A 45,872-nucleotide genomic window follows, 5' to 3' on the forward strand; every position below is an offset into this window, starting at 1 on the left:
AGCAGATGGCCGAGGTAGAGCAGGAACGCGATGTCAGCGAACATGTGGGCTCCTGGTGACGGACGGCGTCCTGGGTGGTGTGGTGGAGGCCGGGTCAGCTGGCGATGGCGGTGGGGAAGGCGGCCAGCTGGGGTTCGCGGGAGCGGACTCGGGCGCGTGCGGTTCGGGCTGTGGACTCGGACGAGCCGAGGCCGGCGGCGGCCATCACCTCGGTCATGCGGGCGGTGTTGGGCTGAGTGAAGTCCGTGCCGTACAGCGCGCGGATCAGTTGGTCGACACGGTTGGGGTAGATCACCGGCATGCACAGGTCGACAGGCGTCGAGGGCTCCTCGACGGGGTCGGCCAGCACGTCGACGGCCGTCGACTGCACCTCGGCCTCTTTCACCCTTGGAAGGGGTTCGGGCAGCGGGACGGCCACAGCGGGAGCGGAGCCGGTGACCGGCTCGGGGGCCGGGCCGGTGTCTTCTTCGACGGGCGTCGACGGGTGGTCGACGGTGTCGGCCGTCGCGTCGACGGCCGGCGAGATGCGGGCGGCGAGGTAGGCGTGGACCTGCCGCATCAACGCGCCAAAGGCCAGGAGCGCGGCGACGGGCGGGACTGCGGCGACGACGTAATCGAGGCCCTCGGCTTGGTCGCCGACGCCTGCCACGTTCAGGGCGATGGAGCCGCCGGACCCTGCTGCGGCCAGGAGGATTGCCCATCCGTCGACCCTGTGGGCCAGTGAGGCCCGCAGGATGAGGAGTTCGCCAATGACGATGAACAGGTCGACGGTGGCGGGCCAGGCCCACGAGCGGGCCAGCGCGTCCGCCATGCCGTGACGGGCGGCGACCTCCTGCAAGTGCTCATAGGACAGCCAGAACGCCGCGGCCGTCAGCAGCACCGTCAGGACGCCTGCCAGCACGGCGATGATGTAGCCGATGTCGACGGGCGTCGAGCCGACATTGACGCCCGTCGACGAGGCTTCGACGCGGGCTCCCGCAGGCTGGACGCTCACGACGCCTCACCACTGTCGTGCTTCGGGGGCTCGCTGAAGGCGACCAGGCGAAGGTTCACGCCGGCGTAGGCGGTGGAGGCGGTCAGCACGCGGGTGCATCCCGGGCCCTGCTCCTTGTAGATCACCGACTCGGGCAGGATGCCGACCGCCTCCCGCCACGCCTCGAACACGCGGAAGTCGTCGTGGGTGACCAGCTCCAGCTGAGCGGGGAAGTACGTGGACACCTCCACGTGCACCGCGGGGAGCCCGGGAAAGTCACGGGCCAGCAGCCGCAGAGCCTGCAGCGGAGCGGCGAGATCGCTCATGGTCAGAGTGTTCATGCCGCCTCCCCCGTCCCGAAGAAGCGGCCGGCGGCACGGTGCGCGTGCAGCGAGTGGACCGCGGCCATGATGCCGTCGTGGCCCCGTCGGAAGGGGCCACGGCCGGTGCGGTGCAGGGCCGCCAGGCGGCTGGTCCGGTCGTCGCGGAGCGCGGTGGCGGCGGTGTGCAGGCCGAGGTCGTAGAGGGTGGGGTCATCGGCGAGGATGTCGCGGGCCGCGTCGAGGCGGGCCTCGCGCTCCTGTTCGCTCTCGTTGTCCTCGCCGAGCCACAGCTCCAGCGGTGTGCCCAGGGCGAGTTCGAGGTAGTCGGTGTCGGTCAGGGCCTGGTGGCGGCCGATGTACGTCTTCATCAGGGGAACTCCGAAATCTTCGGTGAGACAGCGGTGGCCGCCCGCCGCTCGGTAGGGCCGAGGGCGGGGCCGGTGTGTGCTGTGGATGTCGCCGACCCGGTGGCCTGCGGCGTAGGCGCCGACGGCAGCACCGGCGGCCGCGGCGAGGAGTGCGCGGGCGAGGGGGTTGCGTATGCCGTGACGTGACAAGGCCCGCATCGCCGCCAGCTGCGTGATGCGGGCCCGTATCACTGGAGGTTCTGGACTCATCGGCCCTTCGCGCGGGCGTCCCGCTCCGACTGCTCGTTGCGGCGACGCAGATCCTCGGCGAGCTGGCGCTTCTGCTCCTCGGTCATCACCGCCCACCTCCCGCCAGGACGCGGCGCAGGGCCTCGTCCATGTCCGGGTCGGAGTCGGCGGGGTGCACGCCCGGGGCGTGGAATGTCATGCTGTTGGCGATCACAGGTAGTTCCTCTCTACAGGTGCCTGTGGCGCGCGCCGTCCGGGTGGCACCCCGGGCGGCGCTTTCCTCGTTCGGAGCGTTCCGGCTCCCCTCAACCCCGCCCGTACGAGCCGCTCCCGAAGGAAGGCCCGGACGGGCGGAGGAGGCAACCGGCCGCAGCGCCACAGCGCTGCGGGTCCAGGTAGAGGCGGACCGGATGTCGTACAGGCGCCGCCGGCCGGTCCATCACGGCGGCACCGAGGTATGTCGTTGGTTCACACCGACCTCCCGCAGAGAGCAGGGATGGGATACGGCTTCACCGGTGCGCCGTGGCAACGGAGCACCGGTCCCGAGCCGGGAAATCGGGCGCGTCATCGTCACTGCTCTGACGCCAGCAGGGCGGCTGCACCGGGTGGCACCCAGAGGGTGTTCTCCAGAGCCGGTGCAGGTGGCATGTGGTGCCGCCGACGACTTCACCCGGTCGTCTCGGGGGCGATCTGTCTCATCTCGCCACGTGCGTTGGGGCCTACCGCGGCTCCCGAAGGAAGCCACGGTTTCCGCTGTACTGCTCCACACCCGAAGCCGGGTGGCGCCTGCCAAGCGCGTAGGAGGAGAACGTCGTCCATCACGGCGGCTCGCCCCCGGACCCTCGCCCTAGGCACCTACCGTGACCGCCGCTCTCGCGTCAGCCCCGCACGATCACTCTTCAGTTCACAAGCAACGACCGCTTCCTTTCGACCCCTGTCACAGGGCCGTCCGGGCGACGCTGATCACGCATTTCTGCAGGTCAAGCAGTGCGACTTCCGAGCCCAGTGGTGGCGCCCTCTCGCGAATTCAGATTGACCTAGGTCAATCTGAATGTCAAGCCGCTCTCCCCTCCACCCCGGAGATTGACCTAGGTCCGGTTACGCTCGGAGCTATGAATCCCAGCTCCGACGCACCAAAACCCACGGCCAAGGACATCGCCGCGAGGTACCGCAAGGAGATTGCGAACGGCGAGCGCGAGGCGGGCTCCCGCATGCCGGCCGCGCGCCAGCTCGCGAAGGAACTCGGCGTTCAGCTCATGACGGTGCAGAGCGCGTACAACCAGCTCCGCGACGAAGGCCTCGTTCTCAGCCAGCAGGGGCGCGGAACCTTCGTCCGCGACCCCGCGGTGCCGCTCGGAACCGAGCCAGGAAGCAGTCCCGCCTACGTCGTACTCGCGGAGGAGCTCAACTCGATCCATGACGCCCTCCGCCAACTCGGCGAGCGCCTGGATCGCCTTGAGAGAGTCGTGGGAGATGCGACTCCGCCTGCACAATGAGCGTGTCGGCTCGCTCAAGCAGGCGACCGGCCGTGGCACGTGCCGCGTTCATGCTTGCCGTAAGCAGCGCCAGTTCGGCGGGAGTCATGCCGCCCAGATCGCCAATTCGCTCCTTGTTCCCCGTCATGCTTACGAGCATGTGGCCGGGAACAGCAGAGGACCCGGACAGTCTGTCCGGGTCCTCTGTCTTTGCAGGTCAAGCTAGTTGACAAGCCGTCATTCAGTAGCGGCGTCCACCGCGTCCAGCACAGCCGTCCATGGGAGTTCTCGCCCAGAGGGCGCTTCCCTCGGCTCGTACAACGGCCACACTTCCGGTCCGTAGACGAGACGCACACCGGCCTCTCTCAGGTCTCCAATGTGACGCTCCCACGCCGGGTGACGAGCATGCGCCGCGTTCACGCGAGGGAGGAGAACGACGGGCAGGCCAATGGTCCCGATCGCCTCACCGACCTGTGTCAGCGCCTGGTTGTCCATGAGGCCGGTCGCAAGTTTCGCGACCATGTTGGCTGACGCTGGAGCAACCACGTAGCAGTCGACCTCTGGGTGCGGACGCGCTTCCCCAGGCAACCGCGGCTGATCGCGTACGGGCAGCCCGGTCAGCCTCTCCAGTCGCTCGGCTTCGCCGCTCATCCGCAGCCAGTTCCCCGCGGTCGGCGTCAGCGTCACCGCTACCTGCCACCCACGCTTCATCGCGGGTTCGACGAGACCGGTACGCAACTTCTCCACTCCGCCGGCCGCCGAAGCCACAACCCCGAGCACACCGCGTTTGCCTGAATTCACCGCACCGCCCTGCAACGTTGAGCCATCACGAACACCTCGGACGAACGAGAGCCGCCGGTCACCGGAGACTGCTTGACCAGGTCTCGTAGCGTCTCGCGCACCCTGGGATTGTTGCGCACCAGCTGCGGGGAGGTCCGCTCGGCGGTTCGAAGCTCCTCGAAGGCCTCGTCCCCTTGTCCCGCCAATGAGAGCGCACGCGCGTAGTCGATCCGGTGCGAGACGCTGCGCTCTTGCGGCATATGGTCCACGTTGATCCGACCGTGCTCGACCACGTACGAGATGTTGTCGAGATCCAGCTCGACAGACAGCCGATGAAGCAGCACATTCGTCGGACCGAATCCGGTCTGCCAGTAGTTCGCGTCGGTACCAAGGTCCTCAGCAAGCGCCTCGGCCCGGCTCAGCAGGCTCATCGCGGTCGGGCGATCCTGATGCCTTGCTGCCGCGACCGCGGCGCGCAGGTGGATCATTCCAAGCAGGCTGAGCGCGGCCGGGTCATTGTCCGAGACGCGAGACGACAGCCAAGCTGCTGCGGTGTTCCCGAGTTCCAGGGCATCGTCGTAGCGGCCGTTGGCAAGCAGAGCGTGCGTGCCGGAACGCGCGGCCGAGGTGAGGACGAGCGGGTCATCAGACTCGTCTGCGGCTCGCATAGCACGCTCAGCCGCCAGCCATGAGATGTCCGATTCGCCGATCTTCGCGAGTGTCGTAGCGGCGAGATGGTGAGTACGGGCCGACACAGCCCAGCAGTCTCGGCGGTCTACCCCGCGTCGAGCGGCGCGGTCTTCCAGTTCCTGCGCAGTCTGGAGGAGGGCGGGAAGAGCGGCGATGACGCTGCCAAGTCGGCCGCCCTGGTAGTCGTCCCAGGCATGTTCCACACGCGCCGCCACGGGCCCAGGCGCGGGAAGCTGCACTTCTACTTCCGGACCGAAAAGCAGGCGCGAAAGCCGACGTGGGCTCATGAGCGCATCGCGCACGGCCGGCACATCGTCCTGTTGCCGCTCGCCTTCCATGAGCACAGTCTGGCCGAGGAGATCTCCCAGCGGCACACGCAGGATGCGCCCGAGTTCCGTGAGCATGTCGATCCGCGGCGGCTTCCTTCGGCCGGTCTCGATCTTTGCGAGCCAGTCAGTGCTACGGCCGAGCAGTCCGGCCAGCACTGGTTGCGTGTAGCCGCGGCGTTTCCGGTAGAAGGCGATCCGTTCGCCGATGCTGAGGTGATCTCCGAGACCACGCATTGCGTGCTGCCTCCTGCTGTTGAAGGGGCCTGCCTCACGGTACAGAGCCGGTCGCGGGGCAGGTAGGCGGTCTTTGATGTCGCACTCCGTGCGACGTAGGAGGGCGCGGTAGACAGCATCCTTGACGGATCGCCCTGGGTGCTGCGCCTGCGCCACATCGACTTCCTGCAATCCGTAGATCTGCAAGCGCGTGGCCTTGCAGACTTCGTCCCATGGATGCAGGACTTGCTGGCGTTATCGGCGCCGCCATTGGAGGGGTTGTCGGAGCGAGTGGAGCTGTGGTCGCCGCCTATCTGACAGGCAGCCTCCAAGGACGCGCTCAATTCACAAACTGGAAGCGGCAGGTGCGCAGAGACGCCTCAGCTGCGTTCTTGGCCCACGCAATGGAGGGGGCTCGCTCGCTGAGCTTGGCTACAGATGCCCTGAAGCAGAACGACATTGACAAGGCGGCAGTGCAGCTGACCCGCTACGAAGCAGCAGAAAACAAGATGATCGTGGGGGGCGTGGTCGTGGCTATCGAAGGCCCCGACCTGCTGGATGCGACGGCTCAAGAGGTGAAGGAATCCCTGCTCCTCTGGGGATGGACTGTCGGGGTCGCCGTCGATGCCTTGAGGGCCCGAGGCATCGGAGGGGGACTGACTCTCGACGAGCAAACGACCTTGGAGCAGGTGGAAAACACCTTCAACAGCGCAGGCGAGAGCTTCATCAAGAGGGCACGTACGGAGATCGAACGAGAAGACGCACGCCTGGCAGCTTGAGCCCCGCGGCCGCGCGCAGCGCTCCTCAAATCTCAACACGTCGAACCATCAAACTCGGGCCGCCTGTGGGCCGGCCAATGAGCCCCACAGGCGCCCGACAACGACCAAGGACACACCTCCCCGGCTGGTCAACTTCATCGACGAGATGAGTGATCAAGGTCAACGCCGTGGCGCACCAGTCCGTGAACATGCGAGAAGCCGTCCCGCGTCACGGGGAGCCACGGGACGCCCCCAGGGGAGCCACAGGGGGAGCCACCGAAGGCGAATTCAGGGGGATCGACATGGACGGTCACGGACTGGCAGCGGCACAACACCAGCTCCGCATGCCCGTTTCCTCCCCGCCTGTATGAGCCCCCGCTTAGCCGTCCCTTAAAGCGACCATAAGGATCTCCAGGATCGCCCTTCAGCCCTCAAAACCGCTGTTCAGCGCGGCTAGCGTGCTTCTCGTAGGCGGGTCACGGACCGCCGGCGCCGGTCACCCGGGGGCGGCGTCGCGTGCCGTGTCCCGACCCCCCACCACTCCCCCGCCACCCCGCTCGACGCACTTGATGAAGGAGACCCCCACCATGACCGCTCGTCGCAAGGCCACCGGCATCGCCCTGGTCGGTATCGCCCCGCTCGCGCTCACCGCACTCGCCGCGAGCCCGGCCGCCGCACACGGTTCGATGACGGACCCGGTCAGCCGGGTGTCGGCCTGTTACGCGGAGGGCCCCGAGAGTCCGAAGTCCGCGGCGTGCAAGGCCGCCGTGCAGGCCGGCGGAGCCCAGGCGTTCTACGACTGGAACGGCGTACGCGACGGCAACGCGGGCGGCCAGTCCCGGACCCGTATCCCGGACGGCAAGCTGTGCAGCGCCAACAACCCCGAGTTCAAGGGCCTGGACCTGCCCCGCGCCGACTGGCCGTCGTCCCCGATGAAGGCGGGCAACCACACCTTCCGCTACAAGGGCACCGCGCCGCACGCGGGTTACTTCGAGCTGTACCTCACCAAGGACGGCTACGACCCGAAGAAGCCGCTGAAGTGGTCCGACCTGGAGTCGAAGCCGTTCGCGAAGGTCAGCGACCCGAAGATGGTCAATGGGGACTACGTCTTCGACGGCAAGGTGCCGGCGCGGTCCGGGCGCCACCTGATCTACAGCATCTGGCAGCGGTCGGACAGCCCCGAGGCCTTCTACACCTGCTCCGACGTCGTCTTCGGCAAGCAGGCCGGCGGCACCCCCGCCAAGTCCGGGGCGGCGCCCGCGCCGACCGCCTCCGCGCCGAGCGAATCCCAGATCGAGGACGGCGCCTCCAAGTCGACCGTGGGCACCGGTCACCACGACGACGACTGCGGCACCACCCCCCACAAGCACGGCGCCCGGCCGAAGTCCGCCGGCGCACCGGCCCAAGCGAACGCGGCGGCGGCCAACGCCCCGCACGCCAACGGCAGTTCCGAGCCGGTCGACGGCCGGCGGCTGGCGGAGACCGGTAACGACAGCTCCACCGCCCCGCTCGCCGTCAGCGGCGCCGCGGTGCTCGCCGTGGGCGCCGGCGTCGTGTTCGCCACCACCCGCCGCAAGGCCGCCCGGCACCGCGGCTGAGTCCGGCGGTCCGGGCCACCCGTGAAGCGACGCCGCCCCTGCTTCACCGCGGGGGGCGGCGTCGCCGTATCAGGAGCCGGCCGGTGGCAGCGCCTCGATGATGTCGTTGGCGACATGCTGGTAGATGACCGAGCTCCGGCAGTCGACGACCTCCCGGCGCTTGAAGACCTGGTCCATCAGGAGCGCGTGCAGCCGGTCGACATCGGGGACGGCCACATGGACGAGGAAGTCATCGCCGCCCGCGACGACGTAGACGTTGAGCACCTCGGGCAGCGAGGTCAGAAAGGCCTTGAAGCGCTCGATGACCTCGCGGTTCATCGGGCGGATGCGGACCGTGAGCAGCGCCTGTACGGGCCGGTTGAGGGCGCGCAGGTCCACGGTCGCGCGATAGCCGGTGATCACTCCCCGGGCGCGCAGGGCCCGGACCCGCTCCAGGCAGGTGGAGGGCGCGATGTTCAGCCGGCGGGCCAGGTCGCGGTTGGTCTGCCGTGCATCGCGCTGCAGTTCCCGGACAATCGCCGAATCAATGTCGTCCATGACCCCCATGGTGCCCCAGCTGCCGAATTATGTTCGGCGCGAGACCCCATTGATCAATCCAACGGTTACGTTCTGCGACTGTGACCGTACAACAAACATCCCTCCCGGCATCCGAACGACCGGATGTACGGCGGCTGGGCGTCGGCAGCGGTACCGCGCTGTGCGCCGGGGCCGTCCTCGGGCCCGGCGTCCTGACGCTGCCGTCCCTGGCCGCCGCCGCGGCCGGCCCCGCCTCGATCCTGGCCTGGGTGGTCCTGCTCGCCCTGTGCGTGCCGGTGGCCGCCTCCTTCGCGGCGCTCGGCGCGCGGTTCCCCGACGGCGGGGGCGTGGCCACCTATGTGCACCGAGCGACCGGGCCGCGGGCGGCGGCCGTGGTGGGGTGGTGGTTCTACGGGGCGGTGCCGATCGGCGTGGTCTCGGCGGCCTGGATCGGCGGGAAGTACGTGGCCGACGCGGCCGGTTGGGGCGGCACGGGCGCGGCCGTCGTCGCCGGGGCGGTGGTCGCGGTGGCGCTGGCCTCCAACGCGGTGGGGCTGCGGCTGTCGGGCCGGGTGCAGCTGCTGCTCGGCGGGCTGCTGGCGGTGGTGCTGCTGGGCACGGTGCTGGCGGCCGCCCCACAGGTGTCCGCCGCCCACTTCACCCCGTTCATGCCGGGCGGCTGGCCCTCGGTCGGGTCGGCGGCCGGGGTGCTGTTCTTCGCGTTCGCCGGCTGGGAGGCGGCCAGCCATCTGTCGGGCGAGTTCGCCGATCCGGGGCGGGATCTGCCGCGGGTGACGCGCCGTACGCTCGCCGTCATCACGGTGCTCTACCTGGGGCTCGCGGTCGCCACGATCGGTGCGCTGGGGCCGGCCGCGGCCGGGACCGAGACCCCGCTGACCGAGTTGCTCGCCCGGAGCGTGGGCGGCGCCGCCCGCCCGGTGGCCGCGGTGGCGGCGCTCTTTCTGACCTTCGGCGCGGTCAACTCGTATCTGGCCGGGGCCTCCCGGCTCGGTGCGGCGCTCGCCCGGGACGGGGCGGCGCCGCGGGCGCTGGCCAAGGGCGGCGCGCCGGGCGAGGTGCCGCGGCGGTCGCTGGCGGTGCTCGGCGGGGCGGCCGTACTCGTGGGGGTGGCGGCGGGCTTCGGCGGCGCCGATCTGGATCTCCTGATGAGGGCCACCGCCACCTGTCTGGCGGCGGTGACCCTCGCCGGCCTGGCCGCCGCGCTGGTGCTGCTGCCCCGCCGCACTCCCCTGTGGTGCGGCGGATGCGCGAGCGCCGTGCTGACGGCGGCCGTGCTGGCCTTCTCCGGATGGCTGCTGCTGATCCCGGCGGGACTCGCCTGCGCAGCCGTCGGCTTTCTGACGCTGCGCCGGGTCACCCGATGAGGCGGCGCAGCAGCCGCACATAGCGGCTCCAGCGGGCGGGCCGGGCGACGGTGCCCGTACAGGCCCGTTCGGCGCGGTCCAGGCTGTCCTCCAGGACGGCGTCGTGGAGGGGCCGGAAGGCCAGCGGCCAGCTGAGCCGGGCCCCGCCGCGGGCGTGCATGGCCAGGGTGTGGCGCAGCAGCGCGCGGTCCGGGCCGAGCGGGTGGACGGTGTATTCGTGGAAGCCGTGGAAGCCGCGCGGGGCGGTGAAGCGGAAGCGCACCCATCGGCCCGGGACGTAGTCCGCCACGGTGTAGTGGACCGGGCCGTGGCCGCCCGCCGCGCCCGGCGCCAGCGGGCCGTCGAGCAGCATCGGGGGCCAGGCGTGGTGCGGCCAGAGCGGGTCGGCGCCGCCGGACAGGCCGTCGATCAGCAGACCGGCCTCGGCCCCGGACACCGGCAGCTCCCGCTCGTGCACGTTGTAGACACCCATCGCGCCCCTCCTCACCTGGTCCGCACCCGTTCTAGAGGCGCATCTCCAATATAGTGGAGAGTACCCTCTAGAACATGGCCAGGCCACCCCGGTTCGACACCGCACAGCTCCTCGACGCCGCCGTACGGCTGGCGGCCGAGTCCGGGCCCTCGGGCGTCACCATGTCCGCGGTCGCGGCCGCCGCCGGCGCCCCCAGCGGCTCGCTCTACCACCGTTTCGCCGGCCGCTCGGCGCTGCTGGCCGAGGTGTGGCTGCGTACCGTCGAGGGCTTCCAGGCGGGCTACTTCGAGGCCCTCGAATCCTCGGACGACCCGCGCGCCGGGGGCCGGGCGGCCGCCCGGCACATCGTGGCGTGGAGCCGCACCCACCCGGCGGAGGCCGCGCTGCTCCTGTACGGGGCCCAGGAGTTCGGGCGGGACGACTGGTCCGACGAGCATCTGCTGCGCGCGGAAGAGGGGAACATGCGGGTACGGGCCGCCCTGGCGGCGCTCGCGGGGGCCCTGGGGCTGCACGGCAGAGAGGGCTTCGACCGGGTGACGCTCGCCGCCGTCGACCTCCCGCTGTCGCTGGTCCGCCGCCATCTGCGCGGCGGCACCCCGCTGCCCCCGCACGCCGAGGACCTGGCGGAGCGGTGCACCGACGCCCTGCTGGCCGCCGACTGACCCTCGCGGCCGGTACGGAGCGCGGCCCGGCCCCGCGGCTGCGGGCCGGGCCGGCTCCCGGTCAGCCCGGCAGGCAGGTCGTCCGGGTGGCGTGCGCCGGGTCGAGGGCGTTGGCCGTCTCGTGGAAGGCGACACGGTCGACGAGTCCGATGGCCACATGCTCGGAGAGGTCGAGCCCGCACAGATCCTGGACCACCACATTGCGGACGTCGGGGCCGTCGAGGAAGGCGCTCCGGTAGGGGGTGACGACCTCGTCGTACTTGGTCGCGATCACGGTGTAGTGCACCCCGGGGAGCGTGTCACCGCCCTCGTTGAGGCGGTTGAGGATGTCGGAGCCGGCGATCTGGTCGGCCAGCCCGGGGGTCAGCTTGTCGATGTAGTCCTTGGCGCCGGGAAAGTGGTCGAGCAGACGGGTCAGACCGTTCAGATCGGTGCCGTGGTTGTCGGGGGCCAGCCCGACCAGCGTGTTCACCTTGTCCGCGCCGCCATGGAACTTCAGGTAGACCCGCGACATCATGCCGCCCTGTGAGTGGCCGACGAGATCGACCTTCTCGGTGCCGGTGGCGGCCAGCACCTTGTCGACGTAGGCGGCGAGCTGCTGGGCGGACGCGTCGACCGGGCCCAGCCCGTGGAAGAACGGGACACCGGGCAGCTGACCGTAATCCAGGGAGAAGACGCAGTAACCGCGGGCCACCAAGTAGGGCGCCAGGCCGAGCCAGTTGTCGATGGAGTTGCCGAGGGTGCCGTGCACCAGGACCACCGGCCGCGGGTGGGCGGCGGAGGGCTTGCAGGAGTAGTTGTTCCAGCCGGCGGCGGCAGCCGTCTGCGCGGCGCTTCCGGCCGGGGTGGCGGCGGGCGACGGGTCGGCGGCCGCGGCGGGGACGGTGCTGACGCCGAGGGCCAGGGCGAGGGCGGGGAGGAGGGTGAGCGTTCTTGACCAGCGCAGCTTCATACGATGCTCCTTGCGGGGTGAGGGGACTCCGAAGTGCTCGGTGAGCCGTTCACCTGCGATCCGGATCGCAAGGGCCAACGCAGTTGACTGGCAAGTAAGTTACGGCTGGGTAAGCGGAGTGGGCCAGCGGTGTGACGGTGAAGGAAGCAGCACACAACCCTCACCGGACGTCCGGGGCGCAACGGACCATTTCTGTGCCTGCGTGACGCCCCGCCCGTCGCGACCGGGCCGGATGTCAGACCCGTCCCGTAGAGTCGTCAACGGCGTGACCAGGGACGAGACTTGGCCAGGTACGAGACCTGGCCAGGACCGAGACATGAGGGGCGACCGATGGAAACGGCCGGGACGGCGGATCTGACCGGGATCGTGGAGATCACCTCGAAGGCGGAGCTGCGCGGGCTGATCGGCGAGCCCAGCTCCCATGCGGCGCACAAGACCCGGCACCGGCTGCACGACCTCGACCGGCAGTGGCTGGCCCGCTCGCCGTTCTGCGTGATAGCCACCGCGGACGCGCAGGGCCGGTGCGATGTCTCGCCCAAGGGCGACCCCGCGGGCTTCACCCATGTCCTGGACGACACCACCCTGGTGATCCCGGACCGCCCCGGCAACAAGCGCATGGACGGCTGGATGAACGTCCTCGACAATCCGCATGTCGGGCTGAACTACCTCCTCCCGGGGCGCGGTGACACCCTGCGCATCAACGGCCGCGCCCGGCTGCTGCGCGACGCCCCGTTCTTCGACGCACTGACCGTCAAGGGCCACCGGCCGCAACTGGCGCTCCTGGTGGAGGTCGAGGAGCTCTTCTACCACTGCTCCAAGGCGTTCCTCCGCTCGGACCTGTGGAAGCCGGAGACCTGGCACCCGGACGCACTCCCCTCCCGGGCCCGCATCGTCAAGGGCCTGGAGGCCCCGGACCTCCCCCTGGAGCAGCTGGAACAGCACTACGGCCCCGGGTATGCGGAGCGGCTCTACGGCTGAGGTGGGGGGCGGGGGCCGGCCGGATCGGTCCGGTCCGGCAGGTCGAGCCGACCGGCCGACGGCAGGCTAAGGCCGGTTGACCCCGGGCCCGAGGGGCTTCGGGCCCGGGGGCGGTGGGGTGCGGTCTGTCTGGCCGAGGGTGGCGGCGGGCCGTACGCTTCCGGTGCCGAAGCGTGCCCTGGCGCGGTCGACGGCGGCCTCGATGCGGTGCGCCTTGTCGTCGGACGGGTCGAAGGTCAGCTGGCGCGCGGCGCGTTCGGCGCGGCAGAGGTCCTCCGCGCGCAGTGCCACCGACCGTACCCGCGCCCGCTGGAGCCCGAGCGCGGCATGCAGCGCGTAGGCCGCCTCGGTCAGCGCGGGCCCGTGCGCGGTCGGCCCGTCCAGCCGCCGGGTGCGGGTGGTGGTGGAGCGGTCGGCATAGCGGACGGTGAGGGTGAGCGCGCGGGCCACCTGCCCGCTCGCACGCATCCGGGCCCCGAGGTCGTCGGCGAGCGAGAGCAGCGCCCGGCGGCGCCTGGCCGGGTCCAACTCGTCGTGGGTGAAGCGGTGTTCGGCGCCCATCGAGCGGGCCGCGGCGTTGGGCGTCACCGGCGTCGGGTCGATCCCGCGGGCCCGTTCGTACACGATCCGGCCCGTCCTGGCGCCGAGGATCCGCTGGAGGGTCGCGGGCGGGGCAGCGGCGATCCGGCCGATGCTGTCGAGCCCGTAGGCGCTCAGGGCGCGCGCGGTCGCCGGGCCGACGCCGTGCAGTGCCGAGACCGGGCGGCGGTCGAGGAATGCGGCGACGGCCGGGGCGCCCTCGGGGACCGCCCGGATCTCGCCGGGCGCCGCCCCCTGGGCCGCCATCCGGGCGAGCAGCGGGTTGGCGCCGATCCCGATCGTGCACCGTACGCCGTGCCAGGCCAGGGCGCGCAGCCGCACGAGTTCGGCGAGGCCCACCGCGTCCCGGTCGAAGTAGCGCAGCGCACCGCGCACGTCCACCAGCGCGGCGTCCGGCGGCAGCGCCTCGATCACCGGGGTGAACTGCGCCAGCAGCCCCAGCAGTTGCTCAAAGCACCCGGCGCTCACGGGGGTGCCGTCGACGGTCCGGAACCGTACATGGAGCATGCCCGGCTGCCGCGGGGCACCGGACGGCTCCGGCGGCGCGGCGGGCGGCACCGAGCGGGGGGTCATCCCGCGCTCCCCGGGCTGGAGTGCCACAACTTGCGTCCGGTGGCGGCGCGTTCGCCGGGGGGCTGGAGGTCGGCCCACGGGTGCAGCTCATAGCCGGTGGTCAGCCGGATGGTGCGGCCGGGGGCGGCGGCCGGCTCGGGCTCCCGGTCCGTCCCGGACTCCTCGCCGGGTCCCTGGCCCGGCTCCGCCGCCGGCGCGTCCGGCTCCGCCGACGGGGTGTCCGCCCCGGCCGGCCCCGTGCCCGCCTCGGCCGCGCCCGTGTCCGGCACCTCCGCGAGCCGGGCGGCGACCGCCTCCAGGCCGCCCTCACGGCGCAGTTCGGCCAGCTCGGCGAGGTTCCAGGCGGCGGCGCCGACCACGCTGAGGCTGCGCGGACCGCGCCGCTGGACCGTGCCGCGCACCAGCAGCAGCCAGGAGTGGAAGATCGTGTGCGCACAGGCCGCATGGCTGTCGTCGAAGAAGGCGCAGTCGACCAGCCCGGTGCTGTCGTCCAGGGTGGTGAAGATGACCCGGCGGCCGGAGCGGATCGGCGGCGTCTGGGTGGCCGCCTTGGCCCCGGCGACCAGCACCGTCTCGCCGTGCCGGGCGCTGCGCAGCAGCCGGGCCGGCAGCGCGCCCAGCTCCGTGAGGAACTCCCGGTGGTCGGCCATCAGATGACGGGAGGCGTCCATACCGAGGACGCCCAGCTCGGCGCTGAGCCGTTCGACCTCGCTGAGGTCGGGCAGCCCGGCCGGCTCGACCGGATCGACCGGTTCCGTGTCCGCGCCGTCGAGGGCCCGGCCGGGCAGCGTCAACTGGCCGCCGGGCGCCTGCCGTCCGTGGTGGTGCAGCTCGGCGACATACAGCAGCAGGTCCCGCCGGTTCGCCCCGAAGGCGTCCAACGCGCCCACCCGGGCGAGGCGTTCGGCCACCGGACGGCCCGGCCGGGCGCGCTGCCACAGGTCCTGTAGCGAGTGGTAGGGCTGCCCGGCCTCGATCCGCCGCGCCTCGGCCTCACTCATCCCGTGCACATCACTGAGCGCGAGCCGCAGGCCCCAGACCGCGGAGCCCCCCGGGCCGCCGCCACGGGCGCCGGACACCAGTTCGATTCGATGAGCGACCGCCGACCGGTTCACATCCAGCGGCAGCACCGGCACCCCGCGCCGCCGCGCGTCCGCGAGCAGCAGCCGCTTCGGATACATCCCCGGGTCATGGGTGAGCAGCCCGGCGTAGAAGGCCGCGGGGTGATGCGCCTTGAGCCAGGCGGACTGGTAGGTCGGCACCGCGAAGGCCACCGCATGCGCCTTGCAGAAGCCGTACGAGCCGAAGGCCTCGACGATCTCCCAGGTACGCGCGATCACGTCGGGGGCGTATCCGCGCCGCTCGGCGCGCTGCGCGAACCAGGCGCGCACCCGGCCCTGGAGCTCCGGATGCGACAGCGCCCGCCGCTTCTCGTCGCCCTCGTCCCGCCCGCAGCCCGTCATGATCCGCAGCAGCTCGATGATCTGCTCGTGGAACACCACCACCCCATAGGTCTCACGCAGCGGTCCCTCCAGATCGGGGTGCGGATAGCGGATCGCCTTACGGCCGTGCCGGGCCTCGATGAAGGGCCGCACCATATCGGCGGCGACCGGTCCCGGCCGGAACAGGGAGATGTCGACGACCAGATCGTGGAAGGTGGCGGGCTGCAACCGGCCGACCAGATCGCGCTGGCCCGGCGACTCGATCTGGAAGCAGCCGAGCGTCTCGGTCGAACGGATCAGGTCGTAGGTGGCCGGGTCCCCGGGCGGCACCTGTGCGGGGTCGTCGAGATCGATCCGGCGCCCCGTGGCCCGGCCGATCTCGGCGACCGCGTGCGCCATCGCGGACTGCATCCGCACGCCCAGCACATCGAGCTTGAGCAGCCCCATCTCCTCCACGTCGTCCTTGTCGAACTGCGACATGGCGAAGCCCTCGCCGCTGGTCGGGACGACCGGCGTCCGGTCCAGCAGCGTGGCGTCGGAGAGCAGCACCCCGCACGGGTGCATGGCGATCCCGCGCGGCAGTGCGTCCAGCGCCTCGACCAGCGGCCACAGCTGCTCGCCGCCGGCCTCCCGCACCCCGCGCAGCTCCGGCAGCTCGGCCAGCGCGGCCCGGGCGTCCCGGGCGCGGATGTGCGGGAATGCCTTGGCCAGCCGGTCCACCTGCGCCGGGTCCATGCCCAGGGCGGCGCCCACGTCCCGTACGGCGTGCCGGACGCGATAGGTCTCGGGCATCGAGACCGTGGCGACCCGCTCCGCGCCGAACCGGTCGAAGATCGCGCGGTAGACCTCCAGCCGGCGGGCGGACTCGACGTCGATGTCGATGTCCGGCAGCGCCGCCCGCCGTTCGGACAGGAAGCGCTCCATCAGCAGTCCGTGCTCGACCGGATCGGCGTGTGCGATGCCCAGGAGGTGGTTGACCAGGGAGCCGGCGCCGGACCCGCGGGCCGCGACCCGGATGCCCATCTCCCGTATGTCGTCCACGACTTGAGCGACCGTCAGGAAGTACGAGGGGTAGCCGAGCCGTTCGATCGTGCGCAGCTCGTCGTGCAGCCGCGCCCAGCGTTCACGGTCGTGGTCGTAGCCGCGCAGCACCATCCCGGCGGCGCAGCGCGAGCGCAGCACCCGGGCGGCGGTGCGGTGGCCCGCGCCGACCAGCCGCGGCTCGGGGAAGTGGATCCGGCCGAGCCCGATGTCGTCCTGCGGGTCGACCAGGCACTCCCCGGCGGTCTCCTCGGTCATGGCGAGCAGCCGGTGGGCCAGGCCGCGCCGGAAGCCGGCCGCCTCGGCGATCCGCTCGGCGGTGTGGCTCATCGTGGCGCCGTCCTTGAGCCAGCGTTCGCCGCTGTCCCGGGCCTCGGGCCGGTGCCGGTCCACCGGCACCAGACGGCGGGCAGAGTCCAGGACATCGGCGACCGGGCCCTGGCCGGGGTCGGCATAGCGGACCGCGTTGGTCAGGACGGCACGGAGGCCCTGGTCGACGGCGAAGCCGAGGGTACGGGCGGCCAGCCGCGGGGAGCCGGGGCCGCTGCCGGGCCGGCCGTGGTCGACGACCTCCAGGCGCAGCGCCTCGCCGTACAGCTCCCGCCAGGGGCCGAGGAGCCGCACGGCGCGGTCCGGGCGGCCGGCGGCCAGCGCCCGGCCGACCTCGGAGTCCGGTCCGAGCAGCACGGTCAGCCCGTCCGTGGCGGCCTCCAGGGCACTCCACGGGAGAACGGGCTGCTCCCCCTGTCCGGCGTGGGCGGCCGAGACCAGCCGGCACAGGACGGCCCAGCCGGCCGCACCCTCGCGGGCCAGGAAGACGGCGCGGGCGGCGGACTCGTCGAGGAAGGCACCGCCGCGCACCGGGGTGCGGCGGCGCGCGGTGGGCGTGGGCGCCGACACGCGCTCCGCCACGGCGAGTTCGCTGCCGAACAGCGGGCGGATACCGGCTTCGGCCGCGGCCTTGGCGAACCGTACGGCCCCGGAGAGCCCGTCCCGGTCGGTCAGTGCGAGGGCGTCCATGCCGCGCTCGGCGGCGCGCTCGGCGAGCCGCTCCGGGTGGGAGGCGCCATAGCGCAGGGAGAACCCCGAAGCGGTGTGCAGATGCGTGAACCCTGGCATCCGCACCTCCTGCACCTCATCCGCCCCCCGGCTGACCTTGCGTCCCCCGTTCCTCCTCTCCACCATAACCCGCGCATCGAACATTCGTACGAAGACATGCCGGGAGGCCGGTCACCGATCCGCCGATCAGCCCCACCGATCTGCACACCTCTGCCGCCAACCGGAAGATAAGGGAACAAAAGCACCGGACCGGCAGCCGAAGTGTGGCGAGGAGCGAGTCATGGCCACGACGGACGACGGCACCCGCACCACCTTCCTCGGGGAGGTGAAGAGCGCGGTGACACCCCATGCCTCGCTGCTGGTGCTCGGCGTCCTGGGGCTGATGATCGCGTTCATCACGTCGTACACCGGCGCCTTCCACCACCCCGCACCGACCGATGTACCGCTGGGCGTCGTCGCTCCCCCGCAGGTCAGGGGGCAACTGGTGGGCAAACTGGACCGACTGCCCGGCTCTCCCCTGGACCCGCGCGCACTGCCCTCCGAACGGGCCGCCCGGCAGCAGCTCGCGAACCGGACGATCGACGGCGCACTGATCGTCAGCCCCCGCGGGAGCACCGACCGGCTGCTGGTCGCCAGTGGTGGCGGCGCCTCCCTCGCCCAGGCGGTCGAACTGGTCGTCCGCTCGGCCGAGAAGGCCGAACACCGCACCGTACGCACGGTCGAGGTGGCCCCCGCCGCCGCGGGCGACAGCCGCAGCCTGTCGTCCTTCTACCTCGTCGTCGGCTGGTGCGTCGGCGGCTATCTGTGTGCCGCGATCCTCGCGATCAGCGCCGGGGCGCGCCCCTCGAACGGACACCGGGCGGTCATCCGGCTGGCCGCGCTCACCGTCTACGCGCTCGCCGCCGGGCTGGCCGGCGCGATCATCGTCGGACCGGTCCTCGGCGCCCTGCCCGGCACCTTCTTCGGACTGTGGGGACTGGGCGCGCTGACCGTCTTCGCGGTGGGCGCCACCACCCTGGCCTGCCAGGCCCTGCTGGGCATCGTCGGCATCGGCCTGGCGATCCTGCTGATCGTCATCCTCGGCAACCCGAGTGCGGGCGGCGCCTACCCCTACCCGCTGCTGCCCCCGTTCTGGCGCGCCATCGGCCCGGCGCTCCCACCGGGCGCGGGCACCTGGACGGCACGCTCCCTCGCCTACTTCCGCGGCAACGCGATCACCGGCCCGCTCCTGGTACTCGCCGCCTGGGCGGTGGGCGGCACGCTGCTCACCCTGGCTCTGTCGATCTTCCGCAAGAAGGGCGGGGAGGACGCCGCGACGGGCGGCCGGAGCGGGTGAGGGCGGGCCCCGCGACGGCCACACCGGACCGGTAAGGCGACCGGCGGGCGGCCGGTTCTTACCTTTACGCGCGTCCCGGGCAGCACGGAGGCAGCCTCCGGCCCCCCTCTTCAGCCAATCGCCGGAGATCGAACCCCGCCCGAACGACCGGTCGGCGGCCGAATCCCTTCGTTACGTGGCTGAGTGGCGTTTGCCCGGGGCATGCCAACGGCGGCATCCGCGCTGGCCGCACACCGCTTCACCCCGGCCGCCCGGCACCACCTCCGGCCGGTTCGCGCCATTACTCTCAGCTTTCATCTAACGACTCAAAGCGATCGCTCCTTGCCCACTCAAGATGCTTTCGGGGTGCGGTTGGGCCAGACTCCCGTCCGGTATCTGCACCTTCGAGCAAGGGAGTGTTCGTCATGCGGTACATCACTGGGGCGGTCGCGCTCGGCGCGGCACTGGTCCTGGGCACGCTCGCCACCACCGCGCAGGCCGCCGCACCGGCGCAGCCCACGCGGACCGGCGGGCTCTACGCCCCCACGGCACTGGTGCTGACGGCCGGCCAGGGCGAAAGCCGCGCGACCGCCACGGTGCAGCGCGCCGTGACGCTCAACTGTATGCCGGGGGCGACCGGCAGCCACCCGAACCCGAAAGCCGCCTGCGCCGAACTGCGCACGGTGGCCGGTGACTTCAACGCGGTGACCACCGCCCCGTCCGACCGGCTGTGCACCAGGGAATGGAACCCCTTCGTGGTCACCGCCGACGGCGTGTACCAGGGCAAGCGGGTCTCGTACACCTACACCTTCGCCAACTCCTGCGCGATGGCCGACGGCATGGGCGCGGTCTTCGACTTCTGACCGCTCCCTCACACCGGAAATCCCCGGGCACCGGACAGTGGTGCCCGGGGATTTCCCGTGCGAGGGAGCGTCAGCGGTCCCTACGCTCGGCGCATGGACGCTTCCCCCACCGGCACGGGCGTCGCCGTGCTCTCCGATATCCATGCCGTACTGCCGGCACTGGAGGCGGTGCTCGCCGAGCCGGATGTCCGCGCCGCCGACCGCATCGTGCTGACCGGTGATCTGCTCGCCGGGCCGCTCCCCCGCCAGACCCTGGCCCGGCTGCGCACCCTCGGCGACCGGGCGGTGTGGATCAGCGGCAACGCCGACCGCGAGATGGCCGCCGCCCGGCCGGGGAACGCACCGGCGGATCCGATGGACGCCTGGGCGGCGGGTCAACTCGGCCCGGAAGAGCGGGAGTTCCTGGGGTCGCTGCCCGCCACCGTGACGCTGGAGGTGGCCGGACTCGGGCCGGTCCTCTTCTGCCATGCCACCCCGCGCGACGACACCGAGATCGCGCTGGTCGACTCCCGGCCGGAGCGCTGGGCGGAGGTGCTGGAGGGGGTGCCCGAGGCCGTACGGACGGTGGTCTGCGGGCACACCCATATGCCGTTCGTGCGGTTCACCCATGGCCGGCTGGTGGTCAATCCGGGGAGCGTCGGCATGCCGTACGGCCGGCCGGGCGCCCACTGGGCGCTGCTGGGGCCGGGCGGCGGAGCGGTCACACTGCGGCATACGGCCTTCGATCACGAGGCGGCCTGCGCCCGGATCGCCCGGGAATCGGACTCTCCGTCGGCGGCCGCGTGGGCGGATACCTATGTCCGGGCCCGGCATTCCGCCGAGGAGGCACTGGCGGCGTTCGGGCCGGGCGACGGCCGGAACGCCGCCCCGGGCACGGACGGCTGAGCGCCGCGGGACGGTGCCGGCCCCGGAGGACGAGCGGATCCGGGGCCCGGCACCGTGCGCCGAGCTGCTGCGGGGTGTGCCGGTGGGTCAGCCGATTTCCGCGCCGTAGGCCTTCAGGGCCTCGGTGACCGGCTGGAAGAAGGTTTCGCCGCCGTTGGTGCAGTCGCCGCTGCCGCCGGAGGTGAGACCGAGGGCGGACTCGCCGTCGAAGAGCGCGCCACCGCTGTCACCGGGCTCGGCGCAGACATCGGTCTGGATCAGACCCTCGACCGTGCCCTCCTGGTAGTTGACGCTGGCGTTCAGCGCCTTGACCGTGCCGTCGTGCACCTGGGTGGTGCTGCCGCTGCGCTGCACCTTCTCGCCGACGGTGGCCTCCGCGGCCTTGGTGATCTTCTGGGTGCTGCCGTTGTAGAGGTTGACCTCGCTCGGGTGCGCGGTGTCGCCGGTGTACTTGGCGAGCGAGTAGTCGTCACCGGGGAACTTGGAGTCCTCGGTGGTGGCGATCGCCGAGCCGCCCTGCTTGTCGGACCAGCTCTTGATCTCGTTGCCGCAGTGGCCGGCCGTCAGGAAGTGCGGCTGGCCGTCCTTGACGACATTGAAGCCGAGCGAGCAGCGGGCACCGCTCCCCCAGATCGCGTCGCCGCCGCCGATGAAGGGCTTGAACTGCCCCTTGCTGTGGCGGACCTCGACCTTGTCGCCGAGGCTCTCGGCGACCTTGGTGAGCCGGTCCAGCTTGGTGCCCTTGACCGTGCGGTCGGCGGTCACCACGACCTTGTTGCTCTGCGGGTCGATGCCCCAGGACGTGCCGGGGATGGTCGCCTTCGACTTCAGCGTCTGCCGGGCCGAGTCGAGCTGGGCGAAGGTGTGCTTGACGAGTCTGGCTTCCGCCCCCTTCGCCCGCACGGCCTTGGCCGCCGCCTGGTTCACGACGTTGACCACCAGCTTCTTGGCCTTGGCGTCATAGAACGCACCGGCGGTGTCCGTCTTGAGGTGGGAGGCGAGCGTGCTCGCCGCCGCCGAGGTCAGCTTGGCGAGCGTCGGCTTGGGCGCGGGGGCCTGGGACGCGTTGGCGTTGGCGAGGGCGACGGTGGCGGTGGCGGCGAGGGCGAGCGCACCGGCGCCCGCTATGACGGCGCGCCGGTTGGGTATGCGTCGGTGCTTCAACTCAGGGCCTCCCGTGGGGGGAAGAGCCCGGAAACTGTGGGGAGTTGCCCGGGCCCGGAGAGTGAGGGATCAGGACTGGCACGGTTCCACCTCGCGGAGCGGCGGCTCGGGGAGTCGCGTCCATGCCAAGGTGCAGCCGAGTATTCCCATCCGCCTCACTCGCGCACAAGACCGAGTTCCGGTCTCACATGCGGGAGTTCACCACTTCGCCACACGAAGGACACACCGATATCCGCGCACCTCGGCCCGAGTGCGGACATCAGCGGGCACGCGGAGCGCGCGGCGGACGGCAACGTGTGAGGACTATAGCTGGCCGGAAAACACCGGCCGGGAACCGCCCCCCGACCCAACGAAAAGGCCGTATATACCCGAACCAAGGGGTACATACGGCATTCAGTGGCACACCGGAAAGGCAGCCGGCGCCCGCCTCAGACCCTCATGCGCGAGGGAGGTCTACGGGAGATCCTCCACCGGCGGGAGGTCCGCCAGCTCCGGCGGCAGCGAGTCCTCCGCACCGTGCTCGACGGCCGTACGCGACGGCCGGGGCGCCTTCGGGGCAGGCCGCTGCACACCGTCCCGCTCGGCCTCGGCGGCCGCGGTCTGCGCCTGGGCCTGGAGCCCGGAGCGCTCCAGGAACCGCAGCAGTTCGACCGGGAAAGGCAGGACAAGGGTGGAATTCTTCTCGGCGGCGACCGCCACCACGGTCTGCAGCAGTCGCAGTTGCAGCGCCGCGGGCTGGTCGGACATCGCCTCGGCCGCCTCGGCGAGCTTCCTCGACGCCTGGAGCTCGGCGTCCGCGTTGATCACCCGGGCCCGCCGGTCGCGGGTGGCCTCCGCCTGGCGGGCCATCGACCGCTTCATCGTCTCCGGCAGCGAGACATCCTTGATCTCCACCCGGTCGACGGTCACTCCCCAGCCGATGGCCGGGCTGTCCATCATCAGCTCCAGGCCCTGATTGAGCTTCTCGCGGTTCGACAGCAGATCGTCCAGCTCGCTCTTGCCGATGATCGACCGCAGTGAGGTCTGCGCCATCTGGGAGACCGCGAAGCGGTAGTCCTCGACCCGGATGACCGCGTCGGCGGCGTCCACGACCTTGAAGTAGACGACCGCGTCGACCCGCACCGTGACGTTGTCGCGGGTGATGCCCTCCTGGGCGGGCACCGGCATCGTGACGATCTGCATATTGACCTTGCGCATCCGGTCGATGATCGGAACGATCATGGTGAACCCGGGGTCGCGCACCTCGGAGGCCAGCCGCCCCAGCCGCAGCACCACACCGCGTTCGTACTGCTTGACCACCCGCGCCGCCGCCATGAGATACACCGTGCCCGTGCAGGCCAGTGCCACCCCGGCCGTCACCAGTTCTTCGACCATCACGGCCCCCTGAAGATGTGCCGCACGCGTCCGAATCGCGCTGTTTACCATGGTATGCCCGGCCCGGAAGGCGGTCGAGGCTCCTGGCGGACACGGCCGGGCCCCCGTCCGCCGGCGGACGGGGGCCGTCATACCGCCGGAGCCGCCTCCGGCGTTCGTGCGGGGATCTCGCCGTACGGGCCCGGGCCGCGCGATCCCGGGCCGTACGGACTCAGCCGGCCGGCGTCAGTAAACGCTCACGCCGTACGCGCTCAGCGCCTCGGTGACCGGCTGGAAGAACGTGGTGCCACCGGAGGTGCAGTCACCGCTGCCCCCGGAGGTGAGGCCGAGCGCCTTGGTCCCGGAGTAGAGGGGGCCGCCGCTGTCACCGGGCTCGGCGCAGACCGTGGTCTGGATGAGGCCGGAGACGATGTCGCCGCCGCCGTAGTTCACGGTGGCGTTCAGTGCCGTGACCTTGCCGCTGTGGGTACCGGTGGTGGAGCCCCGGCGGGTGACCGACTGGCCGACGCTCGGGGTGCCGGCGCTGGTGATGTCCTGGCTGCCGACCGTGCCGGCGTGGGCCACGGAGGAGTTCGTGTACTTCACGATGCCGTAGTCGTTGCCGGGGAAGCTGGAGCCGGCGGTCGGACCGATGCTCGTGGTGCGCGAGGAGTTGGTGTACCACGGCGGGTTGCCGTCGGTGCAGTGACCGGCCGTCAGGAAGTAATAGGTGCTGCCGCTGCGGACGTTGAAGCCGAGCGAGCAGCGCCAGCTGGGTGCGTAGATGGCGTCGCCGCCGGAGATGAACTTGCGGAAGGTGCCCGCGATGCGGTCGATGCGGACCGCGTCGGCGTTACTGCCCGCGGCCCGCTCGATCCTGGCGATCTCGGCCCGGGAGACCGTGCGGTCGGCGGTGACGACCAGAGTGCCGGTCGCGCTGTCGCCCCGCCAGGCGGTGCCCGGGACATCCGCGGCACGTACCGCGTTCCCGGCGGCGGAGAGCTGGGCGGCGCTGAACTTCTGGGCGGGAGCGGGGTTCTGTGCGTTGGCGGCCGGGACGGCGATGGCACCGATGGCCACCAGTCCGGACGCCACGGCGATCAGCCGGGTGCGTCTCGCCACGCCGCTGCGGGGGGTGGTGCGCTCGTTCCTCACTGATTCCTCCGAGGGGATCGGGGGCCGCCGGTGGGCGGCCGGTGAGGCGCAGCCAAAGGGCACACAGGAATCCGCACGTTCATTTTCGGCGTGCCCCTGACAAGCGCTGAGCGGAGTCTCGGCCGCACCACCCCCGCGGCGCAAGAGGTCCGCACCGATGTCTCACACCCGACACACGGCCGCAATCCCACCGCCGTTCCCCAACACTCCGCCCCGGCAGCCACCTTGACGGCTGCCGGGGCGGCGCTGACCCCCTCGGTCGCGGATGGGACGGATCGGCGGACGATGCGGTTCCGCCCCGCCCGCCGGGCCCCTTCGGCACCACGATCCGGGAGGCGGCGGAACGTGGCGCGAACGATGCGCCCGGCCCCCCGGCCGGGGGGCGTGAAACCCACCCGGAATGCCGCGCTCCGGCCGTCATCGTCGGACAATCGGCTCGCTCAACTTTCGAGGGAAGCGGGTCCGGTGGACACAGGTCGGAATCCACCCCGGCGTCAACACCCCTCCGATGGGCCAGTCTCCCGATCATCGGGCTATCCCGTGACCCTCCGCCGAGTCCACTGGCATTTGCCCTGGTCCCGTGCACGAACCGACCCGGGGGTCCGCTCCGTTTTCTTGCCCTCACGGGCCCCGCTCACCCGATAGAGTACCGACCGTGATGTTCGTCGTACTGTCAGTTTCCTTACGGGGCGCGTGAGCTGATGCTGCGCCACCCTCTTTGCACCAGATGTGTCACGAACCCCCCGTGCGGCGGCTATCCACTTGGCACACCCTCCGCCTCATGAACGACGATAGGGGCGGACACGCAGAGACCGCGGGTGAGAGGAGGCGTCAATGGGATCGGTGCGCAAGGCGAGTGCCTGGCTTGGCCTCGTCGACGACAGTGATGACGAGCGCTACTACGACGACGACTACGCCGAGGGACCCGATGCCGGTGACTCGGGCGACAGCCCCTGGGTCACCGACCCCCGGGTCCGAGTGGCCGACGAGGCCGCCCAGGACCAGGGCACCCGCATCGCCACGGTCTCCCCGGAGAGCTTCCGGGACGCCCGTGGCATCGGCGAACTGTTCCGGGACGGCGTGCCGGTGATCGTCAATCTGACGGCCATGGAGTCCGCCGACGCCAAGCGTGTGGTGGACTTCGCGGCCGGCCTGACCTTCGGCCTGCGCGGTTCGATCGAGCGGGTCGCCACCCGTGTGTTCCTGCTGACCCCCGCCGACTACAAGGTGGTCAGCGGGGAGGCCCGCGGCCACCGCAACGGCGGTTTCTTCAACCAGAGTTGAGCCGTCCCGCGGCTGTCCGGACGGGGTCCGGGCGCCCGCGGGACCGCCACCGGCGCACCGGCCCCCGGCTGAGGCATCGCCCCGCTCAACGGGCGAGGCCGCTCACCGGAAGGCGTCCAGGCCGGTGAGCGCCTTGCCCAGCACCAGCTGGTGCATCTCGACGGTGCCCTCGTAGGTGAGCACCGATTCGAGGTTGGTCGCATGCCGCATGACGGGGTACTCCAGCGAGATCCCGTTGGCACCGAGAATCGTCCGGGCCGTGCGGCAGATCTCGATCGCCTCCCGTACGTTGTTCAGCTTGCCGAAGCTGATCTGCTCGGGGCGCAGCCGCCCCGCGTCCATCCGCCGCCCCAGATGGTGGGCCAGCAGGATCCCCTTGTGCAGTTCGACCGCCATGTCGGCGAGCTTGGCCTGGGTGAGCTGGAAGCCGCCGATCGGCTTGCCGAACTGCTCCCGTGTCCTCGCGTAGTCCAGTGCCGCCTCGAAGCTGGCGCGCGCGGCTCCCATGGAGCCCCAGACGATGCCGTAGCGGGCGTGGCTGAGGCAGCCGAGGGGGCCGCGCAGTCCGGTGACCTCCGGGAGCACCGCGTCGGCCGGCAGCCGTACGTCGTCCATGACGAGTTCGCTGGTCACCGAGGCGCGCAGGGACCACTTATGGGTGATCTCGGGGGCCGAGAAGCCGGGGCTGCCGGTGGGGACCACGAAGCCGCGGATGCCCTCGTCCGTCTGCGCCCAGACGACCGCGACACCGGCGACCGAGCCATTGGTGATCCACATCTTGCGCCCGTTGAGCACCCAGTCCCCGCCGTCGCGCTTGGCGTACGTCCGCATCGCGGCGGGGTCGGAGCCGATGTCGGGCTCGGTCAGCCCGAAGCAGCCGATGATCTCGCCGGCCGCCATCCGCGGCAGCCACTGCTGCTTCTGCTCCTCGGAGCCGAAGCGCCAGATCGCGTACATGGCGAGCGAGCCCTGGACGGAGACCAGCGAGCGGATACCGGAGTCGGCGGCCTCCAGCTCCAGACAGGCCAGCCCGTACTGGACGGCGGAGGCGCCCGCGCAGCCGTAGCCGGTCAGGGACATTCCGAGCGCGCCGAGGGAGCCGAGCTCACGGGCGAGTTCGCGGATGCCGGGCAGTTCGCCGCGCTCGTACCAGTCGGCGATCTGCGGCAGCACCCGGTCGGCGGCCCACCGGCGGACGGTGTCCCGTACGGCGCGGTCCTCGTCGGTCAGCAGATCGTCGAGGCCCAGGGGGTCACTGGGGTCGAACGGCGGAAGCGTCGAGGACGGCGGTGCGGACATGGCGGGGCCTCCGGCGGATCGGCGCGAAAAACTAGCAGTGGTAGTTATTTGCGCTTCCGACGGTACGGGCCGCGGTGCCGCGCGGCAAGGGTCACCGCCGCGCGGCGGGGCAGGGACGCCCGGGAGGAGAGCCGGGGTCAGCGGCCGGAGCTCGCCGGGGCGGGCTCGCTGCTGCCGCGGCCGGCGCCCTCACCCGGGGCGGGCTCGCCGTCCGCCTCCGCGCGCTCCGTGGAGTCCGCCGCCCGGCGCGGCAGCCGCAGCGCGATCCCGGCGCCGACCAGCAGCAGCAGGGCACTGGCGACGAGGGTGACATGCAGCCCGCGGACGAAGGAGTCCCGGGCGGCCTCCCGCAGGGCGGCGCGGGCGGCTCCGCCCAGACCGGCGGCGACCTTGTAGGCCTCGCCGAGGGAGTGCGCCGCCGAGGCGGAGGCCCGCGCGGGGACGCCGTCGACGTGGTTCAGGCCCGGGGCGTAGGCGGCGTTCATGACGCTGCCGAGCAGGGCGACACCGATGCCGGCGCCGAGCTGGTAGGAGGTCTCCCCGATCGCGGCGGCACCGCCGGACTGCTCGGCGGGCGCCTCGCTGAGCATCGACTCGTAGGCCCCGAACAGCGTGGACTGGAAACCGAAGCCGAGCAGCACGAAGCCCAGGGACAGCAGCCAGGGGCGGTCCTGACTGCTCATCGCGGTCAGGCAGAGCACCGCGACGGCGGTCAGCACGAAGCCGAGGGAGACCATCGCGCGCGGCCCCAGGGCCTGAAGCATCTTCGAGCCGGTGAGGCCGGCGGCCATCGCGGCGAAGACCAGTGGCAGCATCCGCAGCCCGGTCTCCAGCGGGCTCAGCCCGAGGACCAGCTGGAGGTACTGAACGGCGATCAGCTGAAGGCCCACCAGGGCGAGCATGGCCAGCACGATGCAGCCGACGGAGGTGCCGAACGCGGGCCGGGCGAACAGCCGCACATCGATCAGCGGGTCCTTGCGGCGGCGCTGCCGGCGGACGAAGAGGACCAGCAGCAGGACACCGAGGACGATGGGCAGCAGCGTGGTCGGGCCCACCACGGCCGCACCGCTGCCGATCCGCTTCACACCCAGGACGATCCCCAGCACACCGAGCGCCGCGACGATCGCGCCGATCACGTCCCAGGGGCCGTTGCGCTCACCGCGCGATTCCGGCAGCAGCCACCGTCCTATCAGCAGCATCGCGGCCATCATCGGGATGTTGATGAGGAAGACAGAGCCCCACCAGAAGTTCTCGACGAGGAAGCCGCCGAGGACCGGACCGACCGCGGCACCGACCGCGGCCACCGCGCTCCACACGCCGATGGCGACCGCGCGCTCGCGCCGGTCGGGGAAGACCTGCCGCAGGATCGACAGCGTGGCCGGCATGATCATGGCGCCGCCGATGCCGAGCAGGGCGCGGGCGACCATCAGGATCTGCGGATTGGGCGCGAGTGCGGCGGCGGCCGAGGCCAGGCCGAAGAGGCCGTAGCCGAGGAGGAGGACGCGGCGGCGCCCGACGCGGTCGCCGAGGGTGCCGAAGAGGATCAGCAGGGAGGCCGCGATCAGCGGATAGACGTCGACGATCCAGAGGAGCTCGACGGGTCCCGGTCGCAGGTCCTCGGTGACCGAGGGCACGGCGACGTACAGGATCGTGGTGTCCAGCGCGACGAAGAGCAGGCTGACGCAGAGCACGATCAGCACGGTCCAGCGGTTCGCACCACCACGTGAAAGCCGGGGAACACCAGCCGTCCGTCCACTGCCGGACGCGGTCGTCCCGGACATGCAGCACCTCCAGTCATGCTCTCGCGGCCACGGAACAGGGCGCGAAAACGCCCCGGGGCGAACCGGCGGCACGGGCGAGTTGAGACGCTCAGACTACGCGAGTCCCGTGGCGTGCCGCGTGGCTCACCTCACGATGAGACGCTCATCGCAGCGCCATGCGTTCCCCCACCCGCCGTCGGCAGTCGTTCTTCGGCCACCTGGATAATCGTCCCGATGAACGATCTTGCCTCCGCCGCCGTTCCCGGCCGGCCCCCGTACGACGGATCCGTCGTACGGGCCGCGCTGCGCCGGGCCGCGCCCGCGCTGCTGGCGTACGCGGCGATCCGGCTGCTGGGCATCGTGGCCCTCGCGCTCTGGTCGGCGGCCGACGGCAAAAACTGGCACACCCTGCTGGCCGCCCGCTGGGACGCGCTCTGGTACACCCGGGTCGCCGAGCAGGGCTACGGCTACACCGTCGTGCTGCCCAACGGCGAGGTGCACTCCAACCTGGCCTTCTTCCCGCTGCTCCCCTGGCTGGAGCGCGGACTGTCGGCGCTCACCACGCTGTCGCCCGCCGACGCGGGACTGCTGGTCACCTGGCTGACGTCGCTGGGCGCGGCCTGGGCGCTGTACGCGACCGGGGAGCGGCTGCACGGGCCGCGGGCCGGGGTCGCGCTCGCGGCGCTGTGGGCCGCACTGCCCGTCGGGATCGTGCAGTCGATGGCGTACTCGGAGGCGCTGTTCACCGCGCTCGCGGCCTGGAGTGTGTACGCCGTGCTGACCGGGCGCTGGCTGTGGGCGGGGGTGCTGGCCTCGCTGGCCGGACTGACCCGGCCGGTGGGCGCGGCGGTGGTGGCGGCCGTGTGGCTCACCGCGGCGGTGACGCTGTGGCGGGAGCGGGCCGACGGGGCAGGGCTGCGCGCGGGGCTGCGCCGGCACCCGGGGATGCTGTCCGGTGTGCTGCTCGCACCGCTCGGCTGGTGCGGCTTCTTCCTGTGGGTCGGGGCGCGGCAGGGCTCGTTCACCGGCTATCTGGACGTCCAGGAAGGCTGGGGCAACGGCTTCGACGGGGGGATCGCGTTCGGCTCCTTCGTCTGGCGCCAGCTGTCGGGGCCCGCGTTCGCGGCCGGACTCGCACTGATCGTCGGCGTCGGGCTGGTGATCTGGCTCTACGTGCACGGAGTGCGGCAGGGACAGCCGCTGCCGCTGGCCGTCTACGGCGGGGCGGTGCTGCTGCTCGCGCTGACCGCCAAGGGGTACTTCGGGTCCAAGCCCCGGCTGATGCTGCCGGCCTATCCGCTGCTGCTGCCCCTGGCGGCGGCACTGGCGCGCGGGCGCCCGCTGTGGACCTGGCTGGTCGTCGGGGCGGCGGCGGTGGGCTCCGCCGTCTACGGGGCGTTCTGGCTGAACGGCTCGGGCCCGCCATGACCTCACCGCCATCACCCTTCGTGACCGACCGAGTCCGCTCCGTGAGCACCGCCACGAGGAAACGTCACGCTACCCGTGAGCGAATAGCCGATAAACTCCGGAGGGGAAAAGAAGATAAGGCGCTCAGGGTGACGACACGCGCATGCGGGGGGCCGATTGAGAATCGCTGGGAATTCCCTTCCAAATCCCTGCGGCGAAGCCTCGATTGAGACACATTCCACATCACATCGTCATTACAAAGCGCACAGTTTGACCAAGCACCTACATCACACGCGGTAACGTCGATTGAGTGCGTACCGATGACAAGCTCGACCAGATGGAGGAGCGCCCCACCGATCGCGTCCGACCGCCCAGCATGACCCCGACCCGTATGTGGCTGTTCTGGGGCACCCTGGCGGTCTATTTCGCGATCGTGGCCGGGGTGCTGGCCACTTCATGGCTGGTCACGTTCGACTGGCAGGTCATGTTCTTCCGGCCCTACAAGCAGTGGCCGGAGATCCATGCCTTCCTCGACTACTTCGTGGTGCTGGGGCAGCGCGGACCGACCGCGGTGGCGGTGGCCGCCTGGCTGGGCTGGCGCTGCTGGCGGCAGCGCAACCTCCACCCGCTGCTGGTGCTCGGCGCCTCACTGCTGCTGCTGAACATCACCGTGGGCGCCGCCAAGCTCGGCATGGGCCGGCTCGGCCCGCACTACGCGACCGTGGTCGGCGCCAACGAGATGTGGCTCGACGGCGACATATTCCCCTCGGGTCACACCGCGAACGCCGTGGTCACCTGGGGTGTGCTGGCCTACCTGGCGACCACCTCGCTGCGCCGCCGCACGCTGTCGGTGATCGCCGCGCTGGGCGCCCTGGGCGTCGGCATGACCACCGTCTACCTCGGGACGCACTGGGTCAGCGATGTGCTGCTCGGCTGGGCCGCGGGGCTGCTGGTGCTGCTGGCGATGCCCTGGCTGGAGCCCGCGATCACCTGGTTCGAGGACCGCCTGATGGGCATCCTGCTGCGGCTGTGGCTGCGGCTGCGCCCCGATTCGCTGCGCGGCCCGCTGCCGGCCGGCGCGCCGGCCCCGGGAGTCTCCCGGCAGCGCCTCGCCTCCGACGGCGAGGTCCTCGTACGCGAGACGATCTCCGCAGGGACGGGCGGCCGCTCGGCCACCGGGCACACCCCGGACGGCTGGCCGCACCACCCGTCACGCCCGTACTCCATCCGCTCGGAGCGCACGCCTGCCACTCCGGCGGGCAGCCGGCGGCCGCCGCACGCGGACCGCGTCCCGCGCACCACGCCGCTGAGCCCGACGTCCGGGCGCGGCCGCAACGGGAGCGGCTGACCGCCCCACGAGCCGCGGGGCCGGTACGCACACACCCTCACCCCGCACCGAAGGCCCCGGCCGCTCCTGAGAGCGGCCGGGGCCTTCGTCGTCGGCAGTGGCGGTCAGCCCTGCCAGCTGCGGTGCACCTCGCCGTCCTTGACCTCGAAGTTGAGCCGGCCGGCCAGGTACTCCATCGTGATGATCGCGCCCGGCGGCAGCGAGCGGACGGTGGTCCAGCCGCGCGCTCTCGCCTGCTCCTCGGCGTCCTGCTGCGCGAGACCGACATACGCCTCGATGTCGTCCTGGGGGTTGTCGGGGAGGTTCGGTACGTCCATGACAGCCACCGTAGGCGCCCGCGGCGGCCCGTGGAAGGCCGGCCCTCGCATGCCACGGCGACTTCTCTGTCCGGCATTGGTCACACTTGTGTCACAGCGAACCGGCGCGCGTTTGCCGGTACTTCCGTCACCCGTACGCGCCGCGTGACGGCGCAACCGGGTGGAAAATTAATCGGCCGGAATTCCGCCGTGATCGAAGACGGAACGGACGCAGTCCGTCCGGTCAACTCGACGCGCCGTCCGAAAACAATCCCCGGTAAGTTCCGGATTCGCATTACCCGACGCTCTTTATCGGCCGACCGGAAATTGGCCAACGAGACACACTCCACACACATTTTCCGCACATCGCCCATCACCCCGCTTACCGGGCCCCGCGCCTCCCGGCCCCGGCGTCCACCGCCCCGCCGGATGCCACCGGAACGGACCGGAGCGCCCTCTCGCCCTGCGTCCCCCGCGCGAGCATCATGTCCCGGGCCCCAGTCCACCTTCGACGAACGAGGTGCAGCGGATGGTTACGGAGACCGACCGGGCGCACATCCGGCCCTCCAGGGCGCGGCACCCCGGCTCGGTGCTGGTGGACTGGCTGACCACCACCGACCACAAGAAGATCGGGCACCTCTATCTGATCACCGCGTTCGGGTTCTTCCTGGTGGGCGGTCTGCTGGCCATGGTGATGCGCGCCGAGCTGGCCCGTCCCGGGCTCCAGTTCATCGACGCCGAGCAGTTCAACCAGGCGGTGACGATGCACGGCACGATCATGCTGCTGCTGTTCGCCACCCCCGCGTTCGCCGGTTTCGCGAACGAGATCATGCCGCTTCAGATCGGCTCGCCCGATGTGGCCTTCCCGCGGCTGAACATGCTCTCGTACTGGCTCTTCCTCTTCGGCGGGCTGATCGTGCTGGGCAGCTTCCTCACGCCGTTCGGCGGTCCGGCCTTCGGGTGGACGGCCTACGCCCCGCTCAACTCGATGGTCCGCTCCCCCGGCATCGGCGCCGATATGTGGATCATGGGGCTGGCGCTCGCCGGATTCGGCACGATCCTCGGTGCCGTCAACTTCATCACCACGGTCATCGTGCTGCGGGCGCCCGGCATGACGATGTTCCGGATGCCGGTGTTCACCTGGAACGTGCTCTTCACGTCGATCCTGGTGCTGATGGCCTTCCCCGTGCTGGCGGCCGCGCTGCTGGTGCTGGAGGCGGACCGGCAGTTCGGGGCGGTGGTCTTCGACGCGCAGTGGGGCGGGGCCCTGCTGTGGCAGCACCTCTTCTGGTTCTTCGGCCATCCCGAGGTCTACATCATCGCGCTGCCGTTCTTCGGCATCATCACGGAGATCATCCCGGTCTTCTCCCGCAAGCCGATCTTCGGCTACGTCATGCTGATCGGCGCGACGATGGCCATCACGGCGCTGTCGGTGATGGTCTGGGCGCACCACATGTTCGTGACCGGGGCGGTGCTGCTGCCGTTCTTCTCCATCATGTCGTTCCTGATCGCGGCGCCGACCGGGGTGAAGTTCTTCAACTGGATCGGCACCATGTGGCACGGCTCGGTGTCGTTCGAGACGCCGATGCTCTGGTCGATCGGGTTCCTGGTGAGCTTTCTGTTCGGCGGGCTGACCGGCGTCATCCTGGCCTCACCGCCGCTGGACTTCCACGTCACCGACTCGTACTTCGTCGTCGGCCACTTCCACTACGTCGTCTTCGGGACGGTCGTCTTCGCCACCTACGCGGGCTTCTACTTCTGGTGGCCGAAATTCACCGGCAAGATGCTCGACGAGCGCCTGGGAAAGATCCATTTCTGGACGCTGTTCGTCGGCTTCCACACCACCTTCCTCGTCCAGCACTGGCTGGGCGTGGAGGGCATGCCCCGGCGGTACGCCGACTATCTGGCCGCCGACGGCTTCACGGCCCTGAACTCCTTCTCTACCATCGGCTCCTTCCTGCTCGGGCTGTCCACGCTGCCCTTCCTCTACAACGTCTGGAAGACCACCCACTACGGCGCCAGGGTCACCGTGGACGACCCGTGGGGCTTCGGCCGGTCCCTGGAGTGGGCGACCTCCTCACCGCCGCCCCGGCACAACTTCACGACCCTGCCGAGGATCCGCTCCGAGTCCCCCGCGTTCGATCTGCACCACCCGGAGGTGGGGAAGCAGCCGGTGGTGGTACCAGCGCCCGATCCAGCCGGTCCCTGACCTCCCGTACCTTGCCGAGCATCTCCGGCGGCTCACGGACCTCGAAGTCGAAGCCCGTCAGCACGATGTGCAGCACCATCAGGTCGAGGCTGTGCGCCCCGGTGCGCAGCAGACAGCGCTGCTCATCGACCGCTTCGAGCACCCCGGCCGCCGGGCTGATGCGCGCCGCGGCCTGCTCCAGCGGGGCATGCAGCAGCACGGTGGCCCGGGTCGCGTAGGCCCGGGTGGAGATTCCCCGGGAGACATATGCGGCGAGGTCCTCGGCCGGTGGCGTACGGGGGGCGAAGCGCGGCCCGTGCGGCGGGGTGGGGGTGATGCGGTCGGCGCGGTAGGTGCGCCAGTCGTCGCGGTCCACGTCCCAGGCCACGAGGTACCAGTGGCGCCGGGCGCAGACCAGGCGGAGCGGTTCCACGGTACGGCGGGAGGCCGTGCCGTCATGGGTGGTGTAGTCGAAGCGGAGCCGCTGGCTGTCCCGGCAGGCGTGCGCGAGCTCGGTGAGGGTGTGCGGGTCCACCCGGGGGCCGCCCGGGTCGAGGATCGGCACGGTGAAGTCGGTCAGCGCCCCGACCCGGCGCCGCAGCCGGTGCGGCAGCACCTGCTCCAGCTTCGCCAGCGCCCGTACGGAGGCCTCCTCGATGCCGTCGACACCGCCCGCCGCGCGCAGCCCGACCGCGACCGCCACCGCCTCGTCGTCATCCAGCAGCAGCGGCGGGAGTTCGGCGCCCGCGCCGAGCCGGTAGCCGCCGGCCGTCCCCGGCGCGGAGTGGACGGGGTAGCCCAGCTCGCGCAGCCGGTCGATGTCCCGGCGCACCGTGCGCGGGGTGACATCGAGCCGGTCGGCGAGCTCCGCGCCGGACCACTCCCGATGGGCCTGCAGCAGGGAAAGCAGGCGGAGCAGACGTGCCGAGGTCTCCAACATGGCCCGAGTTTCGCAGCCTTTGCGGACAGCTGCGGTCCTCGATACCGGACCGGGACCGCAGCCGCTGCTCCGTCAGCTCCCGTCCGGCCCGGCGACCCGTAGGGCCAGGTCGTTGTCGAGCGTGTAATACGGGCCGATGGTGAGCTCTCCGGCGGCGGCCGGCACCGGCAGCGCCGGGTAGCTGAACACCAGCTTCTTGTCGGCGACATCGTCCAGGAGGCGGGCGATCCGCACCGGCCGGGCGCCGTCGGCGAGGCGCAGCCACAGGTCCCACGGCTCGCTGCCCCGCTCCCACCGGCCGGCCAGCTCCGCATAGGGCAGCGTGAAGGTGAAGTCCGCGCCCTCGACGGTCAGCGGGACGGTGACGGTGGCCGGTGCCGTCTCCGGGGACTTCGGATTGCGGCGCGCACGGGCCTCCACACGGGCGCCGGCGGCCGGGACGGCACCGTAGAGCCGGCCGGAGACCGTCATCCCGTCGGGTGCGACAAGGATGTCACCGGCCTCCGCGTGCGGGCCGCGCAGCCAGCTGCGCAGGGCGAGGTTGCCGAACTTCGTCGCGTACGGGATGCGCACACCGAGCCGGCCGATGCCCGCCAGCGGCCGGCGGTCCACCAGCGACCGCAGATCGTTGACGCCGGGCAGCAGGCGCCGGGGGTCCTGGCCGTCGCCGAGGTCGGCGTAGGCGTTCCAGCGGCCCTCGGCGAGCGCGACGGTGCTGGGCAGTACGGCGCGCAGCCGTCCGGCGCCGTTCGGCCCGAGCGGCAGCCGCACCTCGTCGTCCGCGCCGTCGCCGCCGCGCAGCCGCAGGACCAGCGCCGCGCTCCAGGTGGTGGGGGTGTCCTGAGGGGCGTTCAGGTCGAAGGTGAGGCCGCCCGCGGAGTCCGCGATGCAGTCGGCCCGCAGCTCCACCGGAGCCGCTTCGCCGCCCCGCTCGCCCGGCCGCCCGGGGCCCTCGGGCCCGGTGCTCGCCGGAACCATGGGTTCCTGGTCGATGGCGGAGGACTCCTTCGTCTCGTGTCCGGTCACGGTCAGCTGGCTCGGCGCCGTCATACCGTCCGCACCCCTCTCATGGCGGCGCGGGCCGCGTCCTTGGTGGCGTAAGCGCCGCTGAGCAGGGCTCCGCGGGCGCGATGCAGGCTGCTGTGCCATCGGCGCTCGCGCCTGCGGGCGAGCAGCTCCCCGAAGAGCGCCTCATAGCGCCCGGCGACCGTGGCGGGGTCGAAGCGCGCCGACGAGGCCAGCGCGGCCACCCCCATCCGCTTGCGGGCGGCATCGTCGTTGATCAGCGTCAGCAGCGAGCCGGCCATCGCCTCCGGGTTGCCCACCGGCACCAGCTTGCCGTCCACCCCGTCGTCGATGATCTCGCCCGGCCCGTGCGGGCAGTTGGTGGCGACCACCGGCAGACCGCAGCGCATGGCCTCGACGATGGTCATCCCGAAGGACTCCAGGCTGGAGGAGACCGCGGCGATCGAGCCCTTGGCCCACTCCGGCTCCAGAGGGTTGGCCGGGCCCATCAGGAAGACGTGGTTGTACAGGCCGAGTTCGTCGATCAGGGCGCGCAGGGTGGCCTTCTCGGCGCCGCCGCCGTAGATCCGCAGCCGCCAGTCGGGACGCTCGGCGACGACCTGGGCGAAGGCACGTATGAGCACGTCATAGCGCTTGACGCGGGCGAGCCGGCCGGCCGCGACGACCCACTTGCCGCTGCCGTCGGCAGGCGCGAGAGCGGGCGCCGGCACGCTGTTGGGCACCGCCTCGATGCGCACACCGGGCAGCCGGAGCGTCCGGCGGTAGGCACCGGCATCGGCCTCGGTGACGGTGGTGACCGCGTCCAGGCGCGGATAGGCGCCGCGCAGCGCCAGCTTGAGCGCCCGGGTGTGGGTGTCCAGGGTGAGGTGCTCCTGGCCTATCCGCACCGGGCCGCGGCGCGCCTGCTTGGCGATGTGCACATTGAGGCCGGGCCGGGTGCCGACCAGCACGTCCGCCTCCGTCCGGCGCAGATGCTGGGCGATCCGGCGGTCGGTGAGCTCGCTGTACTGGCCGTAGCGCCCCTCGGCGGCGGGGAAGACCTTGGCGGGACGGGCATGCTCGGGATCCGCGCCGTCGTGGCCCGGACTGCTCTCCCGGAGGTCCACGAGATGCCGCAGGGCGACCCGGGGACCCAGGTCGAAGACCGGGTCGTCGCGGTGGCGCAGCACGGACACGATCTCGACGTCATGCCGTTCGGCAAGCGTCCGGGCCAGATTGAACGTCGTCCGGATCGTCCCCCCGATACCGTAGGCATTGTGAATCAGGAATGAGATGTGCATCCGTCCCCGTGTCCCCTGGTCTTCCAGTCCTGCCTGGTCTCCCCCGGGGCCACTTCGCACTCCCCTCCTGATGGTGCGAGGCGGCCCCCTGCTCTAGGGAAGGACCGCGAAATGGGGGCACTGGTTGGGCCTTTCGCCAACTTGTTCCAAAAGAGTTAGTTCATCGGTAGCCGCTTCAGGGAACCCATGGGCCGCAAATCCCCTCCGCCCCACGGGAGCCGGAGGCGTCCGCCGCGCGCCGCGCACCCCGGCCGGCACCCTCGCCCGCTCCCGCGCCGGCGGCGCACCCGGAAAATCGCTGGTCCCCGTCTGTCCCCTGCGTCACTCTGGCCCCATGGATGGATCAACTATCGATGACAGCGCCTTGTCCGCATTCGTGGAGCAGGGCTTTCTTCATGTGGAGGGCGCGTTCTCGCCCGAGGTCGCGGCGGAGTGCCGGGAGATCATGTGGCGGGACATCCCGGGTGAGCCCAACGATCCGGCGACATGGAAAGACCCCGTCGTACGGCTCGGCTTCTACGGGCAGGAACCCTTCCGGGCCGCCGTCAATTCGCCCCGGCTGCACGCCGCGTACGACGCCCTCGCCGGACCGGGGCGCTGGGCACCGCGCGGCGACCTCGGCACGTTCCCGGTGCGGTTCCGCAGCGACGACGCACCGGGCGACGACGGCTGGCACATCGACGCCAGCTTCCCGGGCGACGATCCCGCCGACTTCCTGTCCTACCGGGTGAACGCCGCGTCCAGGGGCCGCTGGCTGCTGATGCTGTTCCTGATGTCCGACGTGGGAGAGGACGACGCGCCCACCCGCATCCGGGTCGGCTCCCATCTGGACGTCGCCGCCCTCCTCGGACCGGAGGGCGAGGCCGGGCTGTCCTTCATGGACCTCGCCGGGCGCGCCGTGCCCGCCACCGAGCACCGGCCGATCGCGCACGCCACCGGCCGCGCCGGTGACGTCTACCTCTGCCACCCGTTCCTCGTGCACGCCGCACAGCCCCACCGCGGCACCGAACCCCGCTTCATGGCCCAGCCGCCGCTGCTCCCCAGGCCGGGCGCCGACCCCAGGACCGAACGGCCCGACGGGGACTACTCACCCGTGGAGCTCGCCATTCGCCGCGGTCTCGGATACTGATGCCGTCGAGCCGGCTCCCCTAGGACCCTGGGCCCTGGGGGAGCCGCAGCCGGGTGCCGATCGACAGCCGGTTCGGGCTCTGGCCGATGGCCGACCGGTTGGCCTCGTAGAGCGCCTGCCAGCCGCCCTTCACCCGGTACTTGCGGGCGATCTCGCCGAGCGTCTCCCCGCGCCGTACGACATGGGTCCGGCTCTTCGCGGTCAGCCCGAAGCGCCGGGCGCACTCGGGCCAGGCGCCCCAGCCCTGGACGGCCTGGACCCTCTTCGCGATCTCGATCTGCTCCTCACGGGAGGCGAGGTCGGCCCGCCGCGCGAAGGCGAGGCCGCCGAAGTCCTCCCAGGTGGGCTGGTGGAACTGCAGGCCGCCGTAGAAGGAGTTACCGGTGTTGATGTGCCAGTCACCGCTGCTCTCGCACTCGGCGAGGCAGCCCCATGGCCACTGGTCATCGGCGCAGGCGTGCGAGACCTTGCCGGCGCCGTCCGGCCCGTCGGCGGCGGCGCCCCCGGGCAGGCCCAGGACCAGGGCAGCGGCCGCCGCGGTGAGCAGCCCGACGGATCCCACGAGGCGCCGTGGCGCCGAAGAGTTGTCCGACATAGCCGGTGACGGTAAGCAGCCCCCCGGCACCCGCCAGCGTGCCACGCCCTCGGCGTCCCGGTCCCACCCGGTCCGGCGTACGGAACGCCGCCGACTGCGCCAAGTTCTGCGCAAGAGTTGGCGTTACGTGACCGCTTGTGGGCCGGCTTTCCGTGATTTTCCGCTGTGCGGCGATTGGTTCGATTCTGTTCCCGTCCTCGCGTGACTCCTGCCGCAGGTGACCCGTTGTCCTTGTACGAGCCGGGAGACCACCCGGCAGACGCACAGAGATCGAGGAGCCACCCGTGCCGCGCATGCTCGACGTCAGCGACGACGTTCGCGCCGAGATCGGCGACGAAGAAGCCGACCGCCTGCTGGCCGGTGGCGACGCCCCCGGCAGCTATGACTGCACCTCCTGCCGGACCCCCGGAGACAGCGACCAGGAGCGCACCAGCACCGTCCTGTTCGTGGGCGAGGAGACCGCGGTGCTCGCGTTCGCCCATGCCACCTGCATCCCCTCGCAGGTCGTCCCGGTCTCGGAGGAGCAGCTCCAGGGAGCCGTGCGCTCCATCACCGGAGAGGACGCCGCCCCACGCACGCCCGGATCGCAGCCGTCCCCGGCCGTCCCGGTTCCCACCGCGCCGCGCCAGGCGACCCTCGGGATCACCTGCGGTCTGGTGCTCGTCGAGGCCGACCTGCGCCCGGCCCTGGTGGTCGAGCCCGACGGCCCGATCGCCCGCCCCGGCTCGACCGGCCCGGACGACGACTTCCTTCCGCTGCTCCTGGAGCAGGGCTTCCACCCGGTGACGGACATGAACCAGCTCCCCGCCGCGAACCCGGGCTGGTCCGCACTGCTGGCCATGGGCAAGCTGCACGCCGTCCTCCAGCCGGGCAACTCCGGCCAGCAGTCCGCCTGGTGGCAGGCCCACCAGCCGCTGGCCGTCTCGGACGGCTGGCGCGCCGCGGCCAACAAGGCGCAGTCCGTGGTGCTGTACGCCGCGCCCGCGGGCACCATCGGCCACCAGCCCCGTGAGGACCTGATGCGGCAGGCGCTGGAGGACGCCGCGGCGAAGGGCGCCCTGGTCGCCGCGGAGATCCCGCTGGCCGGCACCTGATAGTCCCGCGACCCCGATCGCGGGGGCAGGACCGCCGATCCGGCCGGTCAGGCCCCCGCGATCAGCCATTTCCGCAGGAAAGCCGCATCCCGCGGCCACCGGGGTCGTTGGCACATACGTGCACGCATACGACCCCTCCGTTCCCGCCCAGTACACCCACCCGATCCCCGGCATGCGCCCGTCGCGCGAACACAGCACGACGCACAGCGCGGACCACGGCTCGGCCACGCCGATCTATGACGCGCTGTACGCCGAGTGGCGCCGCAGCTTCCGGGCGCTGCCCGGGGACCGTACGGACGAGCCGGAGATCCCGGAGGCGCTGCGCGGGAGCTGGAGCCGTTCGCCGGGATCCGCGGGCCACTGGGAGGTCGTGAGCCGGCAGCCCTACCACCCCCGGGGGCAGGGCCCGGTGGCGCTGCCCCCGGCGCAGCGGGACTCCCGGCCGCGCGGACACTGAGCCGTCCGCACGGCCGGAGAGCGCCGCTACTTCTTCTTGCTGCGCTTCTCGCGCACCCGCACGGAGATGTGGATCGGCGTCCCGTCGAAGCTGAACTCCTCCCGCAGCCGCCGCTCGACGAAGCGGCGGTAGCCGGCCTCCAGGAAGCCGGAGGCGAAGAGGACGAAGCGCGGGGGCTTGGTGCCCGCCTGGGTGCCGAAGAGGATGCGGGGCTGCTTGCCGCCGCGGATCGGGTGCGGGTGGGAGGCGACGATCTCACCGAGGAAGGCGTTCAGCCGCCCGGTGGGGATCCGGGTCTCCCAGCCGGCCAGCGCGGTCTCGATCGCCGGGACCAGCTTCTCCATGTGGCGGCCGGTGCGCGCGGAGACGTTCACCCGCATCGCCCAGGGGATCTGCACGAGGTCCCGCTCGATCTCCCGCTCCAGGTAGAAGCGGCGCTCCTCGTCGAGGGTGTCCCACTTGTTGTAGGCGATGACCAGGGCGCGTCCGGCCTCCACGGCCATCGTGATGATGCGCTGGTCCTGGACGCTGATGGACTCGGACGCGTCGATCAGGACGACGGCGACCTCGGCCTTCTCGACGGCCGCCGCGGTGCGCAGCGAGGCGTAGTAGTCGGCGCCTTCCTGGAGGTGCACCCGGCGGCGGATACCGGCGGTGTCCACGAACTTCCAGGTCTTGCCGGCCAGTTCGATCATCTCGTCGACCGGGTCGCGGGTGGTGCCGGCCAGCTCGTTGACGACCACCCGCTCCTCGCCGGCGACCTTGTTCAGCAGCGAGGACTTGCCGACGTTCGGGCGGCCGATCAGCGCGATCCGGCGGGGGCCGCCGAGGGCCGTGCCGAAGGTCTGCGCGGGGGCCTCGGGCAGCGCCTCCAGCGCGGCGTCGAGCATGTCGCCGGTGCCCCGGCCGTGCAGCGCGGAGACCGGGTGCGGCTCACCCAGGCCCAGCGACCACAGCATGGCGGCGTCGGCCTCACCGGACGGGCCGTCGACCTTGTTGGCGACCAGGACGACGGGCTTGCCGGCGCGGCGCAGCAGCTTGACGACGGCCTCGTCGGTGTCCGTCGCGCCGACCTTGGCGTCGACGACGAAGACGACCGCGTCCGCGGCCTCGATGGCGAACTCGGCCTGCATCGCCACGGAGGCGTCGATGCCGAGGACGTCCTGCTCCCAGCCGCCGGTGTCGACGACCTTGAAGCGGCGGCCGTTCCAGTCGGCCTCATAGGTGACCCGGTCGCGGGTGACGCCCGGCTTGTCCTCGACGACCGCTTCCCGGCGGCCGATGATGCGGTTCACCAGGGTCGACTTGCCGACATTCGGGCGGCCGATGACGGCGAGGACGGGCAGCGGACCATGGCCGGCCGCGGCGATGTCACCCTCGACCTCCTCGAGATCGAAGCCCTCCTCCGCGGCAAGCTCCATGAACTCCGCGTACTCGGCGTCGCCAAGCGCACCGTGCTCGTCGCCGGTAGGGGTCTGGTCGTTCATGAAGTCCGTTCCTCGTTCATCATCGGTGGGCCGCTCGTCCGCGGCCCACTACTCAAGTGTGGTTCAGCGCCCGGTCAGGCGCCTGGCCTCTGCCAGGTGGGCGGTCAGCCGCTCCTGGATCCGTACGGTCGCCTCGTCGAGCGCCTTACGGGTGCGCCGCCCGCTTCCGTCGCCCGCCTCGAAGGCGTCCCCGAAAACGACATCGACGCGGGAGCGGAGCGCCGGCACGGCCGACGACAGCCGGCTGTGCCGGTCCTTGCCGCCGAGCACCGCCACCGGCACGACCGGGGCCCCCGAGCGCACCGCGAAGTACGCCAGGCCCGCCCGCAGGGAGGCGAAGTCGCCCTCGCCTCGGGTGCCTTCGGGGAAGATCCCCAGCACGCCGCCGTCCGCCAGCACGCCGAGGGCGTCGGTGATCGCCTTGCGGTCGGTGGTGTCGCGGTCCACCTTCAGCTGCCCGATGCCCCGCAGGAACGGGTCCAGCGGGCCGACGAAGGCTTCCTTCTTGATCAGGAAGTGCACCGGCCGCGGCGCGGTGCCCATCAGCATCGGGCCGTCGATACCGTGCGAGTGGTTGACGGCCAGGATCACCGGGCCGGCGGACGGCACCCGCCAGGCACCCAGCACCCGCGGCCGCCACAGCCCGTACATCAGGCCGATGCCGATCCGGCGGCCGACCGCGGCACCCGCCGCGCTCGGCGTCCTGCCGCTGTCGGTCACCGGGCGGCCCGCCCTGCCTTTTCGGCGCCGGCGCCCTCGATGAGAGTGACCACACACTCGATGACCTGCTCCAGGGTCAGCTCGGTGGTGTCCACCTCGACGGCGTCGTCCGCCTTGGCCAGCGGGGAGGTCTTGCGGCCGGAGTCGGCGGCGTCGCGCTTGATCAGCGCCTCGCGGGTGGCGGCCAGGTCACGGGCCTCCTTGCCCTTGAGCTCGCCGCTGCGGCGGGCCGCCCGCGCCTCCGGGGAGGCGGTGAGGAAGACCTTGAGGTCGGCGTCGGGCAGGACGGTGATGCCGATGTCCCGGCCCTCGACGACGATGCCGTTCGGCGCCTCGGCGGCGATGCTGCGCTGGAGGTCGGTGATCAGGGTCCGCACCTCGGGGACGGCGCTGACCGCGCTGACCGCGGCGGTGACCTCCTGGGTGCGGATCGGGCCCGCGGCGTCCAGGCCGTCGACGGTGATGGTCGGGGCGGCCGGGTCGGTGCCGGAGACGATCACGGGCTTGGCGGCGGCGTCGGCCACCGCGGTGGCGTCCTTGACGTCGATCCCGTTGGACAGCATCCACCAGGTGATCGCGCGGTACTGGGCACCGGTGTCGAGGTAGCCGAGGCCCAGCTTGGCGGCGACAGCCTTGGACGTGCTGGACTTGCCCGTGCCTGCGGGGCCGTCGATGGCGACAATCACTGCTGCCGGGGCGGTCCGAGCGGCGGTTTCCACGGTGACGAACACCTTTCTTGTACACGGGGCGGGGGTCCAAGGGCCATAAGGGCCTCGGACAAGGTTACTGGCTCACCCGCACGGTCCCGTCCACGGTGTCACTGCCGGATCGACCAGCCCCGCTCCCGCAGCTCCGCGGTGAGCACCGGCACCGCCTGCGGCTCGACCATGAGCTGGATGAAGCCCGCCTGCTGGCCGGTGGCGTGCTCGATGCGGACATCCTCGATATTGACCCCCGCCCGGCCGGCGTCGGCGAAGATGCGAGCCAGCTCACCGGGCTGGTCACCGATGTAGACGGCGACGATCTCGTAGGTCGCCGGGGCGGCGCCGTGCTTGCCCGGCACCCGCTCCCGCCCGGCGTTACCGCGGCGGAGCACGTCCTCGATGCCGCCGGCGCCGCTGCCGCGCTTGTCCTCGTCGGCGGACTCCAGAGCGCGCAGGGAACGCACCGTCTCATCGAGATCGGCGGCGATCTCGGACAGCACATCGGCGACCGGGCCCGGGTTGGCGGACAGGATGTCGATCCACATCGCCGGATCGGAGGCCGCGATCCGTGTCACATCCCGGATGCCCTGGCCGCAGAGGCGTACGGCGGTCTCATCGGCGCCCTTGAGGCGGGCGGCGACGAGGCTGGAGAGCAACTGCGGGGTGTGCGAGACGAGGGCGACCGCGCGGTCGTGCGCATCCGCGTCCATCACCACCGGGACCGCCCGGCACAGCGCGACCAGCTCCAGCGCGAGATTGAGCACCTCGGTGTCGCCGTCGCGGGTCGGGGTCAGCACCCAGGGGCGGCCCTCGAAGAGGTCGGCGGTGGCGGCCAGCGGGCCGGAGCGCTCCTTACCCGCCATCGGGTGCGTGCCGAGGTAGCCGGTCAGATCGCGGCCCATCGCCTCCAGCTCACGGCGCGGGCCGCCCTTCACGCTGGCGACATCGATGTAGGCCCGGGCCACCCCGCGCCGCATCGCGTCCGCCAGCGCCGTGGCGACATGGGCCGGCGGCACGGCCACGATGGCCAGATCGACCGGTCCCGGCGGCGCCTCGGCGGTACCCGCACCGAGCGCGGCGGCCGTCAGGGCCTGGGCCTGGTCGTGGTCCTCCAGGAACACCTGCACACCCCGCGCGTTCAGCGCGAGCGCGGCCGAGGTGCCGATCAGGCCGGTACCGATGACGAGTGCGGTCCTCACTGCGCGATGTCCTTCCGCAGCGCCCCGGCCGCGCCGAGGTAGACATGGGCGATCCCGGCCCTGGACAGATCGGTCTCGACATGGGCGAGCACCCGCACCACGCGCTCCATGGCGCCGGTGATGTCCAGCTCCTGGGCGCAGATCAGCGGGACGTCCGTGATGCCCAGGGCCCGCGCGGCGGCGGCCGGGAAGTCGCTGTGCAGATCGGGGGTGGCGGTGAACCACACGCTGATCAGGTCGTCCGCGCGCAGCTCGTTGCGCTCCAGAATGGCGGTGAGCAGCGCGCCGACCTGCTCCTGCATGTGCTCCGCGTCGTCCCGCTCCAGCTGGACGGCCCCGCGGACCGCTCGTACCGCCACGTCACTGCTCCCCTGCGTTATGTGCCGCGTCACGCACCTGTGCGCGCACTGATCAGCGTAACCAGCCGCACGGACAATCCGTACGGCGGCGGCCGGACCGGCGGCGCGGGACGGCGGTCCGCGCGCCCGGCGACCGCCCGTGCACCGACGGTGGCCGAGCCCCCGGGCCGGCCGGTAAACGGGCCGCCGAAACCTGGTGACACCGCCCCCTCCCGCCAGCGACAATCGCCGCCATGTCCGAAGCCGCCGCAGATCACTCCCTGGTCACCGAGCACACCGTCTACGCCTGTGTGGTGGGCTCGCGCGCCTTCGGCCTGGCCACGGAGACCAGCGACACCGACCGCCGCGGGGTGTTTCTCGCCCCCACCCCGCTCTTCTGGGGCTTCGAGAAGCCGCCGACCCATGTGGAGGGACCGCGCGAGGAGGAGTTCTCCTGGGAGCTGGAGCGGTTCTGCCAGCTGGCACTGCGCGCCAACCCCACCGTCCTGGAGTGCCTGCACTCCCCCCTCGTGGAGCGGATCGACGCCACCGGCCGGGAACTGCTCACGCTGCGCGAGGCGTTCCTGTCCCGGCAGGTCCACCAGACCTTCGCCGGCTACGCGGCCGGCCAGCTGAAACAACTGCGCGCCGACGTACGGCAGCACGGCACGCCCCGCTGGAAGCACGCCATGCATCTGCTGCGGATACTGGCCTGCTCCCGCGACCTGCTCCGCACGGGAAGGCTCACCCTCGACGTCGGCCCCGACCGGGAGAACCTGCTGGCGGTCCGCCGCGGCGAGGTGCCCTGGAACACGGTGGAACGCCGGATGGCGCACCTGTCCAAGGAGGCCGAGGCGGCGGTCTCCGGCTCCCCCTTGCCGGCCGAGCCCGACCGTGCGCGGGTGGCGGACTTCTTGTTCCGCGCCAGGCGCGCTTCCGCGCTTGCTTGACTTCCCACGTTTTTGGCTTTCCCGCCGTGGGTGTTGCTCGCCGCTTGTTGCCCGCTACGCGGTGCACCCGCCGTTGCGCCTGGCGGCGGGCGGTGCCGCTGCGCGGGGCTGTTGGGGTGCGGTGACGGGCCTGCGCGGGGGGGGGGGGGGGGGGGGGGGGGGGGGGGTGTGTGCGCATCGCCCCCACCCCCCCCCCACCCACCCCCCCACCCCCACGCTGT

43 protein-coding genes (1 of these 43 only partly in view) are annotated in these 45,872 nt (G+C 71.6%); 17 read left to right on the plus strand and 26 right to left on the minus strand.

What is annotated here, in order from left to right; genetic code table 11:
* The 4 genes in view from ACZ4XD_RS13755 to ACZ4XD_RS13770 are tightly spaced (at most 50 nt apart) and all read right to left on the minus strand, a layout consistent with a single transcriptional unit that may run on beyond the window.
* A protein-coding gene (locus ACZ4XD_RS13755) for a DUF3307 domain-containing protein (RefSeq protein WP_468041627.1) crosses the window boundary here: on the minus strand, positions 1-44 show its 5' portion. The gene continues 349 nt to the left of window position 1, outside the view; only the first 44 of its 393 coding nucleotides appear in the window; it begins with the start codon at positions 42-44; its stop codon lies beyond the left edge, outside the window.
* Positions 45-94: 50 nt separating this feature from the next.
* Positions 95-994 (minus strand): DUF2637 domain-containing protein, encoded by a 900-nt coding sequence (locus ACZ4XD_RS13760; RefSeq protein WP_468041631.1) that lies wholly within the window; start codon positions 992-994, stop codon positions 95-97.
* Positions 991-1,314 (minus strand): hypothetical protein, encoded by a 324-nt coding sequence (locus tag ACZ4XD_RS13765; RefSeq protein WP_468041634.1) that lies wholly within the window; start codon positions 1,312-1,314, stop codon positions 991-993. Before ACZ4XD_RS13765 ends, ACZ4XD_RS13760 begins: the two co-directional genes overlap by 4 nt.
* Positions 1,311-1,913, minus strand: a complete 603-nt coding sequence (locus ACZ4XD_RS13770) for a hypothetical protein (RefSeq protein ID WP_468041638.1) — start codon at positions 1,911-1,913, stop codon at positions 1,311-1,313. Before ACZ4XD_RS13770 ends, ACZ4XD_RS13765 begins: the two co-directional genes overlap by 4 nt.
* A gap of 1,091 nt (positions 1,914-3,004) precedes the next feature.
* Here ACZ4XD_RS13770 and ACZ4XD_RS13775 point away from each other — a divergent pair.
* Complete coding sequence (locus ACZ4XD_RS13775; protein ID WP_468041642.1) at positions 3,005-3,388, plus strand: GntR family transcriptional regulator; 384 nt, start codon at positions 3,005-3,007, stop codon at positions 3,386-3,388.
* 216 nt (positions 3,389-3,604) lie between these two features.
* Here ACZ4XD_RS13775 and ACZ4XD_RS13780 read toward each other — a convergent pair whose 3' ends face one another.
* Positions 3,605-4,168, minus strand: a complete 564-nt coding sequence (locus ACZ4XD_RS13780) for a flavoprotein (protein ID WP_468041645.1) — start codon at positions 4,166-4,168, stop codon at positions 3,605-3,607.
* Positions 4,165-5,400: a helix-turn-helix domain-containing protein gene (locus ACZ4XD_RS13785; RefSeq protein WP_468041648.1), complete on the minus strand. Its 1,236-nt coding sequence runs from the start codon at positions 5,398-5,400 to the stop codon at positions 4,165-4,167. Before ACZ4XD_RS13785 ends, ACZ4XD_RS13780 begins: the two co-directional genes overlap by 4 nt.
* A gap of 212 nt (positions 5,401-5,612) precedes the next feature.
* On the opposite strand from ACZ4XD_RS13785, the gene ACZ4XD_RS13790 reads away from it, so the two are divergent.
* Both ACZ4XD_RS13790 and ACZ4XD_RS13795 read left to right on the plus strand, forming a co-directional pair.
* Positions 5,613-6,158 carry a hypothetical protein gene (locus ACZ4XD_RS13790; protein WP_468041652.1) on the plus strand — a complete coding sequence of 182 codons (546 nt, stop codon included), beginning with the start codon at positions 5,613-5,615 and terminating at the stop codon, positions 6,156-6,158.
* A gap of 566 nt (positions 6,159-6,724) precedes the next feature.
* Positions 6,725-7,735, plus strand: coding sequence for a lytic polysaccharide monooxygenase auxiliary activity family 9 protein (locus tag ACZ4XD_RS13795; protein ID WP_468041657.1), 1,011 nt, complete (start codon positions 6,725-6,727; stop codon positions 7,733-7,735).
* A 69-nt stretch (positions 7,736-7,804) separates the two neighbouring features.
* On the opposite strand, the gene ACZ4XD_RS13800 is transcribed toward ACZ4XD_RS13795, so the two are convergent.
* Positions 7,805-8,272, minus strand: coding sequence for an Lrp/AsnC family transcriptional regulator (locus tag ACZ4XD_RS13800; protein WP_398832011.1), 468 nt, complete (start codon positions 8,270-8,272; stop codon positions 7,805-7,807).
* 80 nt (positions 8,273-8,352) lie between these two features.
* Here ACZ4XD_RS13800 and ACZ4XD_RS13805 point away from each other — a divergent pair, with 80 nt between their 5' ends.
* Positions 8,353-9,636, plus strand: coding sequence for an APC family permease (locus ACZ4XD_RS13805; RefSeq protein ID WP_468041662.1), 1,284 nt, complete (start codon positions 8,353-8,355; stop codon positions 9,634-9,636).
* On the opposite strand, the gene ACZ4XD_RS13810 is transcribed toward ACZ4XD_RS13805, so the two are convergent.
* The gene (locus ACZ4XD_RS13810; RefSeq protein ID WP_468041665.1) at positions 9,626-10,108 is read right to left on the minus strand and encodes an SRPBCC family protein; all 483 of its coding nucleotides are present in this window, start codon (positions 10,106-10,108) and stop codon (positions 9,626-9,628) included. The two genes, ACZ4XD_RS13805 and ACZ4XD_RS13810, sit on opposite strands and share 11 nt — an antisense overlap.
* A gap of 74 nt (positions 10,109-10,182) precedes the next feature.
* Between ACZ4XD_RS13810 and ACZ4XD_RS13815 the strand changes: the two genes are divergently transcribed.
* Positions 10,183-10,770, plus strand: a complete 588-nt coding sequence (locus ACZ4XD_RS13815; RefSeq protein WP_042157401.1) for a TetR/AcrR family transcriptional regulator — start codon at positions 10,183-10,185, stop codon at positions 10,768-10,770.
* Positions 10,771-10,831: 61 nt separating this feature from the next.
* Here ACZ4XD_RS13815 and ACZ4XD_RS13820 read toward each other — a convergent pair whose 3' ends face one another.
* Positions 10,832-11,722, minus strand: coding sequence for an esterase/lipase family protein (locus ACZ4XD_RS13820; RefSeq protein WP_468041668.1), 891 nt, complete (start codon positions 11,720-11,722; stop codon positions 10,832-10,834).
* A gap of 330 nt (positions 11,723-12,052) precedes the next feature.
* On the opposite strand from ACZ4XD_RS13820, the gene ACZ4XD_RS13825 reads away from it, so the two are divergent.
* Entirely contained in the window at positions 12,053-12,700 is a 648-nt protein-coding gene (locus tag ACZ4XD_RS13825) for a pyridoxamine 5'-phosphate oxidase family protein (RefSeq protein ID WP_468041670.1), read from the plus strand.
* A 66-nt stretch (positions 12,701-12,766) separates the two neighbouring features.
* On the opposite strand, the gene ACZ4XD_RS13830 is transcribed toward ACZ4XD_RS13825, so the two are convergent.
* The gene (locus ACZ4XD_RS13830; protein WP_468041673.1) at positions 12,767-13,873 is read right to left on the minus strand and encodes a DNA polymerase Y family protein; all 1,107 of its coding nucleotides are present in this window, start codon (positions 13,871-13,873) and stop codon (positions 12,767-12,769) included.
* The gene (locus ACZ4XD_RS13835; protein WP_468041675.1) at positions 13,870-17,475 is read right to left on the minus strand and encodes a DNA polymerase III subunit alpha; all 3,606 of its coding nucleotides are present in this window, start codon (positions 17,473-17,475) and stop codon (positions 13,870-13,872) included. The genes ACZ4XD_RS13830 and ACZ4XD_RS13835 overlap by 4 nt, the downstream gene beginning before the upstream one ends.
* A 220-nt stretch (positions 17,476-17,695) precedes the next feature.
* Here ACZ4XD_RS13835 and ACZ4XD_RS13840 point away from each other — a divergent pair, with 220 nt between their 5' ends.
* The 3 genes from ACZ4XD_RS13840 to ACZ4XD_RS13850 all read left to right on the plus strand — a co-directional run bounded on the left by ACZ4XD_RS13840 (position 17,696) and on the right by ACZ4XD_RS13850 (position 20,478).
* Complete coding sequence (locus ACZ4XD_RS13840; protein ID WP_468041678.1) at positions 17,696-18,751, plus strand: DUF3533 domain-containing protein; 1,056 nt, start codon at positions 17,696-17,698, stop codon at positions 18,749-18,751.
* A gap of 404 nt (positions 18,752-19,155) precedes the next feature.
* Positions 19,156-19,593, plus strand: coding sequence for a subtilase-type protease inhibitor (locus ACZ4XD_RS13845; protein WP_468041680.1), 438 nt, complete (start codon positions 19,156-19,158; stop codon positions 19,591-19,593).
* Positions 19,594-19,686: 93 nt separating this feature from the next.
* A complete protein-coding gene (locus ACZ4XD_RS13850; protein WP_468041684.1) occupies positions 19,687-20,478 on the plus strand; it encodes a metallophosphoesterase family protein in 792 nt (263 codons plus the stop codon).
* Between the two features lie 87 nt (positions 20,479-20,565).
* On the opposite strand, the gene ACZ4XD_RS13855 is transcribed toward ACZ4XD_RS13850, so the two are convergent.
* The 3 genes from ACZ4XD_RS13855 to ACZ4XD_RS13865 form a co-directional block, all read right to left on the minus strand.
* Positions 20,566-21,642, minus strand: coding sequence for a S1 family peptidase (locus tag ACZ4XD_RS13855; protein WP_468041687.1), 1,077 nt, complete (start codon positions 21,640-21,642; stop codon positions 20,566-20,568).
* A gap of 453 nt (positions 21,643-22,095) precedes the next feature.
* Positions 22,096-23,016 (minus strand): slipin family protein, encoded by a 921-nt coding sequence (locus ACZ4XD_RS13860; protein ID WP_468041690.1) that lies wholly within the window; start codon positions 23,014-23,016, stop codon positions 22,096-22,098.
* A 225-nt stretch (positions 23,017-23,241) separates the two neighbouring features.
* Positions 23,242-24,150: a S1 family peptidase gene (locus ACZ4XD_RS13865; protein WP_468041693.1), complete on the minus strand. Its 909-nt coding sequence runs from the start codon at positions 24,148-24,150 to the stop codon at positions 23,242-23,244.
* Between the two features lie 834 nt (positions 24,151-24,984).
* Between ACZ4XD_RS13865 and ACZ4XD_RS13870 the strand changes: the two genes are divergently transcribed.
* Positions 24,985-25,434 (plus strand): cell division protein SepF, encoded by a 450-nt coding sequence (locus ACZ4XD_RS13870; protein ID WP_468041696.1) that lies wholly within the window; start codon positions 24,985-24,987, stop codon positions 25,432-25,434.
* Between the two features lie 102 nt (positions 25,435-25,536).
* On the opposite strand, the gene ACZ4XD_RS13875 is transcribed toward ACZ4XD_RS13870, so the two are convergent.
* Positions 25,537-26,733 carry an acyl-CoA dehydrogenase family protein gene (locus ACZ4XD_RS13875; RefSeq protein WP_468041698.1) on the minus strand — a complete coding sequence of 399 codons (1,197 nt, stop codon included), beginning with the start codon at positions 26,731-26,733 and terminating at the stop codon, positions 25,537-25,539.
* A gap of 137 nt (positions 26,734-26,870) precedes the next feature.
* Positions 26,871-28,514: an MFS transporter gene (locus ACZ4XD_RS13880; protein WP_468041701.1), complete on the minus strand. Its 1,644-nt coding sequence runs from the start codon at positions 28,512-28,514 to the stop codon at positions 26,871-26,873.
* Between the two features lie 213 nt (positions 28,515-28,727).
* Between ACZ4XD_RS13880 and ACZ4XD_RS13885 the strand changes: the two genes are divergently transcribed.
* Complete coding sequence (locus ACZ4XD_RS13885; protein WP_468041704.1) at positions 28,728-29,921, plus strand: hypothetical protein; 1,194 nt, start codon at positions 28,728-28,730, stop codon at positions 29,919-29,921.
* A gap of 289 nt (positions 29,922-30,210) precedes the next feature.
* Complete coding sequence (locus ACZ4XD_RS13890) at positions 30,211-31,248, plus strand: phosphatase PAP2 family protein (protein ID WP_181018641.1); 1,038 nt, start codon at positions 30,211-30,213, stop codon at positions 31,246-31,248.
* Positions 31,249-31,352: 104 nt separating this feature from the next.
* Here ACZ4XD_RS13890 and ACZ4XD_RS13895 read toward each other — a convergent pair whose 3' ends face one another.
* On the minus strand, positions 31,353-31,565 hold the full coding sequence (locus ACZ4XD_RS13895; RefSeq protein WP_042157438.1) for an I78 family peptidase inhibitor: 213 nt from the start codon (positions 31,563-31,565) through the stop codon (positions 31,353-31,355).
* Between the two features lie 508 nt (positions 31,566-32,073).
* Between ACZ4XD_RS13895 and ctaD the strand changes: the two genes are divergently transcribed.
* Complete coding sequence (gene ctaD, locus ACZ4XD_RS13900) at positions 32,074-33,753, plus strand: aa3-type cytochrome oxidase subunit I (RefSeq protein ID WP_468041712.1); 1,680 nt, start codon at positions 32,074-32,076, stop codon at positions 33,751-33,753.
* On the opposite strand, the gene ACZ4XD_RS13905 is transcribed toward ctaD, so the two are convergent.
* From ACZ4XD_RS13905 to ACZ4XD_RS13915, 3 genes are all read right to left on the minus strand, one after another.
* A complete protein-coding gene (locus ACZ4XD_RS13905) occupies positions 33,644-34,672 on the minus strand; it encodes a helix-turn-helix transcriptional regulator (RefSeq protein WP_468041717.1) in 1,029 nt (342 codons plus the stop codon). The two genes, ctaD and ACZ4XD_RS13905, sit on opposite strands and share 110 nt — an antisense overlap.
* Before the next feature lie 72 nt (positions 34,673-34,744).
* Positions 34,745-35,722 (minus strand): hypothetical protein, encoded by a 978-nt coding sequence (locus ACZ4XD_RS13910; protein WP_468041721.1) that lies wholly within the window; start codon positions 35,720-35,722, stop codon positions 34,745-34,747.
* On the minus strand, positions 35,719-36,978 hold the full coding sequence (locus ACZ4XD_RS13915) for a glycosyltransferase family 4 protein (protein ID WP_468041724.1): 1,260 nt from the start codon (positions 36,976-36,978) through the stop codon (positions 35,719-35,721). The genes ACZ4XD_RS13910 and ACZ4XD_RS13915 overlap by 4 nt, the downstream gene beginning before the upstream one ends.
* Before the next feature lie 334 nt (positions 36,979-37,312).
* On the opposite strand from ACZ4XD_RS13915, the gene ACZ4XD_RS13920 reads away from it, so the two are divergent.
* Positions 37,313-38,107 (plus strand): phytanoyl-CoA dioxygenase family protein, encoded by a 795-nt coding sequence (locus ACZ4XD_RS13920; protein ID WP_468041727.1) that lies wholly within the window; start codon positions 37,313-37,315, stop codon positions 38,105-38,107.
* Positions 38,108-38,126: 19 nt separating this feature from the next.
* Here the strand turns inward: ACZ4XD_RS13920 and ACZ4XD_RS13925 are convergent, their stop codons facing one another.
* Positions 38,127-38,702 carry a transglycosylase family protein gene (locus ACZ4XD_RS13925; RefSeq protein WP_468041729.1) on the minus strand — a complete coding sequence of 192 codons (576 nt, stop codon included), beginning with the start codon at positions 38,700-38,702 and terminating at the stop codon, positions 38,127-38,129.
* Positions 38,703-38,986: 284 nt separating this feature from the next.
* Between ACZ4XD_RS13925 and ACZ4XD_RS13930 the strand changes: the two genes are divergently transcribed.
* Together ACZ4XD_RS13930 and ACZ4XD_RS13935 are read left to right on the plus strand one after the other, a co-directional pair.
* Positions 38,987-39,796 (plus strand): hypothetical protein, encoded by an 810-nt coding sequence (locus tag ACZ4XD_RS13930; RefSeq protein WP_468041731.1) that lies wholly within the window; start codon positions 38,987-38,989, stop codon positions 39,794-39,796.
* 118 nt (positions 39,797-39,914) lie between these two features.
* Positions 39,915-40,253 carry a hypothetical protein gene (locus ACZ4XD_RS13935; RefSeq protein WP_468041733.1) on the plus strand — a complete coding sequence of 113 codons (339 nt, stop codon included), beginning with the start codon at positions 39,915-39,917 and terminating at the stop codon, positions 40,251-40,253.
* Positions 40,254-40,279: 26 nt separating this feature from the next.
* On the opposite strand, the gene der is transcribed toward ACZ4XD_RS13935, so the two are convergent.
* The 5 genes from der to aroH all read right to left on the minus strand — a co-directional run bounded on the left by der (position 40,280) and on the right by aroH (position 44,722).
* Positions 40,280-41,740 carry a ribosome biogenesis GTPase Der gene (gene der, locus ACZ4XD_RS13940; protein WP_432145532.1) on the minus strand — a complete coding sequence of 487 codons (1,461 nt, stop codon included), beginning with the start codon at positions 41,738-41,740 and terminating at the stop codon, positions 40,280-40,282.
* A 63-nt stretch (positions 41,741-41,803) separates the two neighbouring features.
* The gene (locus ACZ4XD_RS13945) at positions 41,804-42,460 is read right to left on the minus strand and encodes a lysophospholipid acyltransferase family protein (RefSeq protein WP_468041736.1); all 657 of its coding nucleotides are present in this window, start codon (positions 42,458-42,460) and stop codon (positions 41,804-41,806) included.
* Positions 42,457-43,191 carry a (d)CMP kinase gene (gene cmk, locus ACZ4XD_RS13950; protein WP_468041738.1) on the minus strand — a complete coding sequence of 245 codons (735 nt, stop codon included), beginning with the start codon at positions 43,189-43,191 and terminating at the stop codon, positions 42,457-42,459. Before cmk ends, ACZ4XD_RS13945 begins: the two co-directional genes overlap by 4 nt.
* A gap of 86 nt (positions 43,192-43,277) precedes the next feature.
* The gene (locus tag ACZ4XD_RS13955; RefSeq protein WP_042157462.1) at positions 43,278-44,363 is read right to left on the minus strand and encodes a prephenate dehydrogenase; all 1,086 of its coding nucleotides are present in this window, start codon (positions 44,361-44,363) and stop codon (positions 43,278-43,280) included.
* Positions 44,360-44,722: a chorismate mutase gene (aroH, locus tag ACZ4XD_RS13960; RefSeq protein WP_042157464.1), complete on the minus strand. Its 363-nt coding sequence runs from the start codon at positions 44,720-44,722 to the stop codon at positions 44,360-44,362. The genes ACZ4XD_RS13955 and aroH overlap by 4 nt, the downstream gene beginning before the upstream one ends.
* A 233-nt stretch (positions 44,723-44,955) precedes the next feature.
* Between aroH and ACZ4XD_RS13965 the strand changes: the two genes are divergently transcribed.
* A complete protein-coding gene (locus ACZ4XD_RS13965; protein WP_468041741.1) occupies positions 44,956-45,651 on the plus strand; it encodes a nucleotidyltransferase domain-containing protein in 696 nt (231 codons plus the stop codon).
* Positions 45,652-45,872 lie beyond the last annotated feature (221 nt).

It is taken from the genome of Streptomyces sp. NPDC029466 (genome assembly GCF_055574515.1).

Coding starts and splice junctions, on each gene's coding strand:
- ACZ4XD_RS13835 (WP_468041675.1), bottom strand. CDS start 17,475: ATGCCAGGGTTCACGCATCTGCACACCGCTTCGGGGTTCTCCCTGCGC.
- ACZ4XD_RS13765 (WP_468041634.1), bottom strand. CDS start 1,314: ATGAACACTCTGACCATGAGCGATCTCGCCGCTCCGCTGCAGGCTCTG.
- ACZ4XD_RS13790 (WP_468041652.1), top strand. CDS start 5,613: ATGGATGCAGGACTTGCTGGCGTTATCGGCGCCGCCATTGGAGGGGTT.
- ACZ4XD_RS13910 (WP_468041721.1), bottom strand. CDS start 35,722: ATGACGGCGCCGAGCCAGCTGACCGTGACCGGACACGAGACGAAGGAG.
- der (WP_432145532.1), bottom strand. CDS start 41,740: ATGAACGACCAGACCCCTACCGGCGACGAGCACGGTGCGCTTGGCGAC.
- ACZ4XD_RS13840 (WP_468041678.1), top strand. CDS start 17,696: ATGGCCACGACGGACGACGGCACCCGCACCACCTTCCTCGGGGAGGTG.
- ACZ4XD_RS13770 (WP_468041638.1), bottom strand. CDS start 1,913: ATGAGTCCAGAACCTCCAGTGATACGGGCCCGCATCACGCAGCTGGCG.
- ctaD (WP_468041712.1), top strand. CDS start 32,074: ATGGTTACGGAGACCGACCGGGCGCACATCCGGCCCTCCAGGGCGCGG.
- ACZ4XD_RS13795 (WP_468041657.1), top strand. CDS start 6,725: ATGACCGCTCGTCGCAAGGCCACCGGCATCGCCCTGGTCGGTATCGCC.
- ACZ4XD_RS13825 (WP_468041670.1), top strand. CDS start 12,053: ATGGAAACGGCCGGGACGGCGGATCTGACCGGGATCGTGGAGATCACC.
- ACZ4XD_RS13880 (WP_468041701.1), bottom strand. CDS start 28,514: ATGTCCGGGACGACCGCGTCCGGCAGTGGACGGACGGCTGGTGTTCCC.
- ACZ4XD_RS13965 (WP_468041741.1), top strand. CDS start 44,956: ATGTCCGAAGCCGCCGCAGATCACTCCCTGGTCACCGAGCACACCGTC.
- ACZ4XD_RS13915 (WP_468041724.1), bottom strand. CDS start 36,978: ATGCACATCTCATTCCTGATTCACAATGCCTACGGTATCGGGGGGACG.
- ACZ4XD_RS13785 (WP_468041648.1), bottom strand. CDS start 5,400: ATGCGTGGTCTCGGAGATCACCTCAGCATCGGCGAACGGATCGCCTTC.
- ACZ4XD_RS13925 (WP_468041729.1), bottom strand. CDS start 38,702: ATGTCGGACAACTCTTCGGCGCCACGGCGCCTCGTGGGATCCGTCGGG.
- ACZ4XD_RS13905 (WP_468041717.1), bottom strand. CDS start 34,672: ATGTTGGAGACCTCGGCACGTCTGCTCCGCCTGCTTTCCCTGCTGCAG.
- ACZ4XD_RS13860 (WP_468041690.1), bottom strand. CDS start 23,016: ATGGTCGAAGAACTGGTGACGGCCGGGGTGGCACTGGCCTGCACGGGC.
- ACZ4XD_RS13800 (WP_398832011.1), bottom strand. CDS start 8,272: ATGGACGACATTGATTCGGCGATTGTCCGGGAACTGCAGCGCGATGCA.
- ACZ4XD_RS13895 (WP_042157438.1), bottom strand. CDS start 31,565: ATGGACGTACCGAACCTCCCCGACAACCCCCAGGACGACATCGAGGCG.
- ACZ4XD_RS13820 (WP_468041668.1), bottom strand. CDS start 11,722: ATGAAGCTGCGCTGGTCAAGAACGCTCACCCTCCTCCCCGCCCTCGCC.
- ACZ4XD_RS13775 (WP_468041642.1), top strand. CDS start 3,005: ATGAATCCCAGCTCCGACGCACCAAAACCCACGGCCAAGGACATCGCC.
- ACZ4XD_RS13850 (WP_468041684.1), top strand. CDS start 19,687: ATGGACGCTTCCCCCACCGGCACGGGCGTCGCCGTGCTCTCCGATATC.
- ACZ4XD_RS13920 (WP_468041727.1), top strand. CDS start 37,313: ATGGATGGATCAACTATCGATGACAGCGCCTTGTCCGCATTCGTGGAG.
- ACZ4XD_RS13870 (WP_468041696.1), top strand. CDS start 24,985: ATGGGATCGGTGCGCAAGGCGAGTGCCTGGCTTGGCCTCGTCGACGAC.
- ACZ4XD_RS13845 (WP_468041680.1), top strand. CDS start 19,156: ATGCGGTACATCACTGGGGCGGTCGCGCTCGGCGCGGCACTGGTCCTG.
- ACZ4XD_RS13885 (WP_468041704.1), top strand. CDS start 28,728: ATGAACGATCTTGCCTCCGCCGCCGTTCCCGGCCGGCCCCCGTACGAC.
- ACZ4XD_RS13830 (WP_468041673.1), bottom strand. CDS start 13,873: ATGACCCCCCGCTCGGTGCCGCCCGCCGCGCCGCCGGAGCCGTCCGGT.
- ACZ4XD_RS13875 (WP_468041698.1), bottom strand. CDS start 26,733: ATGTCCGCACCGCCGTCCTCGACGCTTCCGCCGTTCGACCCCAGTGAC.
- ACZ4XD_RS13815 (WP_042157401.1), top strand. CDS start 10,183: ATGGCCAGGCCACCCCGGTTCGACACCGCACAGCTCCTCGACGCCGCC.
- ACZ4XD_RS13810 (WP_468041665.1), bottom strand. CDS start 10,108: ATGGGTGTCTACAACGTGCACGAGCGGGAGCTGCCGGTGTCCGGGGCC.